The sequence below is a fragment of the Pseudomonas sp. R9.37 genome, assembly GCF_963878885.1.
Lineage (GTDB): Bacteria > Pseudomonadota > Gammaproteobacteria > Pseudomonadales > Pseudomonadaceae > Aquipseudomonas.
Genome location: NZ_CAWNZA010000022.1, coordinates 1 through 57,671, shown reverse-complemented (window position 1 = coordinate 57,671; position 57,671 = coordinate 1). Strand labels below are relative to the sequence as shown.

The following is a 57,671-nucleotide window of genomic DNA, read 5'->3' as shown; positions in this document are numbered from 1 at the left end:
TGCAGGAATGCGCCGCCGGTCTTGGTGGTGTCGCGCACCTCAAAACGACCGGACGTCGAGCTCAGGTAGCCGCAATCGCCCACCTGGCCACCGGATTCGGCGTAGAACGGCGTCTGGTCCAGGACCACAACAGCCTCTTCGCCTTCATTGAGCACGTCGACCGATTTGCCGTCTTTATAAATGGCCACGATCTTCGCCGCGCCAACGGTCGCCTTGTAGCCGATGAACTCGGTAGGCACATCAACCTTGACCAGCGTGTTGTAGTCCAGACCAAAGGAGCTGGCAGAGCGAGCGCGCACGCGCTGGGCTTCCATCTCACGCTCAAAACCCGCTTCATCGACGGTCAGCTCGCGCTCGCGGGCGATGTCGGCAGTCAGGTCCATAGGGAAACCGTAGGTGTCGTACAACTTGAACACCACGTCGCCCGGCACCACGGTGCCTTTGAGCTCGGCCAGGTCCTGCTCCAGAATCTTCAAGCCGTGTTCCAGGGTCTTGGAGAACTGCTCTTCTTCAGCCTTGAGCACGCGCTCGATGTTGGACTGCTGCTGCTTGAGCTCCGGGAAGGCATCGCCCATCTCGGCCACCAGCGCGGCAACGATCTTGTAGAAGAAGCTGCCGCTGGCACCCAACTTGTTACCGTGACGGCAGGCGCGACGGATGATCCGGCGCAGCACGTAGCCGCGGCCTTCGTTCGATGGCAGTACGCCGTCGGCGATCAGGAAGCTGCAGGAGCGGATGTGGTCAGACACCACCTTGAGCGAAGACTGACCTTCGTTGGCGCAGCCGATGGCGGCGGCCGAAGCGCTCAGCAGGTTGGTGAACAGGTCGATTTCATAGTTGGAGTGAACGTGCTGCATCACCGCACTGATCCGCTCCAGGCCCATGCCGGTGTCGACCGACGGGGCTGGCAACGGATGCAACACGCCATCGGCGGTGCGGTTGAACTGCATGAACACGTTGTTCCAGATCTCGATGTAACGGTCACCGTCTTCTTCCGGCGAGCCCGGTGGGCCGCCCCAGATGTCGGCGCCGTGATCGTAGAAAATCTCGGTGCACGGGCCGCATGGACCGGTATCGCCCATGGTCCAGAAGTTATCGGAGGCGTAAGGCGCGCCCTTGTTGTCGCCGATGCGAATCATGCGCTCGACCGGCACGCCGACTTCTTTGGTCCAGATGTCATACGCTTCGTCGTCCGTGGCGTAGACGGTGACCCAGAGTTTTTCCTTGGGCAGCTTCAACACGCCGGTCAGGAAGGTCCAGGCGAAGGTAATCGCATCTTTCTTGAAATAGTCGCCGAAGCTGAAGTTACCCAGCATCTCGAAAAAAGTGTGGTGACGAGCGGTGTAACCGACGTTTTCCAGGTCGCTGTTCTTGCCGCCGGCGCGCACGCACTTCTGGCTACTGGTCGCGCGGGTGTAGGCGCGCTTTTCCTGGCCCAGGAAGCAGTCCTTGAACTGGTTCATCCCCGCGTTAGTGAACAGCAGGGTGGGGTCATTGCCTGGGATCAAGGAGCTGGAGGCTACACGGGTGTGGCCTTGCTCTTCGAAGAAGCGAAGGAAGGCTTCACGGATTTCTGCGCTTTTCATTAGGTTCTTCCACGGAGTCTGCGGCCAAAGGCCAGTGCGCAACATCATCAGACGGAGCGACGGCAAAGGGCCGCATTATATCGGCCCTTTGCCGGTGGTACAGCGTGTTTATGTGATAGAAACAGTCAATTAGACGGTCTGCACCGTCATTTGCGTGAAAACTCGGCAAATGTGTGCACGACTTGCTCGATCTGTGCCGGGCTGACATCCAGGTGAGTGACCATGCGCAGACGCGGCGCGGCGCTCAACTTGATGCCGCGCTCGGCAGCAAAGGCTTTCAACGCGTCGGCGCGGTCACCGATTTGTACGTAGACCATGTTGGTCTGCACCGGCTCCACCGCATAACCGATCTTGCGCAGTTCATCGCCCAGCCACTGGGCGTTGGCGTGGTCATCGGCCAGGCGCTGCACCTGATGATCCAGGGCATACAGCCCGGCCGCCGCCAGCGAGCCGGCCTGGCGCATACCGCCGCCGACCATTTTGCGCAGACGACGCGCCTTGGCGATCAACGCGCGCGAGCCGCACAACACCGAGCCAATCGGTGCACCAAGGCCCTTGGACAGGCACACCGAAACCGAGTCGAAGTGCTGAGCAATTTCCCGCGCGTCCACCCCAAGCTTGACCGCGGCGTTGTAGATCCGCGCGCCATCCAGGTGCAGCGACAGCCCATGCTCACGGGTAAACGCCCGCGCTTTCGCCAGGTAGTCCAGCGCCAGTACCTTGCCTTGCATGGTGTTTTCCAGCGCCAGCAGGCGGGTGCGGGCAAAGTGGAAGTCATCCGGTTTGATCGCCGCCAGCACATGGTCCAGGTCCAGCGAGCCGTCCGCCTGCACCTCCAGCGGCTGCGGCTGGATCGAACCGAGTACCGCCGCGCCACCGCCTTCGTATTTGTAGGTGTGGGCCTGTTGGCCGACGATGTATTCCTCGCCACGCTCACAGTGAGCCATCAACGCCAGCAGGTTGCTCATGGTGCCGGTGGGCACGAACAGCGCAGCTTCGAACCCCAGACGCTTGGCCATCTCGGCCTCCAGCAGATTGACGCTGGGGTCTTCGCCGTAGACGTCATCACCACTGACGGCGCTGGCCATCGCGTCGAGCATGCCGGGGCTGGGTTGGGTCACGGTGTCGCTACGCAGGTCGATCACAGACATGAAACAGGCCTCTAACGGGGTAATGTGATGTGCTCTTGTGGGTGATTACTGCGGGCAAAGCCACGGAATATCAAGCCCCAATTGGCTTCAATCGAATACCAACCAAACAAACCGATATAGGTTATCAATACGGCGCTCGTGCAGTTTTTGAAAAACCATGTTAAAAACTCTCCGCCGCCAGGGTTCTGGTGGCAACGTTCTCAGGGCGGGGTGTAATTCCCCACCGGCGGTAATTGCACGCAATGTGCATAGCCCGCGAGCGCTTGGCGCCTCGAACTGCTCTCGCAGGACGGCGACAAGGTCAGCAGACCCGGTGTGATCCCGGGGCCGACGGTCATAGTCCGGATGAAGAGAGAACGGGATTGGCACCTAAGGGCCGCGCGCTGGGTTCATGCTTGCATGAGGCAGTGGTTCGTACCCTTAAATCCCATTCGATTCATAACGCCCTGTTTTTTTCTTAAACAGGAGTCAGAACATGCAACCCACCGCAATCGACAGCAAACTCAAGAACCATCACGGCGAGCGCGTCGCGTTTATCCATGCCTGCTGGCACAAGGATATTGTCGACCAATCGCTTAAAGGCTTCCTCGCCGAAATGATCGCCCAGGGCTACCAGGAATCGGACATCGATTTCTTCGAAGTCGGCGGCGCCTTTGAACTGCCCCTGCACGCCAAGCTGCTGGCCAAGACCGGCCGCTATGCCGGCATCGTCGCAGCCGCACTGGTGGTGGACGGCGGCATCTACCGTCACGAATTCGTCGCCCAATCGGTGGTCAGTGGCCTGATGCAAGTGCAGCTGGAAACCGAAGTGCCGGTGTTCTCGGTGTCCCTGACCCCGCATCACTTCCACGCGGGCAGCGAACACCACACCTTCTTCTACGAGCACTTCGTCCACAAGGGCCAGGAAGCCGCGCGCACCTGCGCCGACACCTTGCACAAAGTGCGTGCAATCCGTCGCAGCGAGCAGAAACTGGCGGTGTAAGTCGCCCCCGAAAACGCCCCGCCCACCCTGGTGAGCGGGGCGTTTTTCGTTCAAGCATCTACCACCGCGCCATGATGTATCTGCGGTCTAGTGAGCCACACGCCGGGCAACCGCCCGCCTTCTCACCTGACCGAGAGCCATCACGCCATGCACCGCCCTCTTTTTGTACCCGACACCCCCAGCGCCATTCACACCGTGCACGGGGGAAACCTGACGCCCACCGACGCAGAAAAAACCGCCAACCTGGGCGGTGCCCCAGCGCGTGCGCAGGTCTATCGGGACACGGTCGTTCGGGTCGAACGACTCAGGCAGCAGACCCGCCAGGATAAAGCGCCGCGCAGAGATACCTTGAGGTTTGCATTCACCGCCGATCAACGCGAGCTCTGGCTCAGCGCGGCGAGCGATCACCTGCACCTGTACGTCGGCACGGCGCTCTATCAGATAACGCCATCTTCGCCGACCCAAATCATCGAGCTAGTCACCGGCCATGGCGCCGACTGCATCCATGTCGATGACAGCCTCCAGAACCCCGTCAGCATTGATGCAGGCGCTGGCGACGACTACCTGCGGGTCGGCGGCCGTCACTCGACGATCCTGTCCGGAGAGGGCGATGACACGCTACGGATCAGCGCCGAGGACTGCACCGTCGACAGCGGCCCCGGTGATGACAGCACGCAAGTCATCGGCGCCGGCACCGCCCGTATCTACGCGGGTGACGGCGCCGACAGCATTCACGGCGGCGCCGGGCTCAACTTTATCGATGGCGGCCCGGGCGACGACGTGATTGTCGGTGGCAGCGGCCATCACCTAATCAGCGGCGGCGACGGCAATGACACCATCAAGGCCGGCAGCGGCACTAACGTCATCTATCCGGGTAACGGCCATGACCATGTCAGCAAACTCAAGACGACAGACCGGGTTTATGGCCTGCCCGGCGACACCCTGGTCGCCATGACCAACGACGAACGCTACGCGTGGTTGCTTGAAAAACTCGCCAGCCTGCCAACCCCGTCGCTCGAACAGGTGATGGCGGTGCTGTTCCCCACCGACCTCGACACAGTCCACCCACCGCTCGTGGCGTCCGACGAGGCCGGTAAAACGGGTCTGTCGATTGGGGGAAACAGGCAGTTTGTTGCGCGCGTCGAATCCGATCTCAGCGTGCTGCGCGTATCGCCCAATGGGCAAAAACTGCTCCACGCACTGGATATAGCGGCACAACGCAGTGGGCACCCCGTCAGCATTGAACCGGGTGACGAAAACAATGCCAGGTTCACGCCCTCCACCGACGCCGACACGCTGATGATCCGCGACGGCCAGCCCGGCACGCCGGCCTACGGCGGGCTGATCGAGTACAACCCCTTTTTCAGCCCACCGGGCTCGCTGCCGATCATCGGGCTCTATCACGAGCTGTGTCATGCCTATAACGCCGTTACCGGTACCGTGGCGCCCGGCACCACCGATGAAACTCACGGAGGCAAAACCGTTGCGATCAAAAACGTGGAGCGGCAGGCCGTGGGCCTACCCATTGAGCTGGCGCCTTTTGACTTCGATCTGAACCCCGACACCCCGCCCACGCGGACCAACCCCGAGGCCTTTACGGAAAATGCGCTGCGCAAGGAATTCGGGTTGCCGACTCGCGACGCGTACCTGGCGAAGCCTTGAGGGAACTAGACCAGCGCCGCGTCGGTGGTGGGCACAATCAGAATCCCGGCCCGCAAACCATTCTTCACTTTCGGGTTCGGGAAGATAATGCGTGCGCCCTCCTCCTCGATTACCCAGCGGGTCTTGGCAACGTCTTCGGCCAGCAGGTAGCCCTTGGCCAACGGCGAGAAGTTTTCCACGTCCGCCGGCAAGTGCAGCAGGAAGGCATCACTGTGCTTGATCACTTCACGCGATACCGCAAACAGTTGCAGGCCGTCCAGGCTGTCAGTGGCCGGCTCGCTGCCTTCGATGATCTGCGTCAGGCGCGTCTCCAGGCGGGAAACATCCACGCCCTGGTTCTGGCCGAACGGCCGCGCCTTGCCCAGTTCCAGAGTGAAAGCCTCGGCGTTCAGTTGCTCATAGGTGAACGCGGTGAAGGTGATCGACGTCTTGTTCTGCAACAGCACCGCTTGCATGCCGGCAGCACACAGGCGCGCCAGCTCGTGACGTGAATGCTGGCGACCTTCTTTCCACGGGTACAGCGCGAATTGCTCGATCTTCGAACCGCGAATGGCCGTGTGCAGGTCGTAATGCAGGCGCGAGCGCTCAGGCAGGCTGAAGAACGTGCGGGCCAACTGCTCAAGCTCAGCGGCGCGCATGGCCTCAGGGCCAATGTTTTGTTCGTGGCGGCCATTGAACAGCCGGTTGACATCCAGCTCGAGGTAACGCTCGCCGCGGCGCATGGCCTCGGGGTTACCGAACAGGAACAGAATGCGGGTGCGGGGTTTGATTTCCCCACGGGCAATGCCATGCAACAGGCGGTCGAGCAATTCGATCGGCGCGGTTTCGTTGCCATGGATGCCGGACGACAGCAGCAGGTCGCTGCCGTTGTCCAGCGCTTGCGGCGGGCGCACTTCGAGCGCGCCCTCGCTGAGCCAGCGCATCTGCACGCCGTCGACAGTCAGTTGAATTTTTTGCGCCGGTTCGCGACCGGCGAGGGTCAGTTCAAGCAATTTGCCGAGGGCGAGCATAAGCAGCTTCCTTAGTGGTTGCAGCCAGGGCCGTGAACGTGATCGTCGTCATCGCCTTCAACGTCGGCCGGTTCCATTTCCAGTTGCAGGCTCATCAGGTTGGTGGCCAGTGGACGCATCAGCAGGTTGGCGTACTCAGCGTCGCCTTCTTCCACGTCCACACCAATCAGCAACTGGCCACGGCCGTCGTGCTGGATCCAGATTTCCTTGCCCTGCCAGACCACGGCGACGCGGGTGCAGGAGGTTTCCAGCTGGGTGCCGTCGGTGTCTTCAAGAATCAGTTTCAGGGTGTCGGTGGTCATAAAAAGTTCTCAGCCATAGGGTGTAAAAAAGTGGCGTTAGTTGATCTGGAAAGGATAAACCGAGCCCAGTTTAAGGATTTGCGTCAGTTCATCCAGTGCCGTCCGGCACTCAAGCAGCAATTGCGGATCAGCCAGGTCGGTTTCACGCAGGCTGTCGCGGTAGTGCTTGTCGACCCACTGGGTCAGCGTGTCATACAACGGCGCGGTCATGATAACCCCTGGGTTCACCGCCGCCAGCTCAGTTTCATTCAACGCCACGCGCAAGCGCAGGCACGCCGGGCCACCGCCGTTCTGCATGCTTTGCTTGAGATCAAACACCTTCACTTCACGGATCAGCCCGCCGCAGGCCGTCAGGCCTTGCAGGTACTGCCAGACGCGCTCGTTGGCGCGGCACTCTTCCGGCACGATCAGCAGCATCGAACCGTCGGCGCGGGTCAGCAACTGGCTGTTGAACAAGTAGGACCGCACGGCGTCCTCGACGCTGACCTGGGCGCGCGGCACGCACACTGACTGGAAGTTGCCGCCCAGTTTGCCCAACTTGCCTTGCAGCTCGGCGAGCATCTGCTCGGTATTGAGAAACGCGTCCTCGTGGTAGAACAGCACCTCGCCATTGCCCACCGCGATCACGTCGTTGTGGAACACGCCGGCATCGATCACAGACGGGTTCTGCTGGGCGTAGACCACGCCGTCATCCTTCAGGCCATGCAGACGCGCGACGGCCTGGGAGGCTTCAAGGGTCTGGCGCGCCGGGTACTTCTGCGGCGCGGGGTAACGGGTGTCGAACGCGCTGCGGCCAAACACGAAGAACTCGACGCCGGCCTCGCCATAATCACGGCAGAAACGCGTGTGGTTGGCCGCGCCTTCGTCGCCGAACTGCGCCACCGCCGGCAACGCGGCGTGGTGGACGAAGTGTTTTTGGTCGGCGAACATCGCACCCAGCACGCGGCTGGTGGTCGGGTGTTCGATGCTGCGATGGTATTTGCAGTTGAGGTTGGCGGCAGTGAAATGCACGCGGCCGTCCGCCGTGTCGGCACTCGGGCTGACAGTGGCGGCGTTGGCTACCCACATGCTGGAGGCCGAGCAGCTGGCAACCAGCAGCGGCATGGCCTGCTTGGCCGCCTGCTGAATCACCTGCGCGTCGGTGCCGCTGAAACCAAGGTTGCGCAACGCGGCCACGTCAGGACGTTCCTGCGGCGCCAGCACACCTTGCACAAAGCCCATGTCCATCAGGGCTTTCATTTTCTGCAGCCCCTGCAACGCCGCTTCCTTCGGGTTCGAAGACTGCTGGCTGTTGCTCTGGGACGCGACGTTGCCGTAGGACAAACCGCCGTAGTTATGGGTCGGCCCCACGAGACCGTCAAAATTGACTTCACAGGATTTCATCGGCGAGGCTCCACGAACATCTGTTTTTATAGGCATCAATAGCAGTCTTCACACCACCGCTACTCTCTATCTGTAAACCCGATCAACTGTGGGAGCTGGCTTGCCTGCGATGGCAGCGGCGCGGTTTGACTAAAGGACCGAGTTGCCCGCATCGCAGGCAAACCGGCTCCCCCACAAGCCCGCTCCCACCTTTAGATCAACGTAATACCTGGGGTCAGCGTTGCCGGGACCACCAGGCTTGGCGTTTCCAGAGACGCCACTGGGTACGCGCAATAATCCGCCGCGTAATAGGCGCTGGCGCGATGGTTGCCCGACGCCCCTACCCCACCGAACGGCGCGGTGCTGGCAGCACCGGTCAGCTGCTTGTTCCAGTTGACGATGCCGGCGCGGCTTTCCAGCCAGAACTGCTGGTAGCGTGCTTCGGAATCCGACAACAAGCCCGCGGCCAAACCGTACTGGGTGTTGTTGGCCTCAGTGATCGCAGCGGCAAAATCAGCGTAGCGGATCACCTGCAGCAGCGGGCCGAACAGCTCTTCATCTTCGCGCTCGGTCACGCCGGTCACGTCGATAATGCCAGGCGTCAGCAACGCGGCCTGATCCTGCGGCTGAGTCATTTCCAACAGCGCCACGGCGCCATTGGCCAACATCAACTCCTGGGCGTCCATCAAGGCCTTGGCCGCGCCGAGGGAAATCACCGAGCCCATGAACGGCGCTGGCTGCTGATCAAACGCACCCACTTCAATCGTCGCGCTGACCGCCACCAGGCGCGCCAGCAACGCATCGCCCCAGGCACCTTCGGGCACCAGCAAGCGACGCGCGCAGGTGCAACGCTGACCGGCCGAGATAAACGCCGACTGGATAATGGTGTACACCGCCGCATCCACGTCGGCCACTTCGTCGACCACCAGCGGGTTGTTGCCGCCCATTTCCAGGGCGAGGATCTTGTCCGGGCGCCCGGAAAACTGCTGGTGCAGGTGATTGCCGGTGCGGCTGGAGCCGGTGAAGAACAACCCGTCGATACCGGGGTTGGCCGCCAACGCGATACCGGTTTCCCGCGCGCCTTGCAGCAGGTTCAACACGCCCGCCGGCAAGCCGGCGTCGATCCAGCATTGCACGGTCAGCTCGGCGACTTTGGGGGTCAGCTCGCTCGGCTTGAACAGCACGGTATTGCCCGCCAGCAACGCCGGGACGATGTGCCCGTTCGGCAAGTGGCCAGGGAAATTGTAAGGGCCAAACACCGCCACCACGCCGTGCGGCTTGTGGCGCAACACGGCGGTGGCGTCGCCCAGCGGGCCGCTCTTCTCGCCGGTGCGCTCACGGTAGCTTTGCACCGAGATGGCAATCTTGTTGGCCATGCTGGTGACTTCGGTGGCCGATTCCCACAGCGGTTTGCCGGTTTCTTCGCCGATGCAACGGGCGATTTCGTCGGCGCGGCTTTTCAGCGTCGCGGCAAAGGTTTCCAGCACGCCGATGCGTTCTTCCAGCGGGCGTCGGGCCCAGCCTGGAAACGCCTGGCGCGCGGCCTGCACGGCGGATTCAACCTGTTCGACGGTGGCGCCATTGCCGGCCCACAGCACCTGCTGGGTCACCGGGTTGCGCGACTCGAATAGTTCACCCTGGCCCGCCAGCCAGCTACCTGCGATATACAGCGAATTCATTATTTCGACTCCCGAGCAGCAGACAACGCAACAGCGCGCACTTGATCACCCACCACCAGTTGCAGGCGTTTGGCGGTCTGAGGATCGACCACCAGCGTGCCTGCCGCCAGACGGGCCGGAGCGGCCGTGATGCGGCACTCCTCACGCTTGCGGTTATGAATCAGGAACGGCGTGGCGTCGTCCCCTGGGGTGCCGATGGCCAACACCAGTGACTGGCTGTCGCGCACCGCACGGATTTTGCTGGTTTCACATTCCACCGCCGGGCCGGCGTCGAAGATATCGACATAGCCCTGGTAGCTGAAGCCTTCGCTCTTGAGCATGCTCAGCGCCGGCTCGGTGTCCGGGTGGACTTTGCCGATGACATTGCGCGCGTCTTCAGAGAGGAAGCAGCTGTACAGCGGAAACTTGGGCATCAACTCAGCGATAAACGCCTTGTTGCCCACGCCGGTCAGGTAATCGGCCTGACTGAATTCCATCTTGAAGAAATGCCGGCCCAGGCTTTCCCAGAACGGCGAGCGCCCAGCCTCGTTGGACACGCCGCGCATTTCGGCAATGATCTTGTTACCGAACAGCTGCGGGAATTCAGCGATAAACAGCATGCGCGCCTTGGCCAGCATGCGGCCGTTGAGGCCGTTGCGGTAATCGGCGTGCAGGAACAACGAGCACAATTCGGAGTTGCCGGTGAGGTCGTTGGCCAAAAACAGCGTCGGAATCTCGCGGTAGATGTTCAGTTCCTGGGAGGCGCTGACGGTCAGGCCGACCCGGAAGTTGTACCACGGCTCGCGCAGGCCGACGGCGCCGGCAATGGCGGAAATCCCCACCACGCGGCCTTCGTCGTTTTCCAGCACAAACAGGTAGTCGGCATCGCCGCGCCCGGCTTCGCCGCGAAAGGTTTTTTCCGCCCAGCCAACCCGGTGGGTCAGGCGCTCTTCGTTGGCCGGCAAGGTGGTGAGGCCGGTGCCGGTGCTGCGCGCCAGATCAATCAGGGCCGGTAAATCGCTGCTGCGTACGGGACGAACGATCATGCTATCTCCTCAGACGGGCCGCCTGCTCCAGGCCACCCGCAAAACTCTGCTTTAAACAGCGACCAGGCGCACGCTGGCACCTTCGCCGACACCCAGGGCTTCGGCCGCGGCCAGGTCCAGGGTCACCGGTTTGCCGGGCGCGTAGTCCAGCTCCAGCATCACCGCGCGGTAATCCTGCAACTGCGCGTTGCTCACCAGGTACTGGCGGCCGGCCCCCTTGACCATTTCACCGATCTTCACCGGCACCACGCGGCTTTGGGCAATCGAGCGAATGCCCGAGACCCGCGCGTGCAGCGTCGGGCCGCCGTCGAAGATGTCGATGTAATGGTCGGTCTCGAAGCCTTCACGCATCAGGATGTCGAAGGTGATCTGCGCACGCGGGTGCACCTGGCCCATGGCTTCCTGGGCTTCGTCGGGCAGCAGCGGCACGTAGATCGGGTAATGCGGCATCAGCTCGGCGAGGAAGGTGCGGCTTTTGAGCCCGCACAGGCGTTCGGCAGCGGCGTAGTTGAGGTCGAAGAAGTTGCGGCCAATGGCGTCCCAGAACGGCGAATCACCGTTCTCGTCGCTGTAGCCGACAATCTCGGTCACCACCGAGTCGGCAAAGCGCTCGGGGTGGCTGGCGACGAACAACAGGCGGCCACGGGAATTGAGTTCCGACCACGGCGAACCGACCAGCGCAGGCTTCACGTAGAAACTGGTGAGCAGGCTGTTGCCGGTCAGGTCGTGGCATTGGGAAAGCACGTGAATCTTGTTGTGAATCTTCAGCTCGCGGGACGCGTGCACGAAGGTTTCGTTACGGAAGCTGTAGAACGGCTCCGAGTAACCGGCCGACGCGACGATGGCCGAGCAGCCGGCCAGCTCCCCGGTCTCGGTGTCTTCAAGCACGAAGAAATAGCTTTCTTCGCCGTTGAAACTGACCTCGGCCGCGAAGGACGCTTCGCTGGCGGCGATCTTGTCGCTCAGACGTTCCACATCATCCGGCAAGGAGGTGACACCAATCGGGCTGTCCGCAGCCAGACGCTGTACCTCGCCCAGATCAGCCATTTGCGCGGGGCGCATCACCAGCATGGTGTCACTCCTTAACTCGAAAAACTCATAGAGGGAAAAATGCCGGACACGGGATCTGAGTTCACACAGATCCAATGTGGGAGGGGGCTTGCCCCCGATAGCAGTCTGTCAGTTGATAAATCCAGTGACTGATCCGCCGCTATCGGGGGCAAGCCCCCTCCCACATTTTTGACCAGTCCAACCAGCAAAATGTGTCGCTATCAGGCTTGCGTCAGCGTCTTCACAGCACGCTCAAAACGGTCCAGGCCTTCGTTGATGTCTGCATCTTCGACCACCAGGCTCGGGGCGAAACGCACCACGTCGGGGCCGGCTTGCAGGATCATCAGGTTTTCTTTTTCGGCCGCGTTGAACACGTCCTTGGCCTTGCCTTTGAACGCGTCGCTGAGCACGCAACCAATCAGCAGGCCCATGCCGCGCACTTCGGTGAAGATGCCGTATTTCTCGCCGATCTGTTGCAGGCGCGCCTTGAACAGCTCGTGCTTGGCGTTCACGCCGGCCAGCACTTCTGGGGTGTTGATCACGTCGATGACCGCTTCCGCCACTGCACACGCCAGCGGGTTGCCGCCGTACGTGGTGCCGTGGGTGCCGACCACCAGGTGCTTGGCCAGGTCTTCACGGGTGAGCATGGCTGCAATCGGGAAACCGCCGCCCAGGCTCTTGGCGCTGGTGAGGATGTCCGGCGTCACGCCGTAATGCTGGTAGGCGAACAGGTGACCGCTGCGGCCCATGCCGGTTTGCACTTCGTCGAACACCAGCAACGCGTTGTTCGCATCGCACAGCTCGCGGGCGCCTTGCAGGTACGCCAGCTCAGCCGGCAAAACGCCGCCTTCGCCCTGAACCGGTTCGAGCACCACGGCGCAGGTCTTGTCCGACACGGCGGCTTTCAGCGCGTCCAGGTCGTTGTAAGGCACGTGAGTGATGCCGGTGATCTTAGGCCCGAAACCGTCGGAGTACTTCGACTGGCCACCGACGTTGACGGTGAACAGGGTACGGCCGTGGAAGCTGTTCAGCGCGGCGATGATCTCGTACTTCTCGGTACCGAAACGGTCGAACGCCACACGGCGGGCCAGCTTGAACGCGGCCTCGTTGGCTTCGGCGCCGGAGTTGCAGAAGAACACGCGCTCGGCAAAGGTGGCGTCGATCAGCTTATGCGCCAGGCGCAGGGCCGGCTCATTGGTGAAGACGTTGGAGACGTGCCACAGCTTGTTGGCTTGTTCGGTCAGTGCACCGACCAGCGCCGGGTGGGCGTGGCCCAATACGTTAACCGCGATGCCGCCGGCAAAGTCGATCAGCTCGCGACCCGCCTGGTCCCAAACGCGCGAACCCGCGCCACGCACAGGGATGAATGCGGCAGGTGCGTAGTTGGGAACCATGACCTGGTCGAAATCGGCACGTTGCACCGGGGCTTGCTCAACGGACATCGGAGTCTCCTGAAGAGGAACGCCTGCCTGGAACTGGCGGGCGATGCAGGGATTGTAAGGACAGTTTTCAGTGCGGCCTTGCCGCCAAGCGACAACTTCTTATAGCGCCAACCCGCGTTTTCAGCGGGTTTACGCCAATGCGACAAATAGCATCGCAATGGCGCAGTTTAAACCGTGGGCTCGCCCAGCGGCACCGATTTACGGCTCGCGCTTAATTATCTAACACGGATCGGCGGCGGCGAACTGTTCTGCTGAGGGCATCATTTGATCCTCAGGAAGCTTTGCAATGAGCCAGCAACCCAGCGTGCCCGCTTTCGACCGGCTGATCCCTGCGCGCGACGTTCATCATGAAACGCTCAAAAACGCGATCCCCAACTGGCTGGGCGACGCGTCGGCCGCACGTCGCAACGCCCTTAAAACCAGTGCCCCGATTGGGTACGCCCAACCCTCAGCCGAGCAGGACACGGCGCTCAAAGGCCTGATCCGTGAGGCCTGGACCACCCAAAACCTGCTCGACAAGGCCATGGACGCACTCAAGTCACCCGCCGACTTTGCCGCGCCCGTGCTGCAGCAGGCGCTCAAGCAGCGCTTTGGTGTGGAGTGCGATGTGCGCAACACCTACCTGCGCCTGTCTATACCGGCGACCATCCCTTGGTTCCCCGCGCGCTCCGGCGCAGTGCGAACCTGGACCGTGTCGCTGCTGGACGCCGCCTTGCATAACTTTGAAGCCGGCGAAACCGCTGACGACGCCTACGAGCCGCCATCCGGTTTTATCACCCCGCCCACCGCCACCGGGCATTTCGATACCCTGCCCGACATGGACACACGTATCAGCGTGCCGGCCTATACCCGCCTGTGCCGCGAACTGGACATTGGCGGCCAATACAGCGCCTACCTCGAGCACTCTCTGGACCTCAACAACCCCGTCGCCACTGCACACCTGCAACACCGCTTCGATGCCAGCCAGGTCGCCAACCTGAAACTCGCCCTGCACATGGCGCGCCTGCGGGGCGACCTGTCGCAAGCCAGCTCGCAGCGCCTGCAACAATTGTTGAGCAATCCGGGGGGCTGCAACGCACTGCGTTGTCACGCCCTGAGCATGCTGTCCAGCCCGCTGACAGGCATTGTGCTGTTTGCCCACGCGGACCTTGAGCGGGCCAATCACGTGGTGCCCGTCATTGCCTATATTCCGCACGACCCGCAACACCCGCTCAAGGAGTACCGCTCCAGCGTGCAGTTCATGCAGGCCCTGACCGCCGACCTGCGCCTGCCTGCGTACCAGCAATTCTTCAGCCGTTTCGTGAACCACGACGAGCGCGGGCATTTTTTCGCCGACCTCGGCCAGCGCCTGTCCCGCGTCACCTGGCATGCGCACACCCGCGGCGACCCGCGTCCGGCCTGGCGGAATACACCGGTGGACAAGCCTGGGCTGCAGTTTGCCGTCACACCGATCAGCGGCTCGGTGCTCGAACACCTTTACCAGACCACCCTGAGCAAACTCTTCAACGACGCACGCGCTCAAGCCGTGTCCACTGCCAGCGCCGACCAGAAAACCCGCTGGGAGCGCTGGAGCCTGTTCGAAAAGATCGGCTCGGCCCTGCTGCAGATTGCCGCGCTGGTCGCGGCGCCGTTCGTACCGCCTGTGGGTTTACTGATGCTGGGTTACACCGCGTATCAGCTGCTGGATGACACGTTCGAGGGCATCGTCGACTGGGCCGAAGGCCTCAAGGCCCAGGCGTTCGGGCACCTGATGTCAGTGCTGGAGCAGATGGTCCAACTGGGCATGTTCGCCCTCGGCCCGCCGCTTGCCGAAGGGTTGTTGCGCCAGCACTTGCCCGCTGAACTCTGGCAGTTTTTCGACCGCCTCAAACCCGTCACCTTGCCCGATGGCCAGTCCCGGCTGTGGCGACCGGACCTTGCGCCTTACGCCCATGCGGTGACGCTGCCCGAAGGCTCGCGCGCCAACCCGCTCGGCCTGCACGCGCATGGCGAGCAAGACATCCTGCCCCTGTCCGGCGCGCATTACGCGCTGGGCCTCGACCCCGGCACCCACACGCATTACTTCAAGCATCCCACCCGCACCAATGCCTACCGCCCAACGGCACACAGCAATGGCCAAGGCGCCTGGGTGAGTGAACTGGACCGGCCGCTGAGTTGGGACAGCGCCCAGTTGATGCGCCGTCTGGGCCATCAGGCGCAAAGCTTCAGCGACCTGCAACTGGCACAGATTCGCCACGTCAGCGGCGTCGAAGACGCGGCGCTGCGCAAGCTCTACATGACCCGCGAACCCCTGCCACCGCTGCTGGCCGACACCTTCAAGCGCTTCAAAATCGACCAGGACCTGCAAACCTTCATCGACCAAATGAACAGTGATGACCCCGGTGTCCAGGCGTTGGCCGATGCCCAGACCCAGCTGCTGCTCTTGACCAACTACGGGCTGTGGCCCACCACCAGAACCTTGCGCCTGATCGACAGCCAGGGACGCATGCACTGGGAAATCCCGGGCGCCACAGACGCAAGCGTTACCCAGATTCACGAGCACCAACTCAACAATGGCGACTTGCTCCAGACCCTGCTCGAAGCGCTGGACGAACCGCAGAGAAGGACGTTGCTGGGGGAAGCGTTCGGCCATCCCACAGCCTCGCTTCAAGCACGTACGGGTGTCCTCAGGCAAACACTTGCCCAGCTGGCTCGGGAAAAACGCTGGGCGCTGTTCGAGTCGGCATATCGCGCTCTGCAACGTACCGACGATGCGCAGTTGAGCGCGCTTGTCGACGCGTCGCCGGGCTTGCCGGTGAGCGCCGCCGAAACCCTGCGTGCCATCGCCAGCCCGGAGGAGCTGCGCGCCCTCGATCAGGGCCGGGTGCCCCGGCGCCTGATCGAGTTGGCGCGCGAAGCCCAGCGGGAAATACGCGCCTGCCGTGCCTACGAGGGGCTGTACCTGGACAGCATCGACAACCTGGACACTTACCGCCTGGCCCTGCACTCCCTGCCCGATTTGCCGAACTGGCCCGCGGGGCTGCGCATTAGCGTCAGAAACGACACCGCTGATGGGCCGTTGCGCGACGTGATCGGTGATGACCGCGCCCGCGTTCAACGCACGTTGGTTTACACCGCTAACGGCGGCTATGTGCCCACCGACAGCAGCGGCCCGCTGTTTGGCGAAACCGACTTCTACACCGCCCTGCTCCAGGCGCTGCCCGACCAGGCGCGCGCTGCGCTGGGCATTCATATCGGCCAGGGCCCGGCCCTGCGCCAGGCGCTTGCTCGTCATGCCCTGCACCACTGGCATCTGCGCGAGTTGCTCGCGGGCGCCCCCGTCGGCAAACCCGCCTACGACCCAAGCTCCATGCGCCTGCGCGGCGGCATGCCGGGCTATCGAGCAGCACCCGCGCCCGGTGCGCAGCACGAGCTGACGGCGCATGAACACGCCCAACACCTGTTCCCGGCGCTGCCCCGCGCGCATATCGACAACATCGTGCGCAGCCTGGAACAAGCGCCCGGTGGGGTGACGACGGCGCTGAGCACCATGCGCAACGAATACCAGCAACTTGAGCGCGACTTGCAGGCCTGGATCACTGCCACGCCGCGCCTGAGCGCTGACCCACAAGTGCGCATCAGTCGCCAGGAACTTGCCTATGCCCGGCGCAACCGCACGGCCTGGGCCGATGAACTGCGCCGGGCCTGGCGCCTGGAAACCCCGCTCGACGCGTACTACGAGCCGCCTGCCCCCAATGGCTATCAACTGCACTTGAACTGGCCGATTTCCGGCAATCCTCCCGTGCTGCCCGGGCGTTTCGGTCATATCTCCAGCCTGTCGCTGCAGGGCGAGCAAGGGCCGCTGGAGATCAACACGTTCTTGTCGATGTTCCCGTTCCTGCGTCGCCTGACCGTGCGCAACTTCAACCTCGACAGATTGCCCGATGGCGTCCCCGCGATACCCAGCCTCAATGAACTGGTACTCAGCGATTGCAACATCACCTTGACTGCCCAGACCCGCACCGCGCTTGAAAACATGACCCGGCTCAAAACCCTCGATCTCTTCAACAACCCGCTGGGGCTCATACCCAGTGTCGAGAACATGCCTGGCCTGCACTTTCTGGATTTGAGCAACACCGGTATCACGCAATTGCCTGCCGGGATTTTGCAGCGCCCCCAGCTGGAGACCGCGCTGTTTCGGGACAACCGCATTGCGGCATTGCCCGACGCACTTTTCGAGCTTCCCGTGGCAACCAGTCATTCGTTCGACTTTTCCGGCAACCCGCTGTCTGGCCAGACCCTTGAGCAGGTCAAAAGCTACTTCCAGCGCACCGGCAGTTATTGGGAGGCCGATGCGGCCCCGGTGGACATTGCCAGCGCGAAGATGCTTTACCCAACCTTGAGCAGTGACGAAATCAACCGCCTGATTTTCGGCCTGCCGGGCAACCTGGAAATGGGCAAAATCGAACTGGCGCGGCGCGACCTTGACTACCAGCAGCTGAACCGCGAACTGGACGCCTGGGTGAACAGCCCCGGCGCCGGCGAAACCGCCCCCTACCAGCGCGAGGCGTTCAAACAGGCGCTGCTCGCCGGATGGCGTCGGCAACTGAAGCAGGACGAACACGGCAACGACATTCATCCCACCTACGCGCTGGACATCTCTGCCCCCATAAGCGGCAAATTGCCCACACTCAGCAGCCGGTTCACTCACGTGTCGACCCTCAGGCTCAGTGGCGATGCTCAGCCGTTGGACGTAGGAAACTGGCTGGCGAGCTTTTCCCACGTGCAGCATCTGATCATTGAAGACTACGCGCTGGAGGATATCCCCGAGCCGGTTTTCCAGCTGCCACAGCTCACGGCCCTCAGCCTTGAACGCTGCAACCTGCGACTGTCAGCGAAAACCGTCAAAGCCTTGGAGACCCAGCGCAACCTGACACGGCTGAACCTGAGCCATAACCCTCTGGAGCAACTCCCGGACTTTACCTCGATGACATCCCTGGACAGCCTGGGACTGCGCAACACCCACCTCACAGAGATTCCGCGCAGCCTGCTCGCTGCCCGAGAACGCAACCTCGTAGACCTGAGCCACAACCTGATCACGCAGATTCCCGAACCGCTGCTGCAAAGGCCGGCCTCGGTTACCAGCGCGTTTGACTTGTCTGCCAATCCGTTGTCACGAGCGACCCTGGAACAGCTCAAGCGCTATTGCCAAACCCGCGGCGAGCACCTCCAGGTCGATGCGCCTGGCGGCTATAACGCCCGCATCGCAGCCTTGTACCCGACGTTCACCGCTGCGGAGGTCAACGCCTTTATCTTCAGCTTGCCCGGCGATCTGGATGCGATTGAGGGCGCCATCCGTCGCCTGGAAAGCGAATACGCGCGCCTCAGTGCTGACCTCACCGTCTGGGCACTGACCGTGCCCGAACGGCATCCCATCCTTGATGTAGCACTTGACGAACAGACGGCGGCCGAGGAGCAAATCCGGCGCCTTGCCATCAAGGCAACGCTGGAAGAAGGCTGGCGCCACGAAAGCGAGATCGACGATTTCAATGGCGGGTATGCCGTGACCCATAAACTGACGTGCCATACGTCGATTTTTGGCGAGCTGCCCACCTTGAGCGCACGGTTCGAACATGTGTCGCATCTGGAGCTCATCGGCGAAGGAACCACCACCAACGTTGAAGGCCTGGTGCGTGCATTCCCTAACCTGAGCACGCTGGCGCTGGATAAATACGCCCTGGGCGAGATCCCCGAGCTGATCTTCAACCTGCCAAGGCTGACCAGCCTGACGTTGACGCAGAGCCGGCTTCGCCTCAGCCCGCGGGCCCGCGCCCAGTTGCGAGACCTGCGTAACCTGGAGTACCTGGACTTGAGTGACAACCCGCTGGGCCGGGCGCCCGAGCTGGACAATATGCCCAAGCTGGAATGCCTCTACCTGCAAAACTGCGAGCTCAGCGAAGTACCGTTCGGGGTGTTTGACCGCCCTTATTTGCGCACCGTGGACTTGAGCGACAACCTGATCACCCAGGTCCCGGACGACATTCTAAGCATGCGCCAGCCGTGGGACGACGAGTCCGACCTCAGCGGCAACCCGCTGTCTGAGGACAGCCTGGACCGCCTTCGGCAGTATTTTCGCCAGACAGGCAATGATCTGCAGGTGGATGAAGCCGGCCTGAACGCCCAGGGCACGCCCCTGACGCCACCGTCCACACCCGAACCCATGGAGGAATAACAGCGGTCAGCCGCGCTCGGACGGCACCGACGACAACTCGAACGGGCTGCTGCTGCGTCGCTGGTTGCGGTCTTCACGCGGGGTAGCGCCGAAGAAGTTGCGGTAGGCGCTGGAGAAGTGCGGGCCCGAAGAGAAACCGCACGACAAGCCGATCTGGATGATCGACTTGCTGGTTTGCATAAGCATCTGGCGCGCCTTGTTCAGGCGCAATTCCAGGTAGTACTGGCTGGGAACGCGATTGAGGTATTGCTTGAAGATGCGTTCAAGCTGTCGTCGCGACACACATACGTGCTGGGCGATTTCGTCGGTGGTCAGCGGCTCTTCGATGTTGGCTTCCATCAGCAACACGGCCTGGGTCAACTTCGGATGGCTGGAGCCCAGGCGGTTCTGCAAGGGAATGCGCTGGCGCTCGCCGCCTTCGCGGATGCGTTCGACCACCAGTTCTTCGGAGACGGCGCCGGCCAGTTCGGCGCCATGGTCACGGGCCAGCACGGCCAGCAACAGGTCGAGTACCGACATGCCGCCGCAGGCGGTCAGGCGATCACGGTCCCAATCGAACAGATGACTGGTGGCGATGACCTTGGGGAAGCGCTCGGCGAAATCGTCCTGCCAGCGCCAATGCACGGCGGCGCGGTAGCCGTCGAGCAGACCGAGTTGCGCCAGCGGATACACACCCGCCGACAAGCCCCCGATCACGCAACCCGCCCGCACAAGCTGCTTGAGCGCAGCGCTCAGTTGAGAGGCGATGACGGTCGGCGGCTCGTCCGCCAGCAGGAAGAGTTTCTGGAAGCCTTCAAGCTTGCCGGCCCACGGCTCGCCCGGCAATTGCCAGGCGCCTTCGGTGGCAGGCTCGGCGAGCAGGAACGACAACTCGTAGACCACGTCCGGATGCACCCGCTGAGCAACGCGCAAGGCCTCCTCAGCCAGCGCAAGCGTCAGTGCTTTTGTGCTGGGCCAAATCAGGAAACCAATTTTGTGGGCGGTCATGGAATGCTATCCGAAACGAAGAACGGTAATGAAGACAAGGGCCAATGCTAGCCCGGAAACCAACACAAATCTCAAAACATATGGAGATCTAATGTGGGAGCGGGCTTGCTCGCGAATGCGGTGGGCCAGCTACTCATCTGCTGACTGATCCACCGCTTTCGCGAGCAAGCCCGCTCCCACAGGGGATTGAGCCGATCTCAAGACTGTGAAGCATGCACTAACTCGGTGCGCAAAGCAGTCTTGATTATTTCAGGCTGCCCGAAAGGAACTGCTGCAACCGCTCAGACTGCGGGTTCACCAGCACTTCACGCGGGTTGCCACGCTCTTCAACGATGCCTTTGTGCAAGAACACCAGCTGGTTCGACACCTCACGGGCAAAGCCCATTTCGTGGGTCACCACCACCATGGTGCGGCCTTCCTGGGCCAGGTCCTGCATGACCTTGAGTACTTCGCCGACCAGTTCCGGGTCGAGCGCCGAGGTCGGTTCGTCGAACAGCATCACCTCAGGCTCCATCGCCAGGGCGCGGGCAATCGCCACACGTTGCTGCTCGCCGCCGGACATGTGGCCGGGGAACGCATCCTTACGATGGCCCACGCCGACTTTGGCCAGGTAATGCTCGGCTTTTTCACGCGCGTCTTTTTTCGACATGCCCAGCACGTGCACTGGCGCTTCCATCACGTTTTCAAGCGCGGTCATGTGCGACCACAGGTTGAAATGCTGAAACACCATCGACAGGCGCGAACGCATGCGTTGCAGTTGTTTCGGGTCGGCAGCCTTCATGGCGCCGTCCTTGTTGGCCACCAGTTTCAGCTCTTCGTTGTTGAGCAGAATCTTGCCGGCGTGAGGTTGCTCGAGCAGGTTGATGCAGCGCAAAAAGGTACTTTTGCCTGAACCACTGGAACCGATGATGCTGATCACATCACCGGCCGCGGCGGCCAGGGACACACCTTTGAGCACTTCATGACTGCCATAGCGTTTATGCAGGTCTTGGACTTCAAGTTTGTACATGCGGTCGGTTCTCACAAAAACAGGTGGTCAGTCGTTGAGCAAGCGCCCGTGACGCAGCGCTTCGCGCCCCGCCACCTTGGCCAGCCAGAAACCCGCTTGGGCATAACGTAGCCGTTCAACGGCGAACAACACCCCGGACGTGCCCGCACACACAATGCTGACGCGGTCGGTCAAGGGATCAATCACTTCAAAAATCGGCTCGCCGGTCTCCACCCAGTCACCGGCTTGACGCAGGTAACTGATTACGCCGGCATGGGGCGCAAACAACAGCTCGGTCCCCTCGAACGGCAGGCCTTCGCACGGCGCGTGCTGCGGCGCGGGCCATTCGCCCTTGATCAGGCCTTGTTCGGCCAGGAACGCGAGGATGCCTTCAGCGTGGAAGATCGCGTCATCACGGCCGGTGTCGGCCTGGCCGCCCAGCTCCAGCGTCGTCGCCAGGCACGCCAGCGGAATCTGCGCCTCGGGGAACGCCCGGGACAGACGCAACCACGGCAGCGAACAGGCTTCATCAAACGAGCTGCCGCCGGAGTCTTCCGCCAGCAGGCCGACTTTTACATTCAAGTGCGCCGACAGCGAACGCCATTGCGGCCAGTGTTGCGGCAACGCGTACATGTGCAGCGCGGCTTCGGCGTCGCAATGCAGGTCGAGGACGATATCGGCGGTGCAGGCGTGGCTGAGCAAAACGCGCTGCATGCCTTGCAGCTGGCTGCTCGGCTCGGGCAACGCGCTAAGCGCATCGGTCATCGCCTGGCGGATCATGCGCACATTGGCGTGTGGGTCATCGCCCAGCTTGCCCTGGAGCAACGCGGCGACCGGCTCGCTCAACTCGACGAAATCACGGTTGAAGTTCTTGCCGCTGCCGACTTCGAAACGCCCCTGGTGGCTGCCTTGCAACAGCTGGCCCAGGCCCATCGGGTTGGCCACTGGCACCAGCTCGATCACGCCATTGAGCGCACCTTGCTGTTCCAGTTCGGTGAGGCGTTTTTTCAGTTCCCAGGCCGCGCGCATGCCGGGCAATTCATCGGCGTGCAGGCTGGCCTGGATGTAGGCCTTGCGCTCGCCGCTGCCAAAACGAAACACGCTCAGCTGGCGCTCGCAGCCCAGGTGGCCCCAGGGCAACAGGTGATCGATACGTTCCATATCAGTGCTTCCGTGGCGCCAGGTAGCTGAGCCAGCGGCGCTCGGCCAACTTGAACAGGCGTACCAGGATAAAGGTCAGGCACAGGTAGAACACGCCGGCCGTGATGTAGGCTTCGAACGGCAAGTAGAACTGGGCGTTCACTGTGCGCGCGGCACCGGTGATGTCGATCAAGGTGACGATGGACGCCAGGCTCGTGGTCTGCAGCATCATGATCACTTCGTTGCTGTACTGCGGCAGCGCACGGCGCAGGGCCGACGGCAGCAGAATGCGGCGGTACAGCTTGTAGCGCGACATGCCCATGGCCTTGGCCGCTTCGATCTCACCGTTCGGCGTGGCCTTGAGGCTACCGGCGATGATCTCGGCGGTGTACGCGCTGGTGTTGATCGCAAAGGCCAGGCACGCGCAGAACGTGGCGCTGGACAGCAGCGGCCACAGGAAGCTTTCGCGCACGGCTTCGAATTGGGCCAGACCGTAGTAGATCAAAAACAGCTGCACCAGCATCGGCGTGCCGCGAATCACGTAGGTGTAGAGCCAGGCCGCACCATTGACGATCGGCTGCTTGGACACGCGCATCAAGCCCAGGGGCAAGGCGGCGAGCAAGCCGAAGAACAGCGAGATGGCGAGCAATTTCAGGGTGGTCACCAAACCGCCGAGGTACAGCGGCATGGCGTCCCAGATGACGTTGTAGTCGAAGATCATAGATCAGCCGCCCTTACGCCTACCGAGTAGCGCTTCTCAAGATAGCGCAGGGCCAGCAACGACACGCTGGTGATCACCAGGTACATCGCCGCCACTGCGAGGAAGAAGGTAAAAGGCTCGCGGGTGGCGTCTGCCGCCTGCTTGGCCTTGAACATCATGTCTTGCAGGCCCACCACCGAAATCAGCGCGGTGGCCTTGGTCAGTACCAGCCAGTTGTTGGTGAACCCAGGGATCGCCAGCCGAATCATCTGCGGCACCATCACCCGGAAAAACACCTGGAAACTGCTCATGCCATACGCAAGGCCGGCCTCGGCCTGGCCCTTGGGAATGGCCATGAAGGCGCCGCGGAAAGTTTCCGACAGGTAGGCGCCAAAGATGAAACCCAGGGTGCCGATACCGGCGGCCAAGGGGTTCAAGTCGATATAGTCGTCGTAGCCGAGCATCGGCGCGACGCGGTTCAGCAAGTCCTGACCGCCGTAGAAAATCAGCAGGATCAGCACCAGGTCGGGGATCCCGCGAATCACCGTGGAGTACAAATCACCCAGCCAGGCCAACCAGCGCACCGGCGACAGGCGTAACGCGACCCCGATCAGACCCAGAACAATGGCCAAGGCCATGGACGACAAGGCGAGCTGAAGCGTCAACCATGCGCCATCGAGGATGACGGCCCCGTAGCCTTTCAACATGATTCAGGTCCTCGAAAAGGGGGATGAAAAAATGGCGCAAACCGCAGGAATTCTGTTGCTTGCGCCATTCTGGACAGACAGCTAGGACGAGTTACTTAGGGTCAGCGCCGTAAATATCGAAGTCGAAGTATTTGTCCTGGATTTTCTTGTATTCGCCGTTGGCACGGATCGCTGCGATGGCCGCGTTGATCTTGTCCAGCTCGGCCTTGTCGCCTTTACGTACCGCGATGCCGATGCCGTCGCCGAAGTACTTGGCGTCGGTGAACTGTGGGCCCACGAACGCGTAGCCTTTACCGGCCGGGGTTTTCAGGAAGCCGTCTTGCAGCAGGGTGGCGTCTGCCACGGTGCCGTCGAGGCGACCGGCTTCCACGTCCAGGTAGATTTCGTTCTGCGAGCTGTAAGGCACGACCGTGGCGCCTTTAGGGGCCAGGACTTCCTTGGCGAAGCGATCGTGGATCGAACCGCGTTGCACGCCGATTTTCTTGCCTTTCAATTCGTCCAGGCTGTCGCTGACCGTGGTGCCTTCCTTCATCACCAGCTGCGCTGGACTCAGGTAGTAGCGGTTGGTGAAGTCCACGGATTTCTTGCGGTCTTCGGTGATGGACATGGACGACAGGATCGCGTCGATCTTGCGCACTTTGAGCGCAGGGATCAGGCCGTCGAATTCTTGCTCGACCCAGACGCACTTGACCTTCATCTCGGCGCACAGGGCATTGCCGATGTCGTAGTCAAAACCGACGATGCTGCCATCCGGCGCCTTCGAGGCAAACGGAGGGTAAGCCGCTTCGATACCAATCTTCAGGGGCTTTTCATCAGCGAAGGCCTGCATCGACAGCACGGACAGCGCCAGGGCGCCCAACAGCACAAGTTTCTTCATCTTGGGACTCCATCGGTAGGGCAAAAAGCAGAATGAGCCGTGGCCCACGATGCGACTTAAGTGAAACCGAATAGCGGTGCTGCGTCCTACCCCGGTTCAGCAGTGGAGACGACGAGCGAGTGATCGGCATTCTAACGACAGGCCGGAAGCCGATATTTCCTCAATGCGACAACAATTTACAGAAGCACTGAGAAAGCGGTTCCAGCACATTGACAGCCTCTGAATTTTATGCAGAGACAAAAGATATTAAACCTGTTGATGCTGCAAATTGCGGGCCTATTATTCGCAAACCCTTCTAGCACGGCAAGTCTGGCGTTTAATCTTATTTCAGAGGGTGTCTAAAACGGGGCTTTTCGGGGCACGGGCGTAGCACTTTGCCTCAGGTTTGGGCGCAGGGTTACACATTTGGCTTGCTCGGTAACATTCAGAAACGTCCTACGCGCTAAGTCGATATTTATTGGCTTGGGGGTTGTGCGGGTCTGTCAGACCTACACCGCCTTGCTCATGAAATACATTCCAAATGTGGGAGCGGGCTTGCTCGCGAATGCGCTGGGTCAGCTGCACATCTGCCAGCTGATGCACCGCATTCGCGAGCAAGCCCGCTCCCACAGGGGATTTGCATCGGCTTCGAGATCCTGCAAAAAAGCCCCATCCAGCTCACGCCGAATGGGGCTTCGTCCCACAAACCCCGCCTTACGCGGCGTTCATGGTCTTGTGCGTTTCAATCAAATGCGCCACCACCCCCGGATCAGCCAAGGTCGAGATATCCCCCAACCCGTCATATTCAGCCGTGGCGATCTTGCGCAAAATCCGCCGCATGATTTTCCCCGAGCGCGTCTTCGGCAAGCCCGGTGCCCACTGGATCACATCCGGCGACGCAATCGGCCCGATCTCTTTGCGCACCCAGTTTTTCAGCTCCAGGCGCAGCGCTTCGTTCGGCTCTTCACCATTTTTGAGCGTGACATACACATAGATGCCCTGCCCCTTGATGTCATGGGGCACGCCCACCACCGCCGCTTCGGCGACTTTTGGGTGTGCAACCATCGCGCTTTCGATCTCGGCAGTGCCCATGCGGTGGCCGGACACGTTCAACACGTCGTCTACACGGCCGGTGATCCACCAGTAGCCATCCTCATCGCGACGCGCGCCGTCACCGGTGAAGTACATGCCACGGAAGGTCTTGAAGTAGGTGTCGACGAAGCGGTCATGGTCGCCGTACAGCGTACGCGCCTGGCCAGGCCACGAATCGAGGATCACCAGGTTGCCTTCGGCAGCGCCCTCGATGATATTGCCCAGGTTGTCCACCAACGCCGGCACCACACCAAAGAATGGCCGCGCCGCCGAGCCCGGCTTGAGCGCGTGCGCACCCGGCAGCGGGCTCATCAGGGTGGCGCCGGTTTCGGTCTGCCACCAGGTGTCGACGATCGGGCAACGGGATTGGCCGACATTCTTGTAGTACCAGTCCCACGCTTCCGGGTTAATCGGCTCACCGACTGAACCGAGCAGACGCAAGCTGCTGCCGTCCACGCCTTCGCAGGCGGCGGTGCCGGATGCCATCATTGCGCGGATCGCAGTGGGCGCGGTGTAGAGGATATTGACCTTGTGCTTGTCGACGATCTTGCCGACACGGGTGATGTCCGGGTAGTTCGGCACGCCTTCGAACAGCAGCGTGGTCGCGCCATTGGCCAACGGGCCGTACACGATATAAGTGTGGCCGGTGACCCAACCGACGTCGGCGGTGCACCAGTAGATTTCGCCTGGGCGGTAGTCGAACACGCGCTCGTGGGTCAGGGCCGCATACAGCAGGTAACCGCCGGTGGTGTGCTGCACGCCTTTGGGTTTGCCGGTGGAGCCGGAGGTGTAGAGGATGAACAGCGCCTCTTCGGCGCCCATCTCTTTGGGCGCACACACGGTGCCCGCCACTTTCATCAGGTCTTCGTACCAGATGTCGCGATGCTGGTTCCACTTGATGTTGCCATTGGTGCGCTTGCACACAATGACCTTCTGGATGCTGCTGGTTTCCGGGTTGGTCAGCGCGTCGTCGACGTTGGCCTTCAGCGGAATTTTCTTACCAGCGCGGATACCTTCGTCGGCGGTGATCACCACCTTCGACTTACAATCGATGATGCGACCGGCCAGCGCCTCCGGCGAAAAACCGCCAAACACCACGGAGTGGATCGCACCGATGCGGGTACAGGCCAACATGGCGACCACGGCTTCGGGGATCATCGGCATATAGATAGTCACCACGTCACCGCGGTGCACATCCTGGCCGCGCAAGGCGTTGGCGAACTTGCAGACTTCTTCATGCAGCTCGCGGTAGGTGATGGTACGGCTTTCGGAAGGGTCATCGCCTTCCCAGATGATCGCCGCCTGGTCGCCACGCTCGGCGAGGTGACGGTCCAGGCAGTTGTAGGAAACGTTGAGGGTGCCATCGGCGAACCATTTGATGTCGACATGGTGGTCGTCGAAAGAGGTCTGCTTGACCGCGGTGAAAGGCTTGACCCAGTCAAGGCGCTTGGCTTGCTCGCGCCAGAAGCCATCGGGGTTGACCACCGACTGCTGGTACATGGCCTTGTAGGTCGCCTCGTCGGTCAGCGTGTTGGCTGCTACTTCGGGGCGAACGGGGTACAGGGAAGCCGCACTCATCTTTCTTACCTCGGTGACAATAGTTGTTTTTGTATGCCCTGTTGTAGCCGGGGCGCCCCCATAGAACCATTCGACGATGGTAGTAACAAGCCCCTACAAATTGCCCTGCTATGCCCGTTTACGGCTCTGGCCCGCGCCCTGCGTGGCTTTCCGGCTGGGTGAAAAAACCTTTATCAGGGGATTGTTACAAAAACCGCCAATAGTGTTTATCAAAAGCACGGGTATATGAATATAACGCGTGCGCCTAAAATCAACGCCGTCAACAAGACACTGTGATTAACAACGTAACAGCCCCCACGAAGGCAACGTTAATCCGAACTTCCCAACTCTTAAGTTACACACGTGGCCTCACAAGGGCCCCGTGACCCCTTTCGCCCTGAAGAAGGTAAGTAAAGAAATGAAAGCTCTCGTAGTTATGGCCCTCAGCAGCTTGTGCGCCACCGCCGCCCTGGCCGATGAGGCCCCGACCGAGCTGGCCGGCCAGAACGCCCCGATCGTTGAGGATTACACTTACAGCACTCACTTGGATGTGGCCAAAGTATTGTCCATGAGCACTGTTCCGGAAGTATGCCAAGTTGTACCGGTACAAATGGAATATGAAGACTCCCAAGGTCAACGTCATATTCTTAATTACCAAGTAATGGGCAACGGTTGCTCTAACGGGTAACAGGCTATTGAGTCAGGTTTAAACCCGGATCTTGGTCGCCGCAAGTAATCGTTCTTGCGGCCAAGAACCTATTTCGAACCCACCATGAAACAAATGTGGGAGCTGGCTTGCCTGCGATGGCGATTTCAGCCTTACCCACCTCCCAAAGCCCGCCACCTACCCGCCTCTCCTGCCCCCACAAAAACTATCCCACCGCCCGTCAAAAATTTCCTATCCCGGCAAAGCCTTGCAAACACGCGCCTTGGCCGAAAACCAAGCCATTTTGGCGCTCAATCGTGACCCTCCGCCGCAACACAAAGCCGAATTTTTCCCTATAATGCGCGGGTAAATCGGGCCTGCAATATCCCTTTACACTGGGATGAAGAGCCAGACCTGAGGCCTCCCGCTGGAGCATGCACCAGTCGCTCCGCCCCTCAGCCTCACGCAGAGCACCCGTTACCCAATTCCGTTTAATGCCTGCGCGAGCTGTTGCAACAAACGATTTCTTAAGATCCACCGCGGCCTCTGGGCCGTGTGAACACCCAACCATCCGGTTTCACACGGGCACCTTTGAGCCCTCACGCAGGAGACGACACGTCATGCTGAGCTGGGACGAATTCGACAAAGAAGAAGAAGGCGAAGTAGCCGCTAAAGGCGCCAACGCCGGCCACGCCACCGAAGCCAACATGGACCGCCTCGACGGTGCCGGCGCTGCCGCCGCCATCGAAGCTCGCGCCGTTACCGCCAGCGACTCCGCCGCCATCGTGCGCGCCAAGGCCGCCCTGGACAAACTCGACGTCGCCGAAGGCCTCGCCGAGCTGGAAGGTTCCGCCGCCCGCGTCGCCGTTGACGAAAAGCGCATGATCAACTGCCGCGCCGACCTCAACCAACTCGTACCCTTCAAGTACGACTGGGCCTGGCAGAAATATCTCGACGGCTGCGCCAACCACTGGATGCCGCAAGAGGTCAACATGACCGCCGACATCGCCCTGTGGAAAAACCCCGAAGGCCTGACCGACGATGAGCGTCGCATCGTCATGCGCAACCTCGGCTTCTTCTCCACCGCCGACTCCCTGGTTGCCAACAACCTGGTGCTGGCCGTGTACCGCCTGATCACCAACCCGGAGTGCCGCCAGTACATCCTGCGCCAGGCCTTCGAAGAAGCGATCCACACCCACGCCTACCAGTACTGCATCGAATCGCTGGCCATGGATGAAGGCGAAATCTTCAACATGTACCACGAGATTCCATCGGTCGCCAAAAAGGCCGCCTGGGGCTTGAAGTACACCCGCTCGATCTCCGATCCGAAGTTCGAAACCGGCACCGTCGAAACCGACAAAGAACTGCTGCGCAACCTGGTCGCCTACTACTGCGTCCTGGAAGGCATCTTCTTCTATTGCGGCTTCACCCAGATCCTGTCCATGGGCCGTCGCAACAAAATGACCGGCGTCGCCGAGCAGTTCCAGTACATCCTGCGCGACGAGTCGATGCACCTGAACTTCGGTATCGACGTGATCAACCAAATCAAAATCGAAAACCCGCACTTGTGGGATGCCGAGATGAAGGAAGAAGCGACCCAGATGATCCTGCAAGGGACTCAGCTGGAGATTGAATATGCTCGTGACACCATGCCGCGCGGCGTGTTGGGCATGAATGCGGCGATGATGGAGGACTACCTCAAGTTCATCGCGAACCGTCGTTTGTCGCAGATTGGTCTTAAAGAAGAGTATCCGGGCACCACTAACCCGTTCCCGTGGATGAGCGAGATTATGGACTTGAAGAAAGAGAAGAATTTCTTCGAAACCCGCGTGATCGAGTACCAGACCGGCGGCGCGTTGAGCTGGGATTAATCCTAGAGTCGGCCCCACCAAGAAGCCCTGACATGTTCAGGGCTTTTTTATGCTCAGTGATCTGAATATTCCCAAATTCAGAGACGGTCAAATCCCAGCAGACTGTAGGAAATTTCGTAGACGCAATAATGGCTACTCAGTATCGTCCGAGGGTTTTCTACCCTTGGCGGCTGTATGGATACGAAAAAAAGCAATATCGGATGGAGCGATGAAGAGCTTGGAGCTTCCGTCGACGGCTATTTGAAAATGTTGAAATTGGAAAAGGCAAAACAGTCGTTTAACAAGACAGCCGAACACGAGCTTCTTCGTGAAGGGGCTCTAAGCGCGCGGTCCTTGGCATCGGTTGACTACCGTATGCGCAACATTTCTGCTGTTTTTGAGGCGCTGAATCACAGGCCAATTGCTGGTTACACCGCGGCGAATAACGTCGGTTCTGTAATCATCTCTCGTATACGTCGCATACTTGAGCAACGCGGCATCATTGAATATCAAGACAACGCCCCCACGTCCGACGAAGCGTTACTGGAGTTACGCGCGACAAGGCTTCAAAGCGAACCTATCAAGACCAAACCCGAAGGCATCACCGCGCCGCAACCAGTCAGCACCACCAGCACATCCTACGTTCGTGACCCGGAAGTACGCGCCTGGGTACGTCAGCAGGCGGCAGGTGTTTGTGAGGGGTGCGGGGTGCTTGCGCCGTTTAATCTCGACAACGGCCAGCCATTTCTCGAAGTGCATCACGTCAAGCACCTCGCCCGGAAGGGTTCGGATCGCATCACCAATGCTGTAGCCTTGTGCCCCAATTGCCATCAGCGTTGCCACCGGTCGAGTGACCGGGATGCTTTCACCGAGTCGCTTTACGCCAAGATCGGAAGATTGGCACGGGAGTAAACTCCTGCTGTCACACCTGATGCACGCTTAATAAACACTAGATAGGACCGAGGCCAACCCGTGAACCCAGACATGCTCGAAGCCGGCCCCGCTGACGCCAAAGTACTTTCCGTCTTTGACTTCGACGGCACCCTGACCCATCACGACAGTTTCGTGCCCTTCCTCAAGTTTGCCTTTGGCACCGGTGAGTTCTATGGCCGGATGGTCAAGCTGGCGGTGCCGGGGCTGCGCTTTTTGCTGCGGCAGATCAGTCGGGATGAGTTGAAGGCGCAGTTGATTCGCACCTTTATGACCGGCGTGGAGAAGGCGTGGGTTCAGCAGCAGGCTGAGGCGTATTGCAAGCGTACGTGGAGCAAGCTGATGCGCCCGACTGGGTTGCAATCCGTGGCGGATGAGGTGAAGTCCGGGGCGGAGGTGACGTTGTGTTCGGCGTCGCCGGCTTTAGTGTTGCAGCCGTTTGCGAATCGCCTCGGGATCAAGTTGATCGGCACTGAACTTGAGGTGGTCGACGGGGTGTTGACGGGCAAGCTCACGGGGAATAATTGCCGCTGTGAGAATAAGGTGCTGCGGCTTGAGGCGGTGTATGGGGATTTGGGCGATTATCGGCTCAGGGCCTGGGGCGATACCCGCGGGGATCGGGAGTTGTTGGCGGCGGCGCAGGATGCGCATTTTCGGCATTTTCATTCAAAGAAGAAGCAAGGCAAGTTGCAGCGCTGATGCGTGGATGGGGTCGGCGGGTGGACTGAGGTGATCCCATCGCTGCCTCGCTGGGGCTCGAGAGCTCCCACACTTTGATCGGTGCAGGGCTGGGTGGTGCACTCGCACAGGGGCTTGGGGCGATGCGGGTGGATGGGTTCTGCAGGTGGACCGAGGTGATCCCTTCGCTGTCTCGCTGGGGCTCGAGAGCTCCCACATTTGATCGGTTTCAGGCCGGACAGCGCACTAGCATGGGGGGCTGGGGGTCGATACACATAGCGGGTTCGGCAGCGGACCGAGGTGATCCCCTCGCTGCCTCGCTGGGGCTCGAGAGCTCCCACATTTTGATCGGTTTCAGGCCGGACAGCGCACTAGCATGGGGGGCTGGGGGTCGATACACATAGCGGGTTCGGCAGCGGACCGAGGTGATCCCTTCGCTGCCTCGCTGGGGCTCGAGAGCTCCCACATTTGGGCTTTGTTGCTTGTTGATCGGTGTTCGGCGCGGTTTATGTTGTGGCCTTGAGGTTGACGCCCAGGGCTGTGGCGAAAGCTTTTACCATCGGGCTGCGTGGGGCATTGTGGCGCAGGATCAGGTTGAAGGCGGTGCTCAGGCGGACGTGTTCCGGGCACAGTGCGCGCAAGCGCCCTTCCCTTACCAGGGGCGCGGCGTAGTGTTCGGGCAGGAAGCCTAGGAAGCGGCCGGTGAGGATCAGGATGGCGACGGCTTCAACCTGTGAGGCCGAGGCGGACTGGCTGTCGTAGGTGACGAAGTTGGCCTTGTCGCGGTGGATTGCGTACCGGTGGTTGACCACTTCGTATTGGCGCAGCACTTCCGGTGTGATGTCGTTCGCGTTGAACAGCGGGTGTCCTACAGCGCAGTAGGCGTGGGCATTTTCTTCGTACAACGGGAAATAGTCGAATTCTTCGCGGCGTTGATACACCGGGACGATGCCGACGATCAGCCGCCCTTCCACCACGCCGCGCTCAACTTCATCCAATTGCGAGGCATGTAGACGCAATCTAATTTTTGGCGATTCGCTGTGTAGTTTGCCTAACGCGGTAATGAGCGGCGAATTAACGTCGGAAACGGTGTTATCAATAACGCCGACACTAAGGTCACCAATAAGCTCGTTTTGCGCCGAACTAAGCTTGTCTCTGAAACTGTCCACCGAGGTAAATAACTCGATGGACGCCTGATACACCAACTTGCCTTCTTCGGTCAGGCCGAAGCCTTCCCTGCCCCGCGTACACAGGCGCATGCCGATGCGGATTTCGAGGTCGGAGATCTGTTTGCTGATGGCCGCCAGGCCCACGTTCAGCTCGTTTTGCGCGGCGCTGAAGCCGCCGGCTTCGACCACCGCCATGAACACGCGCAGCAATTTGAAGTCCAGCCCGCTCAGTTGCAGAGGCGGTCGTGTGCCGGGTTTTGGCGGCATGTTTCCAGAAGTGGAAAGTGGGGTTTCCATAATACGCGTTGACCTCAAGTGCCATATTCAACAGGCTTCAACCCAATCCTTGAACATAGCCAGGCGGCGATAATGGCCGTAAACATCCGCCCTTGGCAACCTTGAATATAGCGGGTTGAACAGCACACAGAGGCTGATTTAACACCCGTAAAAACCTGACACTACGATCAGGTCTTTTTAGCTTTTTACTGCCTCCGACTCTTCTAAAAACAAGCGTGAGGAATACCGATGTCCCAGCCCACCGACCGCCTTTGGGGTGCTCGTTTCAAGACCGGCCCATCTGCTGCATTGGCCGCGTTGTCGCGTTGCCCTGAGCGCTATTTTCGCCTGACGCCCTACGACCTGGCCGGCTCCCGTGCCCATGCCCGGGAGTTGCAGCGCGCCGGTTTGCTGGATGAGTCGGAGACCTTGCGCACCCTCGAAGCCCTGGACCGTATCGGTGAAGACTTCGCCGCCGGCCGCCTGCATCCAACCCTGGATGACGAGGACGTGCACACCTTTATCGAACGCGTATTGACCGAGCGCCTGGGCGCCTTGGGTGGCAAGTTGCGCGCTGGGCGTTCGCGTAACGATCAGACTGCCAATGATCTGCGCCTTTTCCTACGCGACCATGCGCGCACTATCACCACCGAGGTGTTGGGTTTGCAGCAGGCGTTGGTGGAGCAGGCTGAGCAGCATGTCGAAAGCATTTGCCCGGGCTTTACTCACTTGCAGCAGGCGCAACCGATTGTGTTTGCCCATCACTTGCTCGCTCATGCGCAGTCGATGCTGCGTGATGTGCAGCGCCTGGTGGATTGGGATGCGCGCACGGCGTTGTCACCGTTGGGTGCTGCCGCGATGGCAGGCTCGGCGATTGCGCGTCAGCCAGAGCATTCGGCCAAGGAAATGGGCTACACCGGGCCGTGCGAAAACTCGATCGACGCCGTCGCCAGCCGTGACCATGTGGCGGAGTTCCTGTTTGTGGCGGGCATGCTCGGGGTGAATATTTCGCGGCTGTCGGAGGAGTTTTGCCTGTGGTCGTCGCGCCAATTTCGTTGGGTGGTGCTGGACGATGCCTACGCCACCGGCAGCTCGATCATGCCGCAGAAAAAGAACCCGGACATTGCCGAACTGGCGCGGGGCAAGGCCGGGCGTTTGATTGGCAACCTGACCGGGTTGATGTCGACGCTCAAATCACTGCCGCTTTCGTACAACCGCGACTTGAGTGAAGACAAGCACAGCGTGTTGGACAGTGTGGACACCTTGCTGCTGGTGCTGCCAGCGATGGCCGGGATGGTTGCGACCATGAAGGTGCAAGTGGAAGAGCTGCGGCGTCAGGCGCCGATGGGCTTCACTTTGGCGACTGAGGTGGCGGATTGGTTGGCCACCCGTGGTGTGCCGTTCAAGGAGGCGCATGAGATTACCGGCGCCTTGGTGCAAGCCTGCGAGAAACACGAGATTGAGTTGTGGGAAGCCTCGCCGGCGATGTTGGCGGAGGTGGACGCGCGGTTGCTGCCTGAGGTGCGGGACTGCTTGACCCTAGAAGCGGCAATTGCGGCGCGCAGTGGTTGGGGTGGGACGGCGCCGGAGCGGGTTCGGGAGCAGATTGGGCGGTTGAAGGTGGCGTTGGCGGCTCAGCAAAAATGGGCTGAGAGTTATCAGGGGTTTCGGATTTAAACCTGGGCCTTTGTGGTGAGTTTGCTGGCGCTTTCGCAGGCAAGCCAGCTCCCACATTTGGACTGTGTTTTAACAGTTGGATCGAGTACAGCAGTGGAGTAACACCATGAACCAAACCCCGGCGGAGCGCTTGGAAGCTGAGCGCAAGTTGTCCGAGAACCAGTTCGATATCACGCAGTACGAGCATGTGCCGCGTCGTTATTACGGGCGGATGTTTTTTGCCACGTTGATCGTGATCGCACTGGCCGCGTTGTTGCGCGCCTTTGCCAATGGCCAGATCGAATGGTGCTACATCGGGCAGTTCCTCACGTCTGAGGCCATTCTGTGGGGCCTGGTCAACACTATCGTCATGTCGATTCTGGCAATGGCACTGGGCGTGGTCATCGGGGTGATCACGGCGATCATGCGCATGTCGGCCAACCCGATCCTGCGCTACGTGGCCATCACTTACACCTGGCTGTTCCGCGGTACGCCGCTGATTCTGCAGCTGTTGCTGTGGTTCAACCTGGCGCTGATTTTCCCGGTCATCGCCATACCCGGCCTGTTCAGCGTCGACACCGTCGATCTGATGACGCCATTCGTGGCCGCCCTGCTCGGCCTCAGCATCAACCAGGGCGCCTACACCGCCGAAGTGGTGCGCGCCGGCTTGCTGTCGGTCGACACCGGCCAGTACGAGGCCGCCAAGTCCATCGGCATGCCGAGCCTGCAAGCGCTGCGTAGGGTGATTCTGCCGCAGGCGATGCGAGTGATCATTCCACCGGTAGGCAACGAGTTCATCAGCATGGTGAAAATGACCAGCCTGGCCAGCGTGATCCAGTACTCGGAGCTGCTGCACAACGCGCAAAACATCTACTACGCCAACGCCCGCGTCATGGAGCTACTGATTGTGGCCGGTATCTGGTACCTGGCGGTGGTGACTGTTCTTTCATTTGGTCAAAGCCGCCTCGAGCGTCGTTTTGCCCGCGGCGCCGGCAAGCGTTCGTAAATCTGGGTTGAGGAGATTTGCCCCATGAGAAGCATCGTCAAGGCCGTCAACCTGAACAAGTATTACGACGAGTATCACGCGCTGCGCGACATCAATATCGAGGTCGAGCAAGGCGAAGTCATGTGCATCATCGGCCCGTCCGGTTCGGGTAAAAGCACGTTGCTGCGTTGCGTGAATCAGCTGGAAAAAATCGACAAGGGCGGCCTGTGGGTCGACGGCGAGCTGGTGGGTTACCGCGTGGTCGGCAACAAGCTGCATGAGATGAATGAATCGCAGATTGCCCGCCAGCGCCTGGCGACCGGCATGGTGTTCCAGCGCTTCAATTTGTTCCCGCACATGACCGTGTTGCAAAACATCATCGAAGGCCCGGTGCAGGTGCTCAGGCGCTCGCCCAAGGAAGCCATCGAAGACGCGCTGGAGTTGCTGGCCCGCGTCGGCCTGGCGGACAAGCGCAATGCCTACCCGGTGGAATTGTCCGGCGGCCAACAACAACGTGTGGCCATTGCCCGCGCGCTGGCGATGCGCCCCAAGTTGATGTTGTTTGACGAACCCACGTCAGCCCTCGACCCGGAGCTGGTAGGCGAAGTGCTGTCGGTGATGCGCGATTTGGCCACCACCGGCATGACCATGATCGTGGTCACCCATGAGTTGGGCTTCGCCCGCGAAGTGTCCGACCGCATGGTGTTTATGGATGCCGGCCAGATTGTGGAAGCCGGCAGCCCCGAAGAAATTCTAATAAGCCCACAAAACCCACGTACCCAAAGCTTTATTTCTGCCGTTCGCACTTAACTAAAAAACTAACGAGAACGCCCCCCATGAAAAAATTGTTTATCCCAACGTTGCTCGCAGGCCTGATGGCCTCCTCGTGTGTATTCGCGGCATTGCCGGCGGCAATCAAGGACAAGGGTGAGATCAGCGCGGCCATCGTGCCGAACTACCCGCCGATGGATTTCAAGGACACCGCCACCAATAAACTCACTGGCCTTGACTTCGACCTGGGCAACGCCCTGGCCGAGCGCCTGGGCGTGAAGATCAAGTGGCAGGAAACCGGCTTCGAGCAGATGCTCAGCGGCCTGACCACCAAGCGCGTCGACATCGTGCTGTCGGGTATGAGCGACACCGCCGAGCGCCAGAAGGCCGTGACCTTCATCGACTACTTCACCAGCGGCCCGCAGCTGTACACCCTGGCCAAGCGTGAAGACCTCAAGGAATTGACTGACCTGTGCGGTAAAAAAGTCGGCACCAGCCGCCGGACTACTTGGCCGTCGGAAATTGCCGCGTGGAGCAAAGAAAACTGCGAGGCGGCGGGTAAGCCGGCAATCGTGGTGATCGGCACTGAAGGCTCGGCGGACGCGCGCGCGCAATTGCAGCAAAACCGTTTGGACGCGGCGATGCAGGGCAGCGAGACGATTCCTTATTTGATGTCGTTGGACAAGGGCAAATACAAGCCGGTGGGCCTGGCGATTTCCAAGCAGTTCACGGGGCTGGGGATTGAGAAGAGCAACACCGAGCTGGTCACGGCGATCAGTGAGGCGCTGCAGGGCATGATTGATGATGGCACGTACGGCAAGATCCTCAAGAAGTGGGATCTGGAACAGGGTGCGGTGGAAAAAATCAGCATCAATGCCGGGCAGTAACTTGATCTGAATGTGGGAGCGGGCTTGCTCGCGAATGCGATGTATCAGTGACAAATTTACCGACTGATCCACCGCATTCGCGAGCAAGCCCGCTCCCACATTTGATTGTGTTGTATTGGAAAAATAATAAGGACATCCGCCCCACCGTGGCCACCTACTCCCTGGTAATCCGCCGCCTGATGATCTGCTCGGTGACCATCGTCGTCAGCCGCGCGATGACCAGTCCGCTGCTGGCCCTTTGGCTGAGCACGCGCCTGGGCCTCAACCAGCAGGACATCGGCTTGCTGATGGGCATCGCCGTGTTCATCGCCACGCTGCTCGGCCTCTATGGCGGCTACGTCATTGACCGCCTGGAAAAGCGCAAGCTGCTGATCCTGGCCATGCTTTCCAGCGCCATCGGATTTTTGTTGCTGACCTTTGCCAGCAACCTCTACCTCACCACCCTGACCCTGGTGATTACTGAAGCCGCGTCGGCACTGTTCCTGATCGGCTCCAAGGCGATCATCAGCGAAAACCTGCCGGTGGGCGACCGCGCCAGAGTATTTTCCCTGCGCTACACCCTGACCAACGTCGGCTATGCCACCGGCCCGATGGTGGGTGTGGTGATCGCCGGGCAGATCCCCTGGGCACCGTTCCTGATCGCCAGCGCCATCGCCCTGGGCAGTGTGTTCCTGATGATCGGCATTGCGCCGACGCAACGCGACAACAGCAATAAACCCCTGAGTTTTCTCACGACCCTGCGCACACTGCGCAGCGACCGCACACTGATCCTGTTCACCAGCGGCAGCCTGTTGAGCACCATTGTCCACGGGCGCTATACGCTTTATCTGTCACAGTTTCTGCTGGTGGCCTACAAGCCCGCCGAGGCGCTGAAGATTCTGTCGGCGGTGCTGGCCTGCAACGCTATCACCGTGATTTTGATGCAGTACCAGATCGGGCGATTTCTGAAACGCGAGCAATTGCGCTACTGGATTGTGCTGGGCACGTTGCTGTTCATTGTCGGACTGATCGGTTTCAGTCTGGCGGACAGCCTGGTGACCTGGTGCCTGGCGATGTTCGTGTTCACCTTGGGCGAGATGATCATTTACCCCTCGGAATTCCTGTTCATCGACACCATCGCCCCGGATGCACTGCGCGGCAGTTATTACGGCGCGCAAAACCTGGCGGCGTTTGGCGGGGCGATGAGCCCGGTCATTTGCGGGTACCTGCTGATCAATGCGGCGCCGGTCAGCATGTTCTACGCACTCGGCGCGTTGACCGCCGTGGGTGGCACCTTGTGTTTCCTGAGTGGACGGCGGGTGGCCGGAACACCGCCTATCTAATGTGGGAGCGGGCTTGCTCGCGAACGCGGTGGATCAATCAATGCACTCGGAACTGACACACCCCCTTCGCGAGCAAGCCCGCTCCCACACAATCCCGCTCCCAGATTTTTTGATCTCCGTAACGGCGAAGTTTTGCGTAATATCCAGTCATTCATCTCACGGACCCGAGCCCCATGAAATTCGACACGGCCTACAGCCTGAGTCTCGATGACAAGCTGTCGATCTACGACGTACGGGACCTGAATTTCGACGAAACCAGCCCTTTCGACTCCGACAAGGACAGCTTCCTGTGCCCCAACGATGAATGCCGCGCAGCGTTCGATGCGGGCAATGCGCTCAGCACCTTCAACGCAAAAAACGTCAACTATCAACGCACGCCGCATTTTAAGAACAAGGCCAGTACCCAGCACATTGACGGCTGCCGCTACGCCAGCACGCACAAGACTGCGACCGGCGAAACTGATGACGAGCGCGAGGACAGTTTCCCATCGGAATGGGTACTGACGCGACGCCAGTACGAGCGCAAGCCGGCCGTGACCGGCACCGAAGCCGGCGCCCCACACGATCCCACGAAGGTTGCGTCTAATCGTATCCGTCCGTCCCCCAGCGCCAGCGACTCTACCCCAGACAAAACCAGCGTGTTCGCCCACCCGGTGGAATGCTATGTGTCGAATATCGACGATAAAGACAAACTCAAGAGCATGCCGCTGAAGATCGGCGATCACACGGCAACCTATTGGACGTTTTTCAAGAAGATCGAGTACCTGCAAGATAACAACGGCCTGATCTACTGGGGCAAAATCAAGGCGATCAAGGATTACACCGCCAGCTTTCGCATCGATTTCGAAAAGAAAGTGTGGCTCGACAAGAAGCCCTACTCGGTCAACGTCTACCTGAGCAAAAAACTCATCGAAAACTACCGCAAGCGCACGGCGTTCCTGGAACAGATCAAGGCGGCGGCAGACAGTAAAAAGGCGCTGTATTGCTTCTTTTATGGGGTCACGCCGCAATTGAAACAGGTGCCGAGCAAGAAAAACCCCGAGCAGACATTCGGGGTCTTCAGCGCGAATATCGAGAACCTGGATCACCTGATCATTCGAGAAGCGCCGGGCGTGGAATAACGCGCGGCCCAAACGCCATTAAAAAAATCCAGTTGATGAGCGGTCAAAACAACTGTACAAAAACACAGTATAGTTTGCCTTCCCCCGTCGAACCTGGAGAAACCCCCATGTCCTCTCTGGCAATGAGCTCTTTTGTAGAACAGCAGATCGTCCTGCACCAATTCACCGCCAAGCACAGTGTGCAGGCCCGCGCGATGCTTGGCTGGAGCCGGGAAGAACTGGCCCGCCAAGCCGGGCTGGCGGTCGAAACGGTGCAACGCTTTGAAAGCCAGGGCGATGTAGATGATGAAACCCGCCTGGTATTGGCCTTTCGGCTGGAAGCTGAGGGTCTGGTGTTTTTCCCGGGGTTTGCGCCGGGTTGGGGCATGAGTGCGCGCAAGTTCGACAAGGCCCCGGCCGAGCCCGCTGCACAAGGCATCATTTCGCGGCTGATGGGCTCAACAGCGGCATCAATTGATTCACCAACGCCTCAACCGAATGGTGCGTAGCGTCCAGCCGGATCACCGGGCAGCTCAGTGGTTTCAGCCAGCTTTCATGCCGACGCAGGCTGCGTAGGCTGTGGTTACCATCATCGTAACGAGCAGCCCAGGCGAGAAACGCGACGCTGTTTTCATGGCGGCTGCCGCCCTCCAGAATTCGGTCACCATAGCGCTGCTGTTCGCGCAGCTGCAGGCGGTGCAGGCGAACTGGCGGGTCTACGCGCAGAAACACCACTTGGGTGAACTGCGGGATCATGGCATCGCCCCATCCGCACACCGAGCCGGACAGCACCCAGCCTTCGAGGCCGGCACTCTGTTCCTGTAACAGACGCGTGCGTTCATCCCGTAACCGAGCAACGGTGAACGGTTCCGGAGTTTGCTGCCAGAAGAAGTCGTCGGAGTCGAAATAAACCACCTTCAAGCGTTCGGCCAAGGCTTTGCCCAGTGTCGTGGTGCCTGCGCCCGCAGCGCCGAGGATGTGAATTTTATGGCACATAACTTACCCCCCTTAACTTGAGTGTAAGCCGCTGGGGCATCGGGCCTGCAATTGCAGCGCGCGGCGCATCATTTGTGGCGGCTGGCCGAAGGCACGCAGGAAGGCGCGACGCATGCGCTCCGGGTCACCGAAGCCGGTGTCGCGGGCAATGATGTCGATAGGGTGGTCGCCGGATTCAAGCATCAGGCGCGCCGCTTCAATGCGCAGGCGTTCGATCGCCTTGGCCGGGGTGTGGCCGGTTTCGCTGCGAAACAGGCGGCTGAACTGGCGCGGACTAAGGTGCGCGACGTCGGCCAGCCGTTCAACCGAGAGCTCTTCCTGTAAATGTTGCCGGGCATAGATCAGGGCGGTTTGCACGCGGTCGGACTTGGGGTCAATGTCCAGCAGCGCGGAAAATTGCGACTGGCCGCCCGCACGGCGATGGTAGATCACCAACTTGCGCGCGACCTCGCGGGCCACCTCTATACCCAGGTCGTTTTCGACAAGGGCCAGGGCCAGGTCAAGGCAGGCGGTCATGCCGGCAGAAGTCCAGAGTGGGCCGTCGACAGTGAAGATGCGGTCTTCTTCAAGCCTCACAGTGGGATAAGCCTGACGAAAGGCGCGGGCGTGGTACCAGTGAGTGGTCGCCTTGCGGCCTTCCAGCAGCCCGGCCGCCGCCAGGTGGAAAGAGCCGGTACAGGCAGAGGTCACACGACGCGACGTCACCGCTGCATGCTGCAAGTAGCTGAGCAGGCCAGGCGTGGCGTCGAGCACTTCGTTATCACCCACTACCAACACCGTGTCGTACGGACCAAAAGGCACGGTATCAATGGCAAAACCCATGGAGCTTTTGACCGGCCCGCCCTCCTCGGATACCAGGTCTACCCGATAGAACGGCTGTTCCACTTCCAGATTGGCGAACTCAAACACCGTACTGGTGCTCAGGCTGAGCATCTGGAAACCCGGAAACAGCAAAATACCGACAGACACCATGGTCAAACCTCATGTCTCTAAAGGAGGGGTATACGACATTGCAGCCACGACATTACACCCATAATCTTGGTTGCAACAAGGCCCTCCTTCCTCGGCCCTCCTGGAGCAACTGCAATGATTCAATCCAAAGGTTATGCGCTGATCACCGGCGCTTCTTCGGGTATTGGCGCCACCTACGCCGATCGCCTGGCTCGCCAGGGTTACGATCTGATATTGGTGGCACGTAACCAGCACCGGCTGAAGCGACTGGCGACTCAGCTCAACGCCAACACCCAACGGGATATCCACGTGGTGGTGGCCGACCTGAACCTGCCGGCCGATCTGGCCCGTATCGAACAGATCCTGCACGACGACAGCCGCATCAGCCTGTTGGTGAACAACGCCGGCATCGGTGCCACCGCGTCCTTGCTGGACAGCGATGCGGACAAGATGGAGGCGATGATCCTGCTCAATGTGCTGGCCCTCACCCGCCTGGCCAAAGCCGCAGCAACCAACTTTGTCGCCCAGGGTCGCGGCACCCTGATCAACATCGGTTCGATCGTGGCGGTCGCACCCAAGCTGCTGAATGGCGTTTACGGAGGCACCAAGGCGTTTGTGCAGGCGTTTACTGAATCACTCGAGCATGAGCTGAGCGACAAGGGAGTACGGGTTCAAGTGGTGTTGCCCGGTGCCATCGCCACCGAGTTCTGGGATGTTGCCGGCCTGCCGGTGAGCAACCTGCCCGAGACAATGGTCATGACCACGCAAAACCTGGTAGATGCCGCGCTGGCAGGGCTCGCACAAGGTGAAAAAGTCACCATCCCGTCACTGCCCGACAGCCTGGATTGGGACGCTTACGAAACCGCGCGCCTGGCCTTGGGGCCAAACCTGTCACACAGCAGCCCGGCCCCACGTTACGGCGTGTAGTCAGCTAATAGACTGAAGCCCAGGTCAGTGGCCGCCTGGGCCGCCGGCGTTGTTTTGCCGATAGGCGTAGAGCAACGCGTGCAAAGCATCGCGAGACCACCGAGCGCCATAAAACCAGAGCTTCGCCCCCTCTGCCAACGGCTCGCAAACGGCGGGATACCCGCTTATGCACGCACCACGAAACGCCGCAGATTGATCATCAGACACCAAGGCATCAAGCCGATGCCTGGTCACCAGATCGTCGATTTCACGCGTTTGCAAAGAGAATTGAAGGCTGTGGTCTTCACGTCGTGCATCTACCGGTACCAATTGCGCACCGGCCAGCTGCAGGATGTCGAACGCTCGGCGCAAGGCTGCACTGTGTTCAACCGGTTCGTAATGAGCCCCGTGCACATACCGGTCAGCGAACCCGATGCGCCACCCTGCGAGCACCTTGGAAGCGGTAAAAGTGCTGTTATTGCGTACCAGAGGCACTTCAACCATCACAGGCCCAGTGGGCTCGATACCACTCAAAGCGACGAGTGACAGCGCAGGATCCCGCACGGGTTTTATCGGGGCAGCCACGGCGTTGTAGCCGGGAATGAGTGCGATACCCTTTGGATAATCAGCGCCGAAGACGATACCGCCCGGGTTGGCTTTATCGGGTTGGGCCTGGGCCGGCGCAGCGTTTGAGCCGCCCGCTTCACCCGCTTCCGGCAAGGAAGGCCCAAGTCGACAAGGCAGGCCCAATCGCCAATGCTCCCTACAGTTTTTTTCCATCAGAACCCGCACCCCGACAATGACCGTGCGGGATCATCGCACTCGGACCTGATGGTTGTCGCAGGGCTGAAATACCCTGAAAACTCATTTTCCTACGGCCCCAAACGTCAGCCCGCCGCGGGCTCTTTCGCACCTTGAGTTTCCACGTCCAACCACCACGCATGCCCACGCTCAGGCTGGTTCAGATTGAACGCTTGCCCCATCGCCGGCGTGGTAATCGAAACGTTGCGCTCCCAGGCCAGGGCCATGATGCGGTCAAACGGCTCGTGCCAGGCATGGAACGCCAGGTCGAACGTGCCGTTGTGAATCGGCAGCAGCCAACGGCCTTTAAGGTCGATATGCGCCTGCAAGGTTTGCTCCGGCTGCATGTGCACATGGGGCCAGTCGACGTTGTAAGCACCTGTTTCCATCAGCGTGAGATCAAACGGGCCGTATTGTTCGCCGATGCGTTTGAAACCGTCGAAATAACCCGTGTCGCCACTGAAAAACACCCGCCGCGCACCGTCGATCATCACCCAGGAACACCACAGGGTCTGGTTGCCGTCAAACAGACCGCGCCCGGAAAAGTGCTGGGCCGGCGTGGCGATAAAGCGAATGCCATCGACCTCGGTGCCTTGCCACCAATCCAGTTGCCTGACTTTGCTGGCGTCCACACCCCATTTCACCAGGGTGTCGCCCACACCCAGCGGGGCGAGAAAGTAGCGGGTTTTGTCGGCCAGCTGGACCACGGCCTTATGGTCCAGGTGGTCATAGTGATTGTGCGAAAGAATCACCGCTTCCAGCGGCGGCAAGTCTTCAAGGCTGATGGGCGGCTGATGGAAGCGCTTGGGCCCGGCCCAACTGAACGGTGAGGCGCGCTCGGCAAACACCGGGTCGGTTAGCCAGAACTTACCGCGCATTTTCAGCAACACGGTGGAATGCCCCAGACGGAACACGCTGTGATCGGGAGCGGCCAGCAGTTGCTCGCGTGTCAGCGGTTGCACCGGGATCTTGCCCACAGGGCGCGTGCTGCGCGGCTTGTTGAAAAGCATGTTCCAGAAAATCCGCAACGTCTTGCCAAAGCCGCCATGTTGCACTGGGGCATCGTTGGTGAAATGCCCTTGCTCCTGCTCGGCAGGCTTGAGTGCTACAGGCGAAGGGTCGAGACGGCTTGAAATCGTGGCCATTACAGAGTGACTCCTGGGGTCCGCTCATAAATTACACTGCACAGTGTAGTTTCTAGATTGCAACAAAACCCGGAGCAAGTAAACTACCGAGTGTAATTTCATCCAAGAGCCCAACGCCCTCCATGACTGCTCCCCAACGCCTCACCGACCGCAAACGCGAAGCCATCGTGGCAGCGGCCATCACCGAGTTTCGGGCTAACGGGTTCGAGGTCACCAGCATGGACAAAATTGCGGCCACCGCCGGAGTCTCCAAGCGCACGGTGTACAACCACTTTCCCAGCAAGGAAGAGTTGTTTGCAGAAATCCTGCACCAGTTGTGGGCCAGCAGCGTCGCCCAACTGGACGCCAGCTACGCCAGTGACCGCCCCCTGCGCGAGCAATTGCGCGGTTTGCTGCAGGCGAAGATGCAGATGATGTCGGACGCCAACTTCCTCGACCTGGCCCGTGTCGCGATCGCCGCCACCATTCATTCGCCCGAACGCGCGCAAGACATGGTCAACCGCTTGAGCAAGCGCGAGGAAGGCTTCACCCAGTGGGTACGCGCGGCCCAGGAAGACGGCCGCCTGGCCTGCACCGACCCGGCCTTTGCGGCCCATCAGATCCAGAGCCTGCTCAAGGCGTTCGCCTTTTGGCCGCAAATTACGCTGGGCCAACCTACCCTCGACGCTGCCACACAGGCCAGCGTTATCGAATCGGCCATCGACCTGTTCCTGGCCGGCTACGAAGTCAGCCCTGCCCGTTCGTAACAAAGCCTGTTGCATGAGCGACATTCCAGGTCGTTTTTAGCGCATTCACCCGGTGTGCTGCGCAAATGGCTTGGAAGGACACTGATTATTCCCACGTGAATAACTGACAATATTCCCACCTAATATCCGATCAACGGTTCAAGCCGCTGACGCACGCTGTCGTATCTGCAAAAAAGAGCTGACCCGGAACACTATGGAAAACAGACGAGGCAAAGGGCTGTCATTTGCCAGACGTATCTACAAGCCAAGGATTATCGGCCTGGGTATCGGCTGTATCAGCGTCATCGGCGCCCTTTACCCGTTGGCCATGCCGGGCTGGGTATGGGCGCTACTGATATTCAACGGTTACGCCTGGGCCCATGTGGCGTACCAGCTCTCCACGCGCTCGCAATTTCCCTACCAGGCCGAACAACGCAACTTGCTCTATGACTCGCTGCTCGGCGGTTTCTGGGCGGCGGCCACGCAATTCACACCGCTGACGACCGTGACCATCCTGTCGATGATGACCATGAACAACGTCGCGGCCGGGGGCAAGCGCCTGTTTCTGCGCGGGCTGGTGGCACAGGCGGGCGGTATCGGCGTAGCGTGGGCGCTGTTGGGGATTAAGTTCAATCCCAACGTCAGCCTTGCCCAGGTGTATACCTGCCTGCCGATGCTGACGCTTTATCCGATGGCGATCGGCATGGTCTGCTATCAGCTGGCAATCAAACTCTCGGAACACAAACGCGCGCTCAGCGCCCTCAGCCGCGTCGACAGTCTCACCGGCCTGCTCAATCATGGCTCGTGGAAAGACCTGCTCAATCTCAAGTTCCACAAATGCCAGCAGCAACAGGGCCACGCCACCATTGCCTTGATTGATATCGACCATTTCAAACAGATCAACGACACCTACGGCCATATCGTCGGTGATCAGGTGTTGCGCCAGTTGAGTCAGGAGTTGCGTCAACACCTGAGGGAAAATGACTTGGCTGGCCGTTACGGCGGCGATGAGTTCTGCGTGATTCTTCCGCAAATGCCACTGGAAGAAGCCGCGCTGGTCATGGAACACATGCGAGAAACCTTTAGTAACTATCGCAATTCGCAGATCCCAGCGTTGCGCGTGAGCCTGAGCATTGGTCTGGCAGACTTCCAACCCGTCTTCAGCGATGCGGCAATGTGGCTCAACGCCGCGGATCGCGCGCTCTATGCCGCCAAGGACACCGGCCGCAACCGGGTGAATGTCAGCCACTGTGTCGTCGCCCACTCCGCCTAAGTCGTCCTACAACACCTCGTCTGATTTCTCTTCCGCCGTGCTGCTGCAGAAGCATAATGCCACCATTGGTCGCCTACTCATTGATGCCACCGCCGTGAAGGCGAACTTCTTGGCCGGCCGATCACTCTGAACCCGTTGTTCAACCCCCCTCTGTCAGCACAAGGAAGCTGACAATGAGCAAGTCAACCGTAAGGCCTGGTGCCCTACGGGGGCAGGCGCATATTCATGGATACCTCTGACGCGTGCTTCCCCGAGCTCTCGAACATGCTATTCAACGCCCACAAAAAAACTATCAACACCCTGCAACACACCAACGCCCAACAAGCCAGCTTGCTGGATGCCATCGAGCGCTCCATGGCCGTGATCGAATTCGATCTGCAAGGTACCGTCCTGCGGGCCAATGAGAATTTCCTCAAGACCATGAGCTACCGCGCCGAACAGATCGAGGGCCAGCCCCACCGTATGTTCTGCACCCCCGCGTTCACGCGCAGTGCCGAGTACAACCAGTTGTGGACGCAGCTGCGTAATGGCCAATTTCAGTCGGGCACCTTTGAACGCGTCGGCGGCGACGGCCAATCGGTATGGCTGGAAGCCAGCTACAACCCGGTGCGCGATCACACCGGCCAGGTCATCAAAGTGGTGAAATACGCCATGGACGTTACCCCGCGCCTGCAGGCCGAAAGCGAAGCCAACGCCAAGTTGGGTGCCATCGACCGGGCCATGGCGGTGATCGAATTCAACCTCGACGGCACCATCATTACCGCCAATGCAAATTTCCTGCAGCGCATGGGCTACAGCCTGGCGCAGATTCAGGGCAAGCATCACCGCCTGTTTTGCAAGCCGGACCTGGCCAACAGCTCGACCTACAGTGAGTTCTGGAAGCGCTTGAACCAGGGCGAACTGTTCAACGGCCAGTTTGAACGCATCGACAAAAACGGTCAGACGGTGTGGCTGGAGGCCAACTACAACCCGGTGTACGACGCCAGCGGGCGCCTGTGCAAAGTGGTGAAGTTTGCCTCCGACATCACCGCCAGAGTGCAACAGCATGCCGCCGACGCCGCCAGCGCTGCCCAGGCTTATCACATCTCGCTGAACACTCGGGATATCGCTGAAAAGGGCGCTGATGTGATCCAGCAAACCGCCAGCGGCATGCGCGAGATTGCTGCCGACATCGATGGCTCCTCGCAACTGATCGCCAAGCTGGGCGAGCGTTCGCAGCAGATCACGGCCATCGTCAACACCATCCGCGGCATCGCCGACCAGACCAACCTGCTGGCCCTCAACGCCGCCATCGAAGCGGCGCGCGCTGGCGAACAAGGCCGTGGCTTTGCCGTGGTGGCCGACGAAGTGCGGCAATTGGCGGCACGCACCAGCGGCTCGACGGCGGAAATCTCCAGCATGATCGCGATGATCCAGGAGGAAACCCGCCAAGCCATCGACAGCATGGAAGGGACTCGCGACCGCGCCGCTCAAGGTGTGGAGTTGGCCAACCAGGCCGGCACGGTGATCCTGCAGATTCGCGAAGGCACGGGCGAGGCTGTGCAGGCGGTGAGCGCGTTTGCCAATGAGCGGGGCAACAACTGACCTGATCTTCATGTGTCTGCCCGGGGGCTCGGTCTATAGTGCTGACTAGTCTTTACGCCAAGGATTCGAGCCCGCCATGACCCCAGACAAGCCAGAAGCAGTCCCCGTCGATCACCTGCGTTTCCACCGAGGCCACGCCCACCTGGCGCCGACCTTCGGCAACGACACCTTTGCGCTCAAGGCCGAAGCGTTCGCGCGCTTCTTTGGTACGCCCACCTTTCTCGGCGCGCAAACCGCGATCGTGATCTTGTGGGTGGTGCTGAACATGACCGGCATCACCCACTTCGACGTGTACCCGTTCATCCTGCTCAACCTGGCCTTCAGCCTGCAATCGGCCTATGCCGCGCCGCTGATCCTGCTGGCCCAGACACGCCAGGCCGCCCGCGACAAAGCCCAGTCCGACGCCGATGCGCAGCACCGCGAGGCGCTGGCCATCGCCAACACCGAGCGCCAGGCCCAAGCCGAACAAACCACCAAGCAGTTGCTGGAACTGCTGGAGCAGAACACCCGCCTGACAGAAATGACCAAGCAACTGACCGAGCGTATCGAGACCCTGACCTGCGAGATGCATGAGCAGTTCATGCGTAAACCCTGAGGGCAACGCAGTTGCCTTAAGGAAAGCCTGTTATGGCGAGCGGGCTTGTTGTAGCGAGCGAGCTGCTGTGGCGAGCGGGCTTGCCCCGCGTTGGGCTGCAAAGCAGCCCCAAAACCTGACACCGCGGTTTACCTGAAGCATCGCGTTGGCCTATCTGGGGCCGCTTCGCGCCCCAACGCGGGGCAAGCCCGCTCGCCACAACAAGACCGCTCGCCGCAACAAGCCCGCCACAGCAGCCCGCCCGCCACAACAAGCCGCGCGCGCCACAACTATCCCGCCAGTCACAAAAGATGCCGTTCACGGCAACCGCACATGCCGCCCCAGCTCATCAAACAACGTGACCACCGAACGCAACGCCCGGCAATCCGGACGCGTCAACAGCCATAGCGCGGTGTTCCGTGCGGCCAACGCCGGCCCCAGTGGTTGCACACCATCGCCCAAGAGAAAATCCGGCAGCGCCGCCACGCCCAGGCCTGCACGTACCAACTCGGTGACCGACAACATGCTGTTGCAGCGATAGCTGGGACGCACACCCGGCAAATGCTCGCGGCGCCAGGCGACGGTGGGGTGATCGGGCAGGAAGTCGTCCGGGGCGATCCACGGCAGGTCGGCCAACTCGCGGCCTGCGTGATGGCGCGCAAAATCGGCACTGGCACACACTTGATAAGCGACCGTGCCCAGGCAACGACCGACAAGGTGCTCCGGCGGCGTCTTGGTCAGGCGCAGAGCAATGTCGGCATCGCGGCGGCTGAGGTTGGCGAAATCATTCGATGTGCTCAACTCCAGGGTCAACGCCGGGTAGTCGGGCATGAACCGCGCCAGCGCCGGCAGCAGCAAACCTTGCAGCACCGAGTCGGTACAGGTCAGGCGCACAGTGCCGCTGATCACTTCGCCGCCCTGCTCCACGCCAATGCGCGCCGCCTCCAACGCTTGTTCGGCGTGCTCGGCCTGCTGCGCCAGGTTGCTGGCCAGGCTGGTGGGCAGGTAACCGGCGCGGCTTTTTTCAAACAGGGTCTGGCCCAAGGCGGCCTCCAGCCGGCGCACCGCGCGGAACACCGTGGACACATCCACCCGCAACAGCGCCGCCGCGCGCGCCAGGGTGCCACCGCGTACCAAGGCGAGGATCAGCGAAAGGTCGGGATAATCGATTTGATAGTGCGTGGCTGCATTGAGCATGTGGGCGAACGCCAATTTTGATTGCGTGAGCGCCAATCTATAGTGGGCACCAGGACACAACAAGCCATGGGACGTACCCGATGAAAGCCAGCACCTTGCACCTTGCCCTGATCGGCGACTACAACCCCGACGTCACCGCGCACCAGGCCATCCCGGTGGCGCTGCAACAGGCGGCCGACGCCTTGAACCTGAACGTTCACGTGCAATGGCTCGACACGGACTCGATCACGCCCACCCCTCAATTGCATGCGTTCGACGGTTTCTGGTGTGTGCCCGCCAGCCCCTACCGCGACACCGACGGCGCATTGCGGGCGATCCGGTTTGCCCGCGAACATAAGCGCCCTTTCCTCGGCACGTGCGGCGGTTTTCAGCATGCGGTGCTGGAATATGCCCGCAACGTGCTGGGTTGGGCGGATGCCGAACATGGCGAGCTGGCCCCGCACGCCAAGCGTGCGGTGATCACACCGCTCAGTTGCGCGCTGGTGGAGGCCACGGACATCGTGCGTCTGACGCCCTACACCCGCATCGCCGAGGCCTATGGCACGCTGGATATCCACGAGGGTTATCGCTGCCGCTACGGCATCAACCCCGAGTTCGCCAACGCTCTGTTGGAAAGCGACCTGATCCCCAGCGGCCACGACTCGGCCGGCGATCTGCGCGCCATCGAACTGCTCGACCATCCGTTTTTTGTCGCCACGCTGTTCCAACCGGAACGTGCCGCGCTCAAACACGTCACGCCCCCCTTGGCGATCGCTCTGCTCAAGGCCTGTCTGGAGTTGTCACGATGATCGCCAACACGCCCGCCACGCCCTACTACGCAGTGATTTTCAGCTCAGTGCGCACCGAGGGCGATCAAGGCTACGGCCAGGTCGCCGCCCGCATGCTGGAACTGGCGCGTGAACAACCGGGGTTTCTCGGGGTGGAATCGGCGCGCGAGGACGGCTTGGGGATCACCGTGTCCTACTGGGAAAGTGAGGCGGCGATCCTGGCCTGGAAACAGCAGGCCGAGCACCGCGAAGTGCGCGAGCAAGGCCGCGCCACCTGGTACTCGGCGTTTCACACGCGGGTGTGCAAGGTGGAGCGGGCCTACACCTTCCAGAAGTGAAATGCGTGCCCCTGTGGGAGCTGGCTTGCCTGCGATGGCATCAACTCGGTTTTACTCAGAGACCGCGTCGTCTGCATCGCAGGCAAGCCAGCTCCCACCTCTGATCTTGATTGCCTGCAAAACAACAGGTGCTTAGCTGACCAAACTGCGCAACGCACTGATCTGCGGGATTTCGACCCGGCGCATGTACACGCGCAACGGCTCGGAGATGTTGATGCGGTCGTCGATGTTCTGGTCCAGCAGCAACTGCAGGCGTTCGCGCGACAGGGTCATGGCGTGGTCGGCGGCCGGCAGCCAGACAAACTCAGCAGTAGGAATGATGCCGTCATCGGCCACGTCCATGCCGAAGGCATCTTCGCTGAAACGCACAATGTACTGGCCGGTTCTGCGGTTCAGGCCGACAAAACCGTGGAGTTGGTCGGCGGCCTGGCAGATGAGTTCTGAAGTGATACGCATGGTAAACCTCACTGAAAAGTCCCACTGGGACTGGAAAGATGGTTTACACGCGTGGCAGAAATTACGGCCCTCTGACGGGGCTGCTGCGGCCAAGAATACTGCAATACAGCACAAAAAAACCCAGAAAAATGGCGCCTGAGCACCTTAATGTCGGTTTGGTGATAGCGCCTTTCGCAATCAATTGTTAAAAAGGACGCCTTCTCAAAGTTACCTCCACGAAAGGACTTCGCATATGCCTGTCACGTTTACCAAGAGCGCCTTGCTGCTCGCTCTGATGCTCGGCCTTGGCCAGGCACAGGCTGCCGACCCGATCAGCCCGGCTGAATTGGCAACAAACGAAGGCATTCCGTACCCGGCCGTCATTGCGCACCGTGGCGCTTCCTACGACGCTCCCGAATCCACCGCGGCTTCCTACAAGCTCGCTCGCGACCTGGGCGCCGACTACCTGGAAATGGACCTGCAGCGCAGTAAAGACGGCGTGCTGTTCGCCCTGCACGACAACAACCTGCAGCGCACCACCGACGTGGCCACCAAGTTCCCCGAGCGCAAAGACGCCCCGGCCAACGAGTTCACCTGGGCCGAACTGCGCACCCTGGACGCTGGCAGCTGGTTCAACGCCGCCTACCCGGATCGTGCGCGCCCAGCGTTCGTCGGCCTGAAAATCCAGAGCCTGGACGAAATCATCAAGATCGCCGAAGGCAACCCGCAGCACAAACCCGGCCTGTACATCGAAACCAAAGAGCCCAAGCAATTTCCGGGCATCGAAGCCGACCTGAAAAACAAGCTGCTGGACAAGGGCTGGTTGAGCTCTGCCGGCTCCAAGCTGGGCAAGAGCAACACGGGCGTCGGCCAGGGCAAGGGCCGCGTGGTGCTGCAAACGTTTGAAAAAGACAGCTTGAAAGAGCTGCAGAAAGAAATGCCCAACACCCCGAAAATCCTGCTGCTGTGGGTCGGCCCAGGCAGCATCGAGCCGAAGTCCGCGCAGACATTCGCCGAATCCGGCGAGACCACCAAAGCGGCCTACTACGCCAAGCAAGAGCCGAAAGACGCTGCCGAGTTTGAAAAGTGGGTCGACGAAGCCAAGAGCCTCGGCGCCATCGGCACCGGCCCATCGGCCGAACTGACCAACCATGGCGACCAGAGCTACACCGACCTGGTGAAGCCACAAATGAACAAGCTGACCCACGACAAAGGCTTGCTGGTGCACGTCTATACCGTCGATGAACCCGTGGACTTCGAGAAAGTGATGGCCGCTGGCGTCGATGGCATCTTCACCAACCGCGCCGCCGAACTGCTGAAGTTCTACAAGCGCTGGCCGTCGTCGAGTGTGCAGGACCTGCTTAAGGACAACGGGTACTAAGCGTCAGGCCGCAATAGGTGTCGGTTCGCCATTAAGGATGAATTAAGTTGCGCTGGTTAATCTGGCGCCACTTAAACAGCTCACCCAGAAGGACACACCATGAAAACCCTGACCGCCCTGTTTGCCGCTACCGCCCTGACCCTGACTGCCGGCCTGGCCCAGGCGGACGTTCGTCCGGACCACATTGAAGGCCTGCTCAAATCCGGCGCAGTCATGCCGTTCGAGAAACTCAACGCCGCCGCCGTGGCCACTCACCCCGGCGCCAGCATCACCGACACCGAGCTGGACCACAAAAACGGTGTACTGGTTTACGAAGTTGACGTGACCGACACCGCTGGCAAGCGCTTTGAAGTCAAGCTCGACGCCAAGACCGGCGCGGTGCTGGAAAACAAGCAAGACACTTGAGTCAACCGCCAAAAAAACCGCGCCACTTTTAAGTGGCGCGGTTTTTTTATGCGCGCTGGAAAGCCAGAGGCAGGAAAAGTACCCACATAGTTAATGAAATTACACCTACAACGCGCAAGGTCGCTAGAATCCCACTCATTAACGTGGGCACAACGCCCACCCTCCTCCCTATAGAGACCGCTGCATGGGGCAGAAAGCCGCCGACATCGCCACTATTGGCCGTATCAGTGCCGTACCTGCGATGCTCAAAGTCATCAGCGACATGACCGGCCTGCGTTTTGCCGCCGTGGCGCGCGTGACCGAGGACACCTGGACCGCCTGCGCTGTGCTCGATCAATTGGAGTTCGGCCTCGGTGTGGGTGGCGAGCTGGACCTTTCCACGACTATCTGTCACGAAATCCGGGGTTCCCACGTCTCCGTGGTGATCGACAAGGCCAGCGAAGACCCGCGCTACCACGACCACCACACCCCGCGCATGTACCAGTTTGAAAGCTACATCTCGGTGCCGGTGTTCCGCACTGACGGGCGCTTTTTCGGCACTATTTGCGCGTTGGACCCCAACCCGGCGCAGCTGCGCAGCAGCACGATCCAATCGACCATGGAGTCGTTCGCCCGGGTGCTGTCCTTGCAGATCGAAGCCGAGGAGGATTTGCAGGATACCCAGGCGCAATTGCAGGAAGAACGCGGCACGGCCGAACTGCGCGAGCAATTCATCGCCGTGCTCGGCCATGACCTGCGCAACCCGCTGTTCGCCATCAACTTCGGTGCCGAGCGGCTACTGCGCAAACACCCCAACGCGGCGACCGACCCGCTCGTACGGCACATCCTCGCCAGTGGCCGGCGCGCGTCGCAACTGGTCGAAGATGTACTGGATTTCGCTCGCGGGCGCATGGGCAGCGGCATTCCGCTGCACCTCAATGATTGCCTGGATTTGCAGGACGCTTTTCGACACGTGGTCTTCGAAGTGCAAAGCGTGCACCCGCAACGCTTGATCAAGGCCGACATCGGCGACCTGCGTGGCGTCTACGGCGACCGCGATCGGCTGGCGCAATTGCTCTCCAACCTGGTGGCCAACGCCATCCATCATGGTAGCCACGACGGTCCGGTGGAGGTCACGGCGCGGATTGAGCATGACCACTTCACGCTGACCGTGAAGAACCCCGGCCAGATCGACGAACTGGCTTTACCTCGGCTCTTTCAGCCCTACTCGCGGCCGCTCAGGGACACGCCACAAGCCGGCCTCGGCCTGGGTTTGTATATCGTCAAGCAGATTGCCGATGCCCACGGCGGACAGCTGCAGGTATCGTCCTGCGCAGAAAATGGCACGCGCTTCACCTTCACACTGAAAACCCGCTGAACTCGTTTTCATACCGTCACAAAATCGTCATCCGGCCTTGCAATGATTCGCCCACGCGAACCTGTGAAACGTCCTACAGGCGCTTTCTCTGCGAGCCTCCATGAACCACAGCATCGACCACGGCCATCAGGATCCCGATCTGTTTGGCCTGCTTTACGGTTTTCGTTTTCGACCCGGCGAAAAGGGCGAGCAGATTGATTCGGCCACGGCGCTCGCAGCCTTGCAGGCGCCGCACAACCCGGATGAGTTTCTGTGGCTGCACCTGAACCTGGCGCACGCCGCGTGCGAGCGCTGGATGCAGACACATCTGGCGCTGCCGGAAGAGTTTTTCGAAGCCTTGCACGAAGGCTCACGCTCTACGCGCATCGAACACGTTGACTCGGCCTTGCTGGCGGTGGTCAACGACGTGGTGTTCAACTTCAGCAGCATGGTTTCCTCGGATATTTCCACGCTGTGGGTGTGCGCCCGCAGCCACTTGCTGGTGAGCGCGCGCCTGCAACCGTTGCATTCGGTGGACAAATTGCGCTCGTCGGTAAAAGCCGGTGAACGCTTTCGCTCGCCGCTGGAGCTGCTGGTGCATTTGTTGCGCGACCAGGGCGAGGTGCTGACCCAGATCGTGCGCAAGACCAGCCTCAGCGTCGACCACATCGAAGACCAATTGCTGTCTTCGCGCCTGTCTACCAACCGCGCCGAACTGGGTGCCGCACGCCGGGTGCTGGTGCGCCTGCAACGCCTGCTGGCACTGGAACCGGGCTCGTTGCTGCGCCTGCTCAATCGCCCGCCCCAGTGGCTGCAAAAGGAGGACGTGAAGGAATTGCGCAAATCCACCGAGGAGTTTGCGCTGATCATCAACGACTTGATGGCCCTGGGTGAGCGGATCAAATTGTTGCAGGAAGAGATCGCCGCCAACCTCAATGAACAAAGCAACCGCACGCTGTTCACCCTTACGGTGGTGACAGTGCTGGCGTTGCCGATCAACATCATTGCCGGTTTTTTTGGCATGAACGTGGGCGGCGTGCCGCTCTCCACTGACCCGGAAGGCTTCTGGATTCTGGTGGCGTTGGTGGCCACGTTCACCTTGATTGCCGGGCGCTGGGCCTTTAGAAAGCGCAAAGATTACTGACCGTGGAATGCTACAAAACTCTGGGAGCTGGCTTGCCTGCGATAGCATCACCCCGGTGTCTGTGAAACACCGAGGTGCCTGCATCGCGGGCAAGCCCGGCTCCCACACAAGCCAGCGCCCCCATTGATTGCACTCTGACATTACTTTTGTGGGGGTTTGTAGACCAGTGGCACGCCCAATTCCCTAAACACTGACTTACCGCAGCATCTCTGTAACATTCTGCAATGATCATCAACGACATCCTCCCCACACTGGATGCTCCGGCATGGCCACCCCTTCCCTGACTGCCTCCACCACCGCTTCACACGCAGACCCCAAACCCCGGCTGGACAAGAAACCCGGCCTGGTGACGGTGATCATCTTCTTCGCCGTGCTCGCCATGGGCCTGCTGTTTACCGCCTACAGCCTGATGCACGACATGCACGAGCTGGGCACGGTGGTCACCACCTGGACACCGTTCCTGCTGCTCGGCGTGGCGCTGTTGATCGCCCTGGGCTTCGAATTCGTCAACGGCTTCCACGACACCGCCAACGCAGTGGCGACGGTGATCTACACCAATTCGCTGCCGCCGCACTTTGCAGTGGTGTGGTCGGGCTTTTTCAACTTCCTCGGCGTGCTGCTGTCCAGCGGCGCCGTGGCCTTCGGCATCATTGCCCTGCTGCCGGTCGAGCTGATTTTGCAAGTGGGCTCCTCGGCCGGTTTCGCGATGATCTTCGCCTTGCTGATCGCCGCGATCCTGTGGAACCTCGGCACCTGGTGGCTGGGCCTGCCGGCCTCGTCTTCGCACACCCTGATCGGCTCGATCATCGGCGTCGGCGTGGCGAACGCCTTGATGCACGGGCGTGACGGCACCAGCGGCGTCGATTGGAGCCAGGCGATCAAGATTGGTTATGCGCTGCTGCTGTCACCGCTGATCGGCTTCGCGTTTGCCGCCTTGCTGTTGCTGGCCCTGCGCGCCTTTGTAAAAAATCGCTCGCTGTACAAGGCGCCCAAGGGCGAAACCCCGCCGCCGTGGTGGATTCGCGGCATGCTGATCGCCACCTGCACCGGCGTGTCCTTCGCTCACGGTTCAAATGACGGCCAGAAAGGCATGGGCCTGATCATGCTGATCCTGGTCGGCACCCTGCCAATGGCCTACGCGCTGAACCGCACCATGCCGGCCGAGCAGTCGTTGCAGTTTGCGGCAGTGGCCGAGGTGACCCAGGTCGCCTTGATGAAAAGCGCACCGCAAGCACTGCCGGGCGACCCACGGCCGATCCTGTCGACCTACGTGCGCACCAAGGAAGCCACCCCGCAACTGATACCTGCCCTCGCCGCCCTGGCAGGCCAGATAGGTGACGAAGTCAAAGGCTACGGCTCCCTGGCCAAAGTCCCCGCCGAAGCGGTAGGCAACGTGCGCAACGACATGTACTTGACCAGCGAAACCATTCGCCTGATGGACAAGGACAAGGTCGGCAGCTTCGACGCCGACACCCAAGGCAAGCTGAAGCTGTTCAAGGAACAGATCGACAATTCCACGCGCTTTATTCCGCTGTGGGTGAAGATCGCCGTGGCCATCGCTCTCGGCCTGGGCACCATGGTTGGCTGGAAGCGCATCGTGGTGACGGTGGGCGAGAAAATTGGCAAGACCCACCTGACCTATGCCCAAGGCGCCTCGGCCGAGACAGTGGCGATGCTGACGATTGGCGCAGCGGACATGTTCGGGTTGCCGGTGTCGACCACCCATGTGCTGTCGTCCGGTGTGGCTGGGACCATGGTGGCCAATGGCGGGGGGTTGCAGATGAAGACCATCCGCAATTTGCTGATGGCCTGGGTGCTAACGTTGCCGGCGGCGATTCTGTTGTCGGGCAGTTTGTACTGGCTGTTCACCCAACTGTTCTGACACAACACTGTTAAAAACTGTGGGAGCGGGCTTGCTCGCGAAGGCGGTGTGTCAGTACCGAATAGGCTGGCT

General features: G+C 60.6%; 49 protein-coding genes and 1 riboswitch (1 of these 50 running past the window's edge). Of the genes, 26 read left to right on the top strand and 23 right to left on the bottom strand.

Annotated elements, in window-relative coordinates; translation table 11 throughout:
• Both alaS and ltaE read right to left on the bottom strand, forming a co-directional pair.
• Nucleotides 1-1,586, bottom strand: the 5' portion of a protein-coding gene (gene alaS / locus AACU78_RS12405) for an alanine--tRNA ligase (RefSeq protein ID WP_106576124.1). Its footprint begins 1,033 nt before the window's first position; 1,586 of the gene's 2,619 nt are visible here — the first part of the coding sequence; the start codon lies at nt 1,584-1,586; its stop codon lies off the left edge, out of view.
• Nucleotides 1,587-1,732: 146 nt separating this feature from the next.
• The gene (ltaE, locus tag AACU78_RS12400; protein WP_106576123.1) at nt 1,733-2,737 is read right to left on the bottom strand and encodes a low-specificity L-threonine aldolase; all 1,005 of its coding nucleotides are present in this window, start codon (nt 2,735-2,737) and stop codon (nt 1,733-1,735) included.
• Between the two features lie 192 nt (nt 2,738-2,929).
• A riboswitch (FMN riboswitch) is annotated at nt 2,930-3,099 on the top strand.
• A gap of 113 nt (nt 3,100-3,212) precedes the next feature.
• Between ltaE and AACU78_RS12395 the strand changes: the two genes are divergently transcribed.
• Together AACU78_RS12395 and AACU78_RS12390 are read left to right on the top strand one after the other, a co-directional pair.
• The gene (locus AACU78_RS12395) at nt 3,213-3,719 is read left to right on the top strand and encodes a 6,7-dimethyl-8-ribityllumazine synthase (protein ID WP_106576122.1); all 507 of its coding nucleotides are present in this window, start codon (nt 3,213-3,215) and stop codon (nt 3,717-3,719) included.
• Between the two features lie 147 nt (nt 3,720-3,866).
• Nucleotides 3,867-5,381 (top strand): M91 family zinc metallopeptidase, encoded by a 1,515-nt coding sequence (locus AACU78_RS12390; protein WP_106576121.1) that lies wholly within the window; start codon nt 3,867-3,869, stop codon nt 5,379-5,381.
• Nucleotides 5,382-5,386: 5 nt separating this feature from the next.
• Here the strand turns inward: AACU78_RS12390 and astE are convergent, their stop codons facing one another.
• The 7 genes from astE to AACU78_RS12355 form a co-directional block, all read right to left on the bottom strand.
• The gene (gene astE / locus AACU78_RS12385) at nt 5,387-6,391 is read right to left on the bottom strand and encodes a succinylglutamate desuccinylase (RefSeq protein ID WP_106576120.1); all 1,005 of its coding nucleotides are present in this window, start codon (nt 6,389-6,391) and stop codon (nt 5,387-5,389) included.
• An 11-nt stretch (nt 6,392-6,402) separates the two neighbouring features.
• Nucleotides 6,403-6,693 (bottom strand): hypothetical protein, encoded by a 291-nt coding sequence (locus tag AACU78_RS12380; RefSeq protein WP_003214319.1) that lies wholly within the window; start codon nt 6,691-6,693, stop codon nt 6,403-6,405.
• A 36-nt stretch (nt 6,694-6,729) separates the two neighbouring features.
• Nucleotides 6,730-8,076 (bottom strand): N-succinylarginine dihydrolase, encoded by a 1,347-nt coding sequence (gene astB / locus AACU78_RS12375; RefSeq protein WP_106576119.1) that lies wholly within the window; start codon nt 8,074-8,076, stop codon nt 6,730-6,732.
• Nucleotides 8,077-8,267: 191 nt separating this feature from the next.
• Complete coding sequence (astD, locus tag AACU78_RS12370) at nt 8,268-9,737, bottom strand: succinylglutamate-semialdehyde dehydrogenase (RefSeq protein WP_177410071.1); 1,470 nt, start codon at nt 9,735-9,737, stop codon at nt 8,268-8,270.
• On the bottom strand, nt 9,734-10,759 hold the full coding sequence (astA, locus tag AACU78_RS12365; protein WP_106576117.1) for an arginine N-succinyltransferase: 1,026 nt from the start codon (nt 10,757-10,759) through the stop codon (nt 9,734-9,736). Before astA ends, astD begins: the two co-directional genes overlap by 4 nt.
• Before the next feature lie 51 nt (nt 10,760-10,810).
• Entirely contained in the window at nt 10,811-11,830 is a 1,020-nt protein-coding gene (gene aruF / locus AACU78_RS12360) for an arginine/ornithine succinyltransferase subunit alpha (RefSeq protein ID WP_106576116.1), read from the bottom strand.
• A gap of 200 nt (nt 11,831-12,030) precedes the next feature.
• Entirely contained in the window at nt 12,031-13,251 is a 1,221-nt protein-coding gene (locus AACU78_RS12355; RefSeq protein ID WP_106576115.1) for an aspartate aminotransferase family protein, read from the bottom strand.
• A gap of 286 nt (nt 13,252-13,537) precedes the next feature.
• Between AACU78_RS12355 and AACU78_RS12350 the strand changes: the two genes are divergently transcribed.
• Nucleotides 13,538-19,462 (top strand): dermonecrotic toxin domain-containing protein, encoded by a 5,925-nt coding sequence (locus AACU78_RS12350; RefSeq protein WP_106576114.1) that lies wholly within the window; start codon nt 13,538-13,540, stop codon nt 19,460-19,462.
• Between the two features lie 6 nt (nt 19,463-19,468).
• Here AACU78_RS12350 and argR read toward each other — a convergent pair whose 3' ends face one another.
• The 7 genes from argR to acs form a co-directional block, all read right to left on the bottom strand.
• On the bottom strand, nt 19,469-20,449 hold the full coding sequence (argR, locus tag AACU78_RS12345; protein WP_106576113.1) for a transcriptional regulator ArgR: 981 nt from the start codon (nt 20,447-20,449) through the stop codon (nt 19,469-19,471).
• A 244-nt stretch (nt 20,450-20,693) separates the two neighbouring features.
• On the bottom strand, nt 20,694-21,458 hold the full coding sequence (locus AACU78_RS12340) for an ABC transporter ATP-binding protein (protein ID WP_003214336.1): 765 nt from the start codon (nt 21,456-21,458) through the stop codon (nt 20,694-20,696).
• Between the two features lie 27 nt (nt 21,459-21,485).
• Nucleotides 21,486-22,598, bottom strand: coding sequence for a succinylglutamate desuccinylase/aspartoacylase family protein (locus AACU78_RS12335; RefSeq protein ID WP_106576112.1), 1,113 nt, complete (start codon nt 22,596-22,598; stop codon nt 21,486-21,488).
• A 1-nt stretch (nt 22,599) separates the two neighbouring features.
• Complete coding sequence (locus tag AACU78_RS12330) at nt 22,600-23,298, bottom strand: ABC transporter permease (protein ID WP_106576111.1); 699 nt, start codon at nt 23,296-23,298, stop codon at nt 22,600-22,602.
• A complete protein-coding gene (locus tag AACU78_RS12325; RefSeq protein WP_032886746.1) occupies nt 23,295-23,984 on the bottom strand; it encodes an ABC transporter permease in 690 nt (229 codons plus the stop codon). The genes AACU78_RS12330 and AACU78_RS12325 overlap by 4 nt, the downstream gene beginning before the upstream one ends.
• A gap of 91 nt (nt 23,985-24,075) precedes the next feature.
• Complete coding sequence (locus AACU78_RS12320; protein ID WP_106576110.1) at nt 24,076-24,861, bottom strand: ABC transporter substrate-binding protein; 786 nt, start codon at nt 24,859-24,861, stop codon at nt 24,076-24,078.
• A gap of 693 nt (nt 24,862-25,554) precedes the next feature.
• Nucleotides 25,555-27,510, bottom strand: a complete 1,956-nt coding sequence (gene acs / locus AACU78_RS12315) for an acetate--CoA ligase (RefSeq protein ID WP_106576109.1) — start codon at nt 27,508-27,510, stop codon at nt 25,555-25,557.
• Nucleotides 27,511-27,907: 397 nt separating this feature from the next.
• On the opposite strand from acs, the gene AACU78_RS12310 reads away from it, so the two are divergent.
• The 4 genes from AACU78_RS12310 to AACU78_RS12295 all read left to right on the top strand — a co-directional run bounded on the left by AACU78_RS12310 (nt 27,908) and on the right by AACU78_RS12295 (nt 31,614).
• Nucleotides 27,908-28,177 carry a DUF2790 domain-containing protein gene (locus AACU78_RS12310; protein WP_106576108.1) on the top strand — a complete coding sequence of 90 codons (270 nt, stop codon included), beginning with the start codon at nt 27,908-27,910 and terminating at the stop codon, nt 28,175-28,177.
• Between the two features lie 578 nt (nt 28,178-28,755).
• A complete protein-coding gene (locus AACU78_RS12305) occupies nt 28,756-30,006 on the top strand; it encodes a ribonucleotide-diphosphate reductase subunit beta (protein WP_032879817.1) in 1,251 nt (416 codons plus the stop codon).
• Nucleotides 30,007-30,180: 174 nt separating this feature from the next.
• The gene (locus AACU78_RS12300; RefSeq protein ID WP_106576107.1) at nt 30,181-30,897 is read left to right on the top strand and encodes an HNH endonuclease; all 717 of its coding nucleotides are present in this window, start codon (nt 30,181-30,183) and stop codon (nt 30,895-30,897) included.
• A 72-nt stretch (nt 30,898-30,969) separates the two neighbouring features.
• Complete coding sequence (locus AACU78_RS12295) at nt 30,970-31,614, top strand: HAD-IB family hydrolase (protein ID WP_106576106.1); 645 nt, start codon at nt 30,970-30,972, stop codon at nt 31,612-31,614.
• A 485-nt stretch (nt 31,615-32,099) separates the two neighbouring features.
• Here the strand turns inward: AACU78_RS12295 and AACU78_RS12290 are convergent, their stop codons facing one another.
• Nucleotides 32,100-33,059 (bottom strand): LysR family transcriptional regulator, encoded by a 960-nt coding sequence (locus tag AACU78_RS12290; protein ID WP_106576105.1) that lies wholly within the window; start codon nt 33,057-33,059, stop codon nt 32,100-32,102.
• A gap of 228 nt (nt 33,060-33,287) precedes the next feature.
• Here AACU78_RS12290 and argH point away from each other — a divergent pair, with 228 nt between their 5' ends.
• From argH to AACU78_RS12255, 7 genes are all read left to right on the top strand, one after another.
• On the top strand, nt 33,288-34,715 hold the full coding sequence (gene argH / locus AACU78_RS12285) for an argininosuccinate lyase (RefSeq protein ID WP_106576104.1): 1,428 nt from the start codon (nt 33,288-33,290) through the stop codon (nt 34,713-34,715).
• A gap of 106 nt (nt 34,716-34,821) precedes the next feature.
• Nucleotides 34,822-35,700: an amino acid ABC transporter permease gene (locus tag AACU78_RS12280; RefSeq protein WP_106576103.1), complete on the top strand. Its 879-nt coding sequence runs from the start codon at nt 34,822-34,824 to the stop codon at nt 35,698-35,700.
• Between the two features lie 24 nt (nt 35,701-35,724).
• Entirely contained in the window at nt 35,725-36,489 is a 765-nt protein-coding gene (locus tag AACU78_RS12275) for an amino acid ABC transporter ATP-binding protein (protein ID WP_106576102.1), read from the top strand.
• 26 nt (nt 36,490-36,515) lie between these two features.
• A complete protein-coding gene (locus AACU78_RS12270; protein WP_106576101.1) occupies nt 36,516-37,337 on the top strand; it encodes an ABC transporter substrate-binding protein in 822 nt (273 codons plus the stop codon).
• A 146-nt stretch (nt 37,338-37,483) separates the two neighbouring features.
• On the top strand, nt 37,484-38,659 hold the full coding sequence (locus AACU78_RS12265) for an MFS transporter (RefSeq protein WP_106576701.1): 1,176 nt from the start codon (nt 37,484-37,486) through the stop codon (nt 38,657-38,659).
• Nucleotides 38,660-38,832: 173 nt separating this feature from the next.
• Nucleotides 38,833-39,780 (top strand): hypothetical protein, encoded by a 948-nt coding sequence (locus tag AACU78_RS12260; RefSeq protein ID WP_106576100.1) that lies wholly within the window; start codon nt 38,833-38,835, stop codon nt 39,778-39,780.
• 107 nt (nt 39,781-39,887) lie between these two features.
• On the top strand, nt 39,888-40,268 hold the full coding sequence (locus AACU78_RS12255) for a helix-turn-helix domain-containing protein (RefSeq protein WP_106576099.1): 381 nt from the start codon (nt 39,888-39,890) through the stop codon (nt 40,266-40,268).
• Here AACU78_RS12255 and AACU78_RS12250 read toward each other — a convergent pair.
• Nucleotides 40,198-40,755: an AAA family ATPase gene (locus AACU78_RS12250; RefSeq protein WP_106576098.1), complete on the bottom strand. Its 558-nt coding sequence runs from the start codon at nt 40,753-40,755 to the stop codon at nt 40,198-40,200. The two genes, AACU78_RS12255 and AACU78_RS12250, sit on opposite strands and share 71 nt — an antisense overlap.
• Nucleotides 40,756-40,767: 12 nt before the next feature.
• Nucleotides 40,768-41,727: a GlxA family transcriptional regulator gene (locus AACU78_RS12245; RefSeq protein ID WP_106576097.1), complete on the bottom strand. Its 960-nt coding sequence runs from the start codon at nt 41,725-41,727 to the stop codon at nt 40,768-40,770.
• A 114-nt stretch (nt 41,728-41,841) separates the two neighbouring features.
• On the opposite strand from AACU78_RS12245, the gene AACU78_RS12240 reads away from it, so the two are divergent.
• Entirely contained in the window at nt 41,842-42,633 is a 792-nt protein-coding gene (locus tag AACU78_RS12240; RefSeq protein ID WP_106576096.1) for an SDR family NAD(P)-dependent oxidoreductase, read from the top strand.
• Between the two features lie 24 nt (nt 42,634-42,657).
• Here AACU78_RS12240 and AACU78_RS12235 read toward each other — a convergent pair whose 3' ends face one another.
• Nucleotides 42,658-43,362 carry a hypothetical protein gene (locus AACU78_RS12235; RefSeq protein ID WP_250212158.1) on the bottom strand — a complete coding sequence of 235 codons (705 nt, stop codon included), beginning with the start codon at nt 43,360-43,362 and terminating at the stop codon, nt 42,658-42,660.
• A gap of 137 nt (nt 43,363-43,499) precedes the next feature.
• Nucleotides 43,500-44,558: an MBL fold metallo-hydrolase gene (locus tag AACU78_RS12230; protein ID WP_106576095.1), complete on the bottom strand. Its 1,059-nt coding sequence runs from the start codon at nt 44,556-44,558 to the stop codon at nt 43,500-43,502.
• Nucleotides 44,559-44,680: 122 nt separating this feature from the next.
• Here AACU78_RS12230 and AACU78_RS12225 point away from each other — a divergent pair, with 122 nt between their 5' ends.
• The 4 genes from AACU78_RS12225 to AACU78_RS12210 all read left to right on the top strand — a co-directional run bounded on the left by AACU78_RS12225 (nt 44,681) and on the right by AACU78_RS12210 (nt 48,735).
• Nucleotides 44,681-45,304 (top strand): TetR/AcrR family transcriptional regulator, encoded by a 624-nt coding sequence (locus AACU78_RS12225; protein WP_106576094.1) that lies wholly within the window; start codon nt 44,681-44,683, stop codon nt 45,302-45,304.
• Nucleotides 45,305-45,497: 193 nt separating this feature from the next.
• On the top strand, nt 45,498-46,556 hold the full coding sequence (locus AACU78_RS12220) for a diguanylate cyclase (protein WP_106576093.1): 1,059 nt from the start codon (nt 45,498-45,500) through the stop codon (nt 46,554-46,556).
• A gap of 264 nt (nt 46,557-46,820) precedes the next feature.
• Nucleotides 46,821-48,140 (top strand): methyl-accepting chemotaxis protein, encoded by a 1,320-nt coding sequence (locus tag AACU78_RS12215; RefSeq protein ID WP_106576092.1) that lies wholly within the window; start codon nt 46,821-46,823, stop codon nt 48,138-48,140.
• Between the two features lie 76 nt (nt 48,141-48,216).
• Nucleotides 48,217-48,735 (top strand): DUF1003 domain-containing protein, encoded by a 519-nt coding sequence (locus AACU78_RS12210; RefSeq protein WP_106576091.1) that lies wholly within the window; start codon nt 48,217-48,219, stop codon nt 48,733-48,735.
• 297 nt (nt 48,736-49,032) lie between these two features.
• Here the strand turns inward: AACU78_RS12210 and AACU78_RS12205 are convergent, their stop codons facing one another.
• Nucleotides 49,033-49,911 carry a LysR family transcriptional regulator gene (locus tag AACU78_RS12205; RefSeq protein ID WP_106576090.1) on the bottom strand — a complete coding sequence of 293 codons (879 nt, stop codon included), beginning with the start codon at nt 49,909-49,911 and terminating at the stop codon, nt 49,033-49,035.
• 80 nt (nt 49,912-49,991) lie between these two features.
• On the opposite strand from AACU78_RS12205, the gene AACU78_RS12200 reads away from it, so the two are divergent.
• Nucleotides 49,992-50,699 (top strand): CTP synthase C-terminal region-related (seleno)protein, encoded by a 708-nt coding sequence (locus AACU78_RS12200; RefSeq protein WP_106576089.1) that lies wholly within the window; start codon nt 49,992-49,994, stop codon nt 50,697-50,699.
• On the top strand, nt 50,696-51,016 hold the full coding sequence (locus AACU78_RS12195) for an antibiotic biosynthesis monooxygenase family protein (RefSeq protein WP_106576088.1): 321 nt from the start codon (nt 50,696-50,698) through the stop codon (nt 51,014-51,016). Before AACU78_RS12200 ends, AACU78_RS12195 begins: the two co-directional genes overlap by 4 nt.
• 132 nt (nt 51,017-51,148) lie before the next feature.
• On the opposite strand, the gene AACU78_RS12190 is transcribed toward AACU78_RS12195, so the two are convergent.
• Nucleotides 51,149-51,472, bottom strand: coding sequence for a DUF2025 family protein (locus tag AACU78_RS12190; protein ID WP_106576087.1), 324 nt, complete (start codon nt 51,470-51,472; stop codon nt 51,149-51,151).
• A 232-nt stretch (nt 51,473-51,704) separates the two neighbouring features.
• Here AACU78_RS12190 and AACU78_RS12185 point away from each other — a divergent pair, with 232 nt between their 5' ends.
• From AACU78_RS12185 to AACU78_RS12165, 5 genes are all read left to right on the top strand, one after another.
• Entirely contained in the window at nt 51,705-52,832 is a 1,128-nt protein-coding gene (locus AACU78_RS12185; RefSeq protein WP_106576086.1) for a glycerophosphodiester phosphodiesterase, read from the top strand.
• 99 nt (nt 52,833-52,931) lie between these two features.
• Nucleotides 52,932-53,237 carry a PepSY domain-containing protein gene (locus AACU78_RS12180; RefSeq protein WP_106576085.1) on the top strand — a complete coding sequence of 102 codons (306 nt, stop codon included), beginning with the start codon at nt 52,932-52,934 and terminating at the stop codon, nt 53,235-53,237.
• Nucleotides 53,238-53,421: 184 nt separating this feature from the next.
• Nucleotides 53,422-54,594, top strand: coding sequence for a GAF domain-containing sensor histidine kinase (locus AACU78_RS12175; RefSeq protein WP_106576084.1), 1,173 nt, complete (start codon nt 53,422-53,424; stop codon nt 54,592-54,594).
• Nucleotides 54,595-54,694: 100 nt separating this feature from the next.
• Complete coding sequence (locus AACU78_RS12170; RefSeq protein ID WP_106576083.1) at nt 54,695-55,717, top strand: transporter; 1,023 nt, start codon at nt 54,695-54,697, stop codon at nt 55,715-55,717.
• A gap of 265 nt (nt 55,718-55,982) precedes the next feature.
• On the top strand, nt 55,983-57,599 hold the full coding sequence (locus tag AACU78_RS12165; protein WP_106576082.1) for an inorganic phosphate transporter: 1,617 nt from the start codon (nt 55,983-55,985) through the stop codon (nt 57,597-57,599).
• Nucleotides 57,600-57,671 lie beyond the last annotated feature (72 nt).

Excerpts from the sequence above, each read along its gene's own strand:
- ltaE (WP_106576123.1), bottom strand. The coding sequence starts at position 2,737 with ATGTCTGTGATCGACCTGCGTAGCGACACCGTGACCCAACCCAGCCCC.
- AACU78_RS12395 (WP_106576122.1), top strand. The coding sequence starts at position 3,213 with ATGCAACCCACCGCAATCGACAGCAAACTCAAGAACCATCACGGCGAG.
- AACU78_RS12390 (WP_106576121.1), top strand. The coding sequence starts at position 3,867 with ATGCACCGCCCTCTTTTTGTACCCGACACCCCCAGCGCCATTCACACC.
- astE (WP_106576120.1), bottom strand. The coding sequence starts at position 6,391 with ATGCTCGCCCTCGGCAAATTGCTTGAACTGACCCTCGCCGGTCGCGAA.
- AACU78_RS12380 (WP_003214319.1), bottom strand. The coding sequence starts at position 6,693 with ATGACCACCGACACCCTGAAACTGATTCTTGAAGACACCGACGGCACC.
- astB (WP_106576119.1), bottom strand. The coding sequence starts at position 8,076 with ATGAAATCCTGTGAAGTCAATTTTGACGGTCTCGTGGGGCCGACCCAT.
- astA (WP_106576117.1), bottom strand. The coding sequence starts at position 10,759 with ATGATCGTTCGTCCCGTACGCAGCAGCGATTTACCGGCCCTGATTGAT.
- aruF (WP_106576116.1), bottom strand. The coding sequence starts at position 11,830 with ATGCTGGTGATGCGCCCCGCGCAAATGGCTGATCTGGGCGAGGTACAG.
- AACU78_RS12355 (WP_106576115.1), bottom strand. The coding sequence starts at position 13,251 with ATGTCCGTTGAGCAAGCCCCGGTGCAACGTGCCGATTTCGACCAGGTC.
- AACU78_RS12350 (WP_106576114.1), top strand. The coding sequence starts at position 13,538 with ATGAGCCAGCAACCCAGCGTGCCCGCTTTCGACCGGCTGATCCCTGCG.
- argR (WP_106576113.1), bottom strand. The coding sequence starts at position 20,449 with ATGACCGCCCACAAAATTGGTTTCCTGATTTGGCCCAGCACAAAAGCA.
- AACU78_RS12340 (WP_003214336.1), bottom strand. The coding sequence starts at position 21,458 with ATGTACAAACTTGAAGTCCAAGACCTGCATAAACGCTATGGCAGTCAT.
- AACU78_RS12335 (WP_106576112.1), bottom strand. The coding sequence starts at position 22,598 with ATGGAACGTATCGATCACCTGTTGCCCTGGGGCCACCTGGGCTGCGAG.
- AACU78_RS12330 (WP_106576111.1), bottom strand. The coding sequence starts at position 23,298 with ATGATCTTCGACTACAACGTCATCTGGGACGCCATGCCGCTGTACCTC.
- AACU78_RS12325 (WP_032886746.1), bottom strand. The coding sequence starts at position 23,984 with ATGTTGAAAGGCTACGGGGCCGTCATCCTCGATGGCGCATGGTTGACG.
- AACU78_RS12320 (WP_106576110.1), bottom strand. The coding sequence starts at position 24,861 with ATGAAGAAACTTGTGCTGTTGGGCGCCCTGGCGCTGTCCGTGCTGTCG.
- acs (WP_106576109.1), bottom strand. The coding sequence starts at position 27,510 with ATGAGTGCGGCTTCCCTGTACCCCGTTCGCCCCGAAGTAGCAGCCAAC.
- AACU78_RS12310 (WP_106576108.1), top strand. The coding sequence starts at position 27,908 with ATGAAAGCTCTCGTAGTTATGGCCCTCAGCAGCTTGTGCGCCACCGCC.
- AACU78_RS12305 (WP_032879817.1), top strand. The coding sequence starts at position 28,756 with ATGCTGAGCTGGGACGAATTCGACAAAGAAGAAGAAGGCGAAGTAGCC.
- AACU78_RS12300 (WP_106576107.1), top strand. The coding sequence starts at position 30,181 with ATGGATACGAAAAAAAGCAATATCGGATGGAGCGATGAAGAGCTTGGA.
- AACU78_RS12295 (WP_106576106.1), top strand. The coding sequence starts at position 30,970 with ATGCTCGAAGCCGGCCCCGCTGACGCCAAAGTACTTTCCGTCTTTGAC.
- AACU78_RS12290 (WP_106576105.1), bottom strand. The coding sequence starts at position 33,059 with ATGGAAACCCCACTTTCCACTTCTGGAAACATGCCGCCAAAACCCGGC.
- argH (WP_106576104.1), top strand. The coding sequence starts at position 33,288 with ATGTCCCAGCCCACCGACCGCCTTTGGGGTGCTCGTTTCAAGACCGGC.
- AACU78_RS12280 (WP_106576103.1), top strand. The coding sequence starts at position 34,822 with ATGAACCAAACCCCGGCGGAGCGCTTGGAAGCTGAGCGCAAGTTGTCC.
- AACU78_RS12275 (WP_106576102.1), top strand. The coding sequence starts at position 35,725 with ATGAGAAGCATCGTCAAGGCCGTCAACCTGAACAAGTATTACGACGAG.
- AACU78_RS12270 (WP_106576101.1), top strand. The coding sequence starts at position 36,516 with ATGAAAAAATTGTTTATCCCAACGTTGCTCGCAGGCCTGATGGCCTCC.
- AACU78_RS12260 (WP_106576100.1), top strand. The coding sequence starts at position 38,833 with ATGAAATTCGACACGGCCTACAGCCTGAGTCTCGATGACAAGCTGTCG.
- AACU78_RS12255 (WP_106576099.1), top strand. The coding sequence starts at position 39,888 with ATGTCCTCTCTGGCAATGAGCTCTTTTGTAGAACAGCAGATCGTCCTG.
- AACU78_RS12250 (WP_106576098.1), bottom strand. The coding sequence starts at position 40,755 with ATGTGCCATAAAATTCACATCCTCGGCGCTGCGGGCGCAGGCACCACG.
- AACU78_RS12245 (WP_106576097.1), bottom strand. The coding sequence starts at position 41,727 with ATGGTGTCTGTCGGTATTTTGCTGTTTCCGGGTTTCCAGATGCTCAGC.
- AACU78_RS12240 (WP_106576096.1), top strand. The coding sequence starts at position 41,842 with ATGATTCAATCCAAAGGTTATGCGCTGATCACCGGCGCTTCTTCGGGT.
- AACU78_RS12230 (WP_106576095.1), bottom strand. The coding sequence starts at position 44,558 with ATGGCCACGATTTCAAGCCGTCTCGACCCTTCGCCTGTAGCACTCAAG.
- AACU78_RS12225 (WP_106576094.1), top strand. The coding sequence starts at position 44,681 with ATGACTGCTCCCCAACGCCTCACCGACCGCAAACGCGAAGCCATCGTG.
- AACU78_RS12220 (WP_106576093.1), top strand. The coding sequence starts at position 45,498 with ATGGAAAACAGACGAGGCAAAGGGCTGTCATTTGCCAGACGTATCTAC.
- AACU78_RS12215 (WP_106576092.1), top strand. The coding sequence starts at position 46,821 with ATGCTATTCAACGCCCACAAAAAAACTATCAACACCCTGCAACACACC.
- AACU78_RS12210 (WP_106576091.1), top strand. The coding sequence starts at position 48,217 with ATGACCCCAGACAAGCCAGAAGCAGTCCCCGTCGATCACCTGCGTTTC.
- AACU78_RS12205 (WP_106576090.1), bottom strand. The coding sequence starts at position 49,911 with ATGCTCAATGCAGCCACGCACTATCAAATCGATTATCCCGACCTTTCG.
- AACU78_RS12200 (WP_106576089.1), top strand. The coding sequence starts at position 49,992 with ATGAAAGCCAGCACCTTGCACCTTGCCCTGATCGGCGACTACAACCCC.
- AACU78_RS12195 (WP_106576088.1), top strand. The coding sequence starts at position 50,696 with ATGATCGCCAACACGCCCGCCACGCCCTACTACGCAGTGATTTTCAGC.
- AACU78_RS12190 (WP_106576087.1), bottom strand. The coding sequence starts at position 51,472 with ATGCGTATCACTTCAGAACTCATCTGCCAGGCCGCCGACCAACTCCAC.
- AACU78_RS12185 (WP_106576086.1), top strand. The coding sequence starts at position 51,705 with ATGCCTGTCACGTTTACCAAGAGCGCCTTGCTGCTCGCTCTGATGCTC.
- AACU78_RS12180 (WP_106576085.1), top strand. The coding sequence starts at position 52,932 with ATGAAAACCCTGACCGCCCTGTTTGCCGCTACCGCCCTGACCCTGACT.
- AACU78_RS12175 (WP_106576084.1), top strand. The coding sequence starts at position 53,422 with ATGGGGCAGAAAGCCGCCGACATCGCCACTATTGGCCGTATCAGTGCC.
- AACU78_RS12170 (WP_106576083.1), top strand. The coding sequence starts at position 54,695 with ATGAACCACAGCATCGACCACGGCCATCAGGATCCCGATCTGTTTGGC.
- AACU78_RS12165 (WP_106576082.1), top strand. The coding sequence starts at position 55,983 with ATGGCCACCCCTTCCCTGACTGCCTCCACCACCGCTTCACACGCAGAC.